Source organism: Bordetella sputigena (assembly GCF_965137885.1).
In the GTDB taxonomy this organism is placed as follows: domain Bacteria; phylum Pseudomonadota; class Gammaproteobacteria; order Burkholderiales; family Burkholderiaceae_B; genus Bordetella_C; species Bordetella_C sputigena.
The window spans coordinates 1-57,671 of sequence record NZ_CBCSCA010000006.1 but is presented as its reverse complement, the minus strand read 5'-3'; the positions used below and the strand labels follow the sequence as shown (position 1 = coordinate 57,671).

Annotated in this window: 46 protein-coding genes (1 of these 46 running past the window's edge); 22 read left to right on the top strand and 24 right to left on the bottom strand. The window is 67.7% G+C overall.

Annotated elements, in window-relative coordinates; genetic code table 11:
• Positions 1-590 carry the 5' portion of a permease gene (locus ACNA0R_RS13150; RefSeq protein ID WP_415826459.1) on the bottom strand. 484 nt of this gene lie to the left of the window's left edge, so only the first 590 of its 1,074 coding nucleotides appear in the window; its start codon is at positions 588-590; its stop codon lies beyond the left edge, outside the window.
• A 236-nt stretch (positions 591-826) separates the two neighbouring features.
• On the opposite strand from ACNA0R_RS13150, the gene ACNA0R_RS13145 reads away from it, so the two are divergent.
• Positions 827-1,228: a hypothetical protein gene (locus ACNA0R_RS13145; protein WP_415826458.1), complete on the top strand. Its 402-nt coding sequence runs from the start codon at positions 827-829 to the stop codon at positions 1,226-1,228.
• Between the two features lie 47 nt (positions 1,229-1,275).
• Here the strand turns inward: ACNA0R_RS13145 and ACNA0R_RS13140 are convergent, their stop codons facing one another.
• From ACNA0R_RS13140 to ACNA0R_RS13125, 4 genes are all read right to left on the bottom strand, one after another.
• Entirely contained in the window at positions 1,276-2,643 is a 1,368-nt protein-coding gene (locus ACNA0R_RS13140) for a DUF763 domain-containing protein (RefSeq protein WP_415826457.1), read from the bottom strand.
• 18 nt (positions 2,644-2,661) lie between these two features.
• A complete protein-coding gene (locus ACNA0R_RS13135) occupies positions 2,662-3,414 on the bottom strand; it encodes a YoaK family protein (RefSeq protein WP_415826456.1) in 753 nt (250 codons plus the stop codon).
• Between the two features lie 156 nt (positions 3,415-3,570).
• Positions 3,571-4,812, bottom strand: coding sequence for an MFS transporter (locus ACNA0R_RS13130; protein WP_415826455.1), 1,242 nt, complete (start codon positions 4,810-4,812; stop codon positions 3,571-3,573).
• A 128-nt stretch (positions 4,813-4,940) separates the two neighbouring features.
• Positions 4,941-6,365: an APC family permease gene (locus ACNA0R_RS13125; protein WP_415826454.1), complete on the bottom strand. Its 1,425-nt coding sequence runs from the start codon at positions 6,363-6,365 to the stop codon at positions 4,941-4,943.
• Between the two features lie 456 nt (positions 6,366-6,821).
• Here ACNA0R_RS13125 and tcuC point away from each other — a divergent pair, with 456 nt between their 5' ends.
• Both tcuC and ACNA0R_RS13115 read left to right on the top strand, forming a co-directional pair.
• Complete coding sequence (gene tcuC, locus ACNA0R_RS13120; protein WP_415826453.1) at positions 6,822-8,129, top strand: MFS transporter; 1,308 nt, start codon at positions 6,822-6,824, stop codon at positions 8,127-8,129.
• Positions 8,130-8,348: 219 nt separating this feature from the next.
• Positions 8,349-9,137: a substrate-binding domain-containing protein gene (locus tag ACNA0R_RS13115; protein ID WP_415826452.1), complete on the top strand. Its 789-nt coding sequence runs from the start codon at positions 8,349-8,351 to the stop codon at positions 9,135-9,137.
• Positions 9,138-9,152: 15 nt separating this feature from the next.
• Here ACNA0R_RS13115 and ACNA0R_RS13110 read toward each other — a convergent pair whose 3' ends face one another.
• Entirely contained in the window at positions 9,153-10,076 is a 924-nt protein-coding gene (locus tag ACNA0R_RS13110; protein ID WP_415826451.1) for a LysR family transcriptional regulator, read from the bottom strand.
• Between the two features lie 107 nt (positions 10,077-10,183).
• Between ACNA0R_RS13110 and ACNA0R_RS13105 the strand changes: the two genes are divergently transcribed.
• On the top strand, positions 10,184-10,612 hold the full coding sequence (locus tag ACNA0R_RS13105) for a DoxX family protein (protein ID WP_415826450.1): 429 nt from the start codon (positions 10,184-10,186) through the stop codon (positions 10,610-10,612).
• 73 nt (positions 10,613-10,685) lie between these two features.
• Here ACNA0R_RS13105 and ACNA0R_RS13100 read toward each other — a convergent pair whose 3' ends face one another.
• Positions 10,686-11,012 carry a winged helix-turn-helix transcriptional regulator gene (locus ACNA0R_RS13100; protein ID WP_415826449.1) on the bottom strand — a complete coding sequence of 109 codons (327 nt, stop codon included), beginning with the start codon at positions 11,010-11,012 and terminating at the stop codon, positions 10,686-10,688.
• A 251-nt stretch (positions 11,013-11,263) separates the two neighbouring features.
• On the opposite strand from ACNA0R_RS13100, the gene ACNA0R_RS13095 reads away from it, so the two are divergent.
• Entirely contained in the window at positions 11,264-12,334 is a 1,071-nt protein-coding gene (locus ACNA0R_RS13095; protein WP_415826448.1) for an alkene reductase, read from the top strand.
• A 62-nt stretch (positions 12,335-12,396) separates the two neighbouring features.
• Here ACNA0R_RS13095 and ACNA0R_RS13090 read toward each other — a convergent pair whose 3' ends face one another.
• The 5 genes from ACNA0R_RS13090 to ACNA0R_RS13070 all read right to left on the bottom strand — a co-directional run bounded on the left by ACNA0R_RS13090 (position 12,397) and on the right by ACNA0R_RS13070 (position 17,791).
• Positions 12,397-13,725 carry an ROK family protein gene (locus ACNA0R_RS13090; RefSeq protein ID WP_415826447.1) on the bottom strand — a complete coding sequence of 443 codons (1,329 nt, stop codon included), beginning with the start codon at positions 13,723-13,725 and terminating at the stop codon, positions 12,397-12,399.
• 209 nt (positions 13,726-13,934) lie between these two features.
• On the bottom strand, positions 13,935-15,761 hold the full coding sequence (locus tag ACNA0R_RS13085; protein ID WP_415826446.1) for an ABC transporter ATP-binding protein: 1,827 nt from the start codon (positions 15,759-15,761) through the stop codon (positions 13,935-13,937).
• Between the two features lie 184 nt (positions 15,762-15,945).
• Positions 15,946-16,602: a DUF799 domain-containing protein gene (locus tag ACNA0R_RS13080; protein WP_415826445.1), complete on the bottom strand. Its 657-nt coding sequence runs from the start codon at positions 16,600-16,602 to the stop codon at positions 15,946-15,948.
• A gap of 5 nt (positions 16,603-16,607) precedes the next feature.
• Entirely contained in the window at positions 16,608-17,099 is a 492-nt protein-coding gene (locus ACNA0R_RS13075; protein WP_415826444.1) for a DUF4810 domain-containing protein, read from the bottom strand.
• Between the two features lie 14 nt (positions 17,100-17,113).
• Positions 17,114-17,791 (bottom strand): CsgG/HfaB family protein, encoded by a 678-nt coding sequence (locus ACNA0R_RS13070; protein ID WP_415826443.1) that lies wholly within the window; start codon positions 17,789-17,791, stop codon positions 17,114-17,116.
• A gap of 437 nt (positions 17,792-18,228) precedes the next feature.
• Between ACNA0R_RS13070 and ACNA0R_RS13065 the strand changes: the two genes are divergently transcribed.
• A complete protein-coding gene (locus ACNA0R_RS13065; protein WP_415826442.1) occupies positions 18,229-21,687 on the top strand; it encodes an autotransporter family protein in 3,459 nt (1,152 codons plus the stop codon).
• On the opposite strand, the gene ACNA0R_RS13060 is transcribed toward ACNA0R_RS13065, so the two are convergent.
• Positions 21,684-23,186: an MFS transporter gene (locus ACNA0R_RS13060; protein WP_415826441.1), complete on the bottom strand. Its 1,503-nt coding sequence runs from the start codon at positions 23,184-23,186 to the stop codon at positions 21,684-21,686. The two genes, ACNA0R_RS13065 and ACNA0R_RS13060, sit on opposite strands and share 4 nt — an antisense overlap.
• A 252-nt stretch (positions 23,187-23,438) precedes the next feature.
• Here ACNA0R_RS13060 and ACNA0R_RS13055 point away from each other — a divergent pair, with 252 nt between their 5' ends.
• Positions 23,439-24,446 (top strand): Bug family tripartite tricarboxylate transporter substrate binding protein, encoded by a 1,008-nt coding sequence (locus tag ACNA0R_RS13055; protein WP_415826440.1) that lies wholly within the window; start codon positions 23,439-23,441, stop codon positions 24,444-24,446.
• Between the two features lie 129 nt (positions 24,447-24,575).
• Positions 24,576-26,291, top strand: a complete 1,716-nt coding sequence (locus tag ACNA0R_RS13050) for an IlvD/Edd family dehydratase (protein WP_415826750.1) — start codon at positions 24,576-24,578, stop codon at positions 26,289-26,291.
• Here the strand turns inward: ACNA0R_RS13050 and ACNA0R_RS13045 are convergent.
• A complete protein-coding gene (locus ACNA0R_RS13045; RefSeq protein WP_415826439.1) occupies positions 26,288-27,190 on the bottom strand; it encodes a LysR family transcriptional regulator in 903 nt (300 codons plus the stop codon). The two genes, ACNA0R_RS13050 and ACNA0R_RS13045, sit on opposite strands and share 4 nt — an antisense overlap.
• Before the next feature lie 213 nt (positions 27,191-27,403).
• On the opposite strand from ACNA0R_RS13045, the gene ACNA0R_RS13040 reads away from it, so the two are divergent.
• Positions 27,404-28,348 carry a dihydrodipicolinate synthase family protein gene (locus ACNA0R_RS13040; protein WP_415826438.1) on the top strand — a complete coding sequence of 315 codons (945 nt, stop codon included), beginning with the start codon at positions 27,404-27,406 and terminating at the stop codon, positions 28,346-28,348.
• A gap of 26 nt (positions 28,349-28,374) precedes the next feature.
• Here ACNA0R_RS13040 and ACNA0R_RS13035 read toward each other — a convergent pair whose 3' ends face one another.
• From ACNA0R_RS13035 to ACNA0R_RS13010, 6 genes are read right to left on the bottom strand one after another with little or no spacing between them, the layout of a single operon-like run.
• Entirely contained in the window at positions 28,375-29,721 is a 1,347-nt protein-coding gene (locus ACNA0R_RS13035) for an amidohydrolase family protein (RefSeq protein ID WP_415826437.1), read from the bottom strand.
• Positions 29,718-31,211: a dihydropyrimidinase gene (gene hydA / locus ACNA0R_RS13030; protein WP_415826436.1), complete on the bottom strand. Its 1,494-nt coding sequence runs from the start codon at positions 31,209-31,211 to the stop codon at positions 29,718-29,720. The genes ACNA0R_RS13035 and hydA overlap by 4 nt, the downstream gene beginning before the upstream one ends.
• Entirely contained in the window at positions 31,208-31,939 is a 732-nt protein-coding gene (locus ACNA0R_RS13025; RefSeq protein WP_415826435.1) for a maleate cis-trans isomerase family protein, read from the bottom strand. The genes hydA and ACNA0R_RS13025 overlap by 4 nt, the downstream gene beginning before the upstream one ends.
• 28 nt (positions 31,940-31,967) lie before the next feature.
• Positions 31,968-32,741, bottom strand: a complete 774-nt coding sequence (locus tag ACNA0R_RS13020) for an ABC transporter ATP-binding protein (protein ID WP_415826434.1) — start codon at positions 32,739-32,741, stop codon at positions 31,968-31,970.
• The gene (locus ACNA0R_RS13015; protein ID WP_415826433.1) at positions 32,738-33,559 is read right to left on the bottom strand and encodes an ABC transporter permease; all 822 of its coding nucleotides are present in this window, start codon (positions 33,557-33,559) and stop codon (positions 32,738-32,740) included. The genes ACNA0R_RS13020 and ACNA0R_RS13015 overlap by 4 nt, the downstream gene beginning before the upstream one ends.
• 21 nt (positions 33,560-33,580) lie before the next feature.
• Entirely contained in the window at positions 33,581-34,585 is a 1,005-nt protein-coding gene (locus ACNA0R_RS13010; protein ID WP_415826432.1) for an ABC transporter substrate-binding protein, read from the bottom strand.
• Positions 34,586-34,937: 352 nt separating this feature from the next.
• Between ACNA0R_RS13010 and ACNA0R_RS13005 the strand changes: the two genes are divergently transcribed.
• The 8 genes from ACNA0R_RS13005 (at position 34,938) to ACNA0R_RS12970 (ending at position 45,574) form a co-directional block, all read left to right on the top strand.
• Positions 34,938-35,672: a GntR family transcriptional regulator gene (locus ACNA0R_RS13005; protein ID WP_415826431.1), complete on the top strand. Its 735-nt coding sequence runs from the start codon at positions 34,938-34,940 to the stop codon at positions 35,670-35,672.
• 148 nt (positions 35,673-35,820) lie between these two features.
• The gene (locus tag ACNA0R_RS13000; protein ID WP_415826430.1) at positions 35,821-36,501 is read left to right on the top strand and encodes a hypothetical protein; all 681 of its coding nucleotides are present in this window, start codon (positions 35,821-35,823) and stop codon (positions 36,499-36,501) included.
• A 186-nt stretch (positions 36,502-36,687) separates the two neighbouring features.
• On the top strand, positions 36,688-38,244 hold the full coding sequence (locus tag ACNA0R_RS12995; RefSeq protein WP_415826429.1) for an amidase: 1,557 nt from the start codon (positions 36,688-36,690) through the stop codon (positions 38,242-38,244).
• Positions 38,245-38,518: 274 nt separating this feature from the next.
• Positions 38,519-39,460, top strand: coding sequence for an ABC transporter permease (locus ACNA0R_RS12990; RefSeq protein ID WP_415826428.1), 942 nt, complete (start codon positions 38,519-38,521; stop codon positions 39,458-39,460).
• Positions 39,460-40,293, top strand: coding sequence for an ABC transporter permease (locus ACNA0R_RS12985; RefSeq protein WP_415826427.1), 834 nt, complete (start codon positions 39,460-39,462; stop codon positions 40,291-40,293). The genes ACNA0R_RS12990 and ACNA0R_RS12985 overlap by 1 nt, the downstream gene beginning before the upstream one ends.
• A gap of 77 nt (positions 40,294-40,370) precedes the next feature.
• Positions 40,371-42,293 (top strand): dipeptide ABC transporter ATP-binding protein, encoded by a 1,923-nt coding sequence (locus ACNA0R_RS12980; RefSeq protein WP_415826749.1) that lies wholly within the window; start codon positions 40,371-40,373, stop codon positions 42,291-42,293.
• 134 nt (positions 42,294-42,427) lie between these two features.
• Positions 42,428-44,017: an ABC transporter substrate-binding protein gene (locus tag ACNA0R_RS12975; RefSeq protein ID WP_415826426.1), complete on the top strand. Its 1,590-nt coding sequence runs from the start codon at positions 42,428-42,430 to the stop codon at positions 44,015-44,017.
• A gap of 15 nt (positions 44,018-44,032) precedes the next feature.
• Entirely contained in the window at positions 44,033-45,574 is a 1,542-nt protein-coding gene (locus tag ACNA0R_RS12970; protein WP_415826425.1) for a M81 family metallopeptidase, read from the top strand.
• 4 nt (positions 45,575-45,578) lie between these two features.
• On the opposite strand, the gene ACNA0R_RS12965 is transcribed toward ACNA0R_RS12970, so the two are convergent.
• The gene (locus ACNA0R_RS12965; RefSeq protein ID WP_415826424.1) at positions 45,579-46,475 is read right to left on the bottom strand and encodes a LysR family transcriptional regulator; all 897 of its coding nucleotides are present in this window, start codon (positions 46,473-46,475) and stop codon (positions 45,579-45,581) included.
• 111 nt (positions 46,476-46,586) lie between these two features.
• Complete coding sequence (locus tag ACNA0R_RS12960) at positions 46,587-47,474, bottom strand: LysR family transcriptional regulator (protein WP_415826423.1); 888 nt, start codon at positions 47,472-47,474, stop codon at positions 46,587-46,589.
• 99 nt (positions 47,475-47,573) lie between these two features.
• Here ACNA0R_RS12960 and ACNA0R_RS12955 point away from each other — a divergent pair, with 99 nt between their 5' ends.
• From ACNA0R_RS12955 to ACNA0R_RS12935, 5 genes are all read left to right on the top strand, one after another.
• Positions 47,574-48,467: an amidohydrolase family protein gene (locus ACNA0R_RS12955; protein ID WP_415826422.1), complete on the top strand. Its 894-nt coding sequence runs from the start codon at positions 47,574-47,576 to the stop codon at positions 48,465-48,467.
• A gap of 81 nt (positions 48,468-48,548) precedes the next feature.
• Complete coding sequence (locus tag ACNA0R_RS12950; RefSeq protein WP_415826421.1) at positions 48,549-49,541, top strand: tripartite tricarboxylate transporter substrate binding protein; 993 nt, start codon at positions 48,549-48,551, stop codon at positions 49,539-49,541.
• A gap of 114 nt (positions 49,542-49,655) precedes the next feature.
• Complete coding sequence (locus ACNA0R_RS12945; protein ID WP_415826420.1) at positions 49,656-50,591, top strand: LysR family transcriptional regulator; 936 nt, start codon at positions 49,656-49,658, stop codon at positions 50,589-50,591.
• A gap of 182 nt (positions 50,592-50,773) precedes the next feature.
• Positions 50,774-51,658: an amidohydrolase family protein gene (locus ACNA0R_RS12940; RefSeq protein WP_415826419.1), complete on the top strand. Its 885-nt coding sequence runs from the start codon at positions 50,774-50,776 to the stop codon at positions 51,656-51,658.
• Positions 51,659-51,708: 50 nt separating this feature from the next.
• Positions 51,709-52,701: a Bug family tripartite tricarboxylate transporter substrate binding protein gene (locus ACNA0R_RS12935; protein ID WP_415826418.1), complete on the top strand. Its 993-nt coding sequence runs from the start codon at positions 51,709-51,711 to the stop codon at positions 52,699-52,701.
• 55 nt (positions 52,702-52,756) lie between these two features.
• On the opposite strand, the gene ACNA0R_RS12930 is transcribed toward ACNA0R_RS12935, so the two are convergent.
• Both ACNA0R_RS12930 and ACNA0R_RS12925 read right to left on the bottom strand, forming a co-directional pair.
• On the bottom strand, positions 52,757-55,966 hold the full coding sequence (locus tag ACNA0R_RS12930; protein WP_415826417.1) for an autotransporter outer membrane beta-barrel domain-containing protein: 3,210 nt from the start codon (positions 55,964-55,966) through the stop codon (positions 52,757-52,759).
• A gap of 236 nt (positions 55,967-56,202) precedes the next feature.
• Positions 56,203-57,564 carry an autotransporter outer membrane beta-barrel domain-containing protein gene (locus ACNA0R_RS12925; RefSeq protein ID WP_415826748.1) on the bottom strand — a complete coding sequence of 454 codons (1,362 nt, stop codon included), beginning with the start codon at positions 57,562-57,564 and terminating at the stop codon, positions 56,203-56,205.
• Positions 57,565-57,671 lie beyond the last annotated feature (107 nt).

The following is a 57,671-nucleotide window of genomic DNA, read 5'->3' as shown; positions in this document are numbered from 1 at the left end:
ATGCGGTTCAGCAGCCAGCCCAGGCCGAACACCATGACGATGCCCAGGGCCAGACGCAGGGCCGACCATTGCCAGCCGAGCACGAAACCCATGAATACCAGCGTGGCGGGGTTCAATACGGAATTGCCCAGCCAGAAGGCCACGGCGCTGCCCGGCGCCGCCTGGCATTTGCGCAGGCCGGCCACCACGGGCGCGGCGCAGCAGGTGCACATCATGCCCGGCAGTGACATGAGGCCGCCGGCGACGACGCTGCCCAACCCGGTGCCGCCCAGCGCGCGGACGATCCACCGGCGCGGAAGCAGGGCCTGCACCGTCGAACCCAGCAGCAGGCCCAGTACCATCGCCTGCCAGATCGCCTTGCCGTAGGCCAGGGCGTAGCCGATGGCCGATTCCAGCGAGGGCGGCGGCGCGCTGGCCGCCGTGCCCATCAGGATGGACGTGCCGATGGAATGCGTGTCCGCCGCCACCCAGGCGCGGTTGTAATAGGGAAACCACTTGACGTAGAACAGGCCGAGAACGGCGATCAGCAGGAAAACGGCGATGCCCACTGCCGCATTGGCAGGGCGTCGCGTGGCGGGCGCGGTTTGCATGTTGGAAATGTCGAGTTAACGGCGCGAGGGCCGGGCGGGCGCCATTTTACGGCGCCGCGTCGCGGGTCGCGGAAGCGGCGCCATGGCCGCATGCCGTGGTGCGCTTGGCGCGGAGCATCGCGCCGGAGCGCGGCGCGGAGCATTGCGCGAGCATCGGGGGACCGCGGAGCCGCGGCGGCCGGCAAAGGATTTATCATGTTGCCCGCGGGCTGCCAGCCGCCATCACCGCTTCCGCCATGAACCTGCCGTTTCCCATCCGCGAAGAATGCCCGCCCGGGGCCTGCGTCTGCGACCGCGAGCGCCTGCTCCGCGATCCGCAGGGCGACGTGCGCATCCTGCAGCTGACCAAGCAGGAAGAAAAGCGCCTGATCGCGCGTATCGAAGCGGCGAAAGACCTGGCGGATCTGCGGCATGTCGGCAGCCGCATCGAGGCGCAACTTGGCATACGGCTGCATATCGCCCCCGGCCCGAATGAAGTGCGCACCGTGCGGGGCTTCGATATCCGTCTGGAGGACTGTCCGGGGTTGTGCCGCCTGACGCGCAAGGCCATTCCCGCGGCGGTGCGGCGGTGCCTGGACGCGCGGCCCGATATCGCCTTCGAAATATTGAATTCCCACGACCTGCTGCGCGACAGCTGAGCCCGGGGCGGCCAATACGCGCAACAAGCCCAGATACGCGCAAAAAGCTAGTCGTCGGCCTGATCGGCCGCGTTCTTATCGTTCGGCAGGACCCGCGCCCGGGACTCCCAGCCGAACACGCTGCGCCCGCCATAGTCCGGCGAATCCGCGCGCTCCTGTTCGATGAAGTCCGGCAGCGCCGGGCCCCGCGCGGTCCGCTCCAGACGGCGCGCCTGGCGATCCAGGCGCTTGAGGGCGTCCAGCTTTTCTTCATTGCCCAGGCTGGCCTGATGCACGGCCGTCTTCATGACCTCGATGGTGCGGTCGTACACGTCCAGCGGCACGGGGTAGGGATGGCGGTCCTTGCCGCCATGCGCCGTCGAAAAGCGCGCTGGATCCGTGAACCGGCAGGGCGCGCCGTGCACGACCTCCGCGACCAGCGCCAGGGAGCGCACCGTGCGCGCGCCCACGCCGGGCACCAGCAGAAGTTCGGCGAAATCCGCGGGGCCGCATTCCGCCGCCGCGGCCAGCGCGCCGTGCAGGCGGCGCATGTTCACGTCCTTGGGGCGCACGTCGTGATGCGCCGGCATGACCAGGTGCGGCAGGGCCGCCTGGCCTGGGTCCACCGTCGTCAACGGTTCCTGGTCCAGCAGCGAGAGCTGCCGCTGTCGCGCCGCCGCCGGCTCGCCACCCCGAGGATGGGGAGGCCGGGTGCCCGGACGCCGATCCGGCAGGGCCAATTCGCCGGCCCGCGCAACGATGAAGTCCGGCCCATCATCCCGCAGCAGCGCCAGCTGCCCTACGCGCGATGCCGCGGCCCGATGGTCGGTCAGGTTGACGATGCGCCCCTGGTTCGGCCCATCGATGGCGCTATGCGGCGCATCGACGAAGCTGCTCAATCCTTCCGACAGCCAGTGATACCGCCTGGCCAGGCGGCTATCGCCGTTCATGCCCTGCTGCACCACGGTCCACTTGCCGTCGTCGGTAACGAAGAATCCGTGCAGATAGAGGTCGAAGCCGTCCTGCACCGCCGCGCTGTCCACTTTGGCCACCAGCCGGCTGGCGCGCGCCAGCGCGTCGCCGTCGACCCCCACGCGTTCGCCTATCAGCGCCAGCTCCTGCGGCGTTCTGCGCGAATGATTGCCGCGCCCCCCGCATACGTGCAGGCCCAGCTCGCCGGACAAGGGCGTCAGGCCACGCTTGAGCGCGCCGATCACGCTGGTGGTAATGCCCGACGAATGCCAGTCCATGCCCATGACCGCGCCGAAGGACTGGAACCAGAAGGGATGCGCCAGCCGGCGCAGGAACTCGTCGCGGCCGTAGTGATGCACGATGGCCTGCGCGATCACCGCGCCCAGGCGCGACATGCGCGCGCCCAGCCAGGCCGGTACGCGCCCGCCGTGCAGGGGAAGATCGGCGCTGCCCGCTCGTCGCATGCTATCGACCGCCGTCCCTCAGGGCCGCCGGCCCAGCGCGGCCAGGTCATCGAACACCGGTACGATGGCCAGCACGATCAGCAGCGCGGCCAGCGGCACCGTCGCGATAAATCCCATGTGCTTGAATCCCAGCGCGCCGGCCACGCCGCCCAGCAGGAACATGGCCAGCAAGGACCCCAGCAGGCGCAGCCGCGATCGATTGGCCATCACCTTGTTGTCGGCGCCGCGGTCGCCGACATTCCAGTAGAGCAGTTTGCCCAGTTCGATGCCGATGTCGGTGACCACGCCCGTCATGTGGGTGGTGCGGATTTCCGCCTTGGAGATCTTGGTGATGATGGCGTTCTGCAGGCCCATGATGAAGCAGAGCAGGCCGACGGTGGCCGGCACGAAGAGCATGCGGTGTTGTTCAAGTTGCGCGCCCAGCAGGCCGAAAACCAGCAGCAGCGCGGCTTCCAGCATCAAGGGCATGGCGTATTCGCTTTGCGCGCCGCGCCGCCTGCCCCAATTGATGAGAATGGCCGAGACCCCCGCGCCGATCGTGAAGGCCAGCAGCGAACACAGGCCGGCGACGACCAGGGATAGGTCGCCCAGCACCGCGTGGTCCGCCAGCGCGGACACGATGCCGGTCATGTGCGAGGTGTACTGGCCCACCGCCAGAAAGCCGCCGGCGTTCGCCGCGCCCGCGACGAAGGCCAGCGAGCGTCCCAGCCGGCGGTTGCTTTCGGTCGTGCGGCCGGGGCTGGTCAACGCACGTAGGTAGTGCACGGGCATGGCGGCAGTAAGGGTTGGAGTGCGCCTGGCGCGGCGGCCGGCCCGGGCATTTTACTCGCGTTGCGCCGGCCGTTCGCTACCAGGCCGTGCGCACGCCGGCCGGCACGGCTTGGCCTTCGATGGACCGCGCGTCGGCGCCGGCATGGCGACTCGCCGTCAGATTCGTGCCCCGGCGGGCTGGTTGGCCGACCTGGCGCCAGCGGCCGCGACGATGGACAGGATCGCCGCGATGACGGCGCAGCCGGCCACCTGCGCGACGCCGGCGGGCGTCCAGCCGAACAGCACCTTCAGTTCGCCCAACAGATAGCCGGCAAAAGCCGCCGGTATGTACAGCGCCGCGACGAACAGCCCCGACGCCTGCGAGGCCTTGGCGCGCGTGACCGATTTGATGATGCCGGCGGACAGATTGGCATAGGCCATCCCGCTGATCGCGCCGCCGAAGACGAAGGAAAACCCGATATGCAGCGCCAGCGATTTCTGCAGCCCGGTGAACAGCAGTCCTCCGGCGATGGCCGAGAGCAGCAGCGACACGCACAGCAGCCTGCGATAGTTGTAGCGGTCGCCCAGCCAGCCACCCAGCAGCGAAAGCAGCGCGCCGAAGCCGTAGAAACTGACCGCCAGCGCCGCCTGACGCGGCGCGAAGCCCAGCGCTTCTCGCAGATAGGTCGGATACAGGCCGAGATAGCCGTAGATCGACAGGCCCGCGAATACGGTGGCCAGCGCCAGCGTCATCGGCGTCCATGACCATACGCTATCGGCCACGCCGGTTTCGGCGCGGCCGGTTTCGGCAACGGCATCGTCCGAGGCGCGCACTTCAGTGAACCAGGGGCGCACCAGCAGCAGGATCAGCACCAGCGCCACCGCGCCCAGCAGCCCGAATACGATGAAGGGCGCCTGCCAATGGGTGGCGCCCAGGATTGCCGCGCCGATGTTGGGTCCCAGCACCGCGCCGATGCCGAAAGTGAAATTCAGCGAACTCGCGGCCACCGCGCGATGCGCATGGAAGTACGTTGTTCCGATGGCCAGCAGCGCCGTCAACTGCATTGCTTCGCCCAGGCCGGAAATGAAGCGATAGACCAGCAGGTCTGCCAGGCCCGTCGCGTATGCGGTCAGGTAGGTCGCGGCGGAAAAGACCACCAACCCGATGATGGCGACCGCGCGGCGCGACATTCTGTCCAGCAGATAGCCCGTAGGCACACCGGCCAGCCCCATGCCCAGGGTGAACACCGTCGCCGCCAGGCCGACCTGTGGCAAGTCCAGGCCCAGCGCCGTGCGTACGTCGGTGGCCAGTACCGAAAACAGCTGCCGGTCCATGGCGTTGACGACGTAGGAGAGCAACAGTACGCAGAACATGCCCAATGCGGCGTTGCTTGAGGGGCGAGGGGAGTGCGCGTTCATGCTTGCCTCTGCGGGTGGGGATGCGGCGGCCGCGCCGTGGAAGCGGCGGTCACGCGCGCACTATCCGCCGCGCGCCTGTCGGCCAGCTGAAAATGGGTGTATCCCCCTACCGGCGCACGGCGCGGCGCTTACTCCTGGCGCTCCGGATCCAGCCGTTCCGGGTCGAGCCGCATGCCGCCGGCGCGGCGGCGGGTCAACACGGTGATTCCCCACATGACCACACCGAGCAGCAACAGCCAGCCGGCGACCTGGTACTGGATGGGATCCCGGCCGGTCATCGGCGTGACCAGGAACAGGCAGGTGGCCGCCCCCAGCCACGGCACCAGGGTCCGCACCCGGAAATGCTCGTGCGATACGCGGTCGCGGCGCAGTACCAGTACCGCGACGTTGACGAAGGCGAACACGGCCAGCAGGAGCAGCGCGGTAGTGCCGCCCAATGCGCGGATGGCCTGCGATTCCGCGCGCGCGACCAGCACGGTCAGGCCCAGGCCGATCACGGTGGTGAAGATGATGGCCGCCCACGGCGTGCGGTTGCGCGGGTGGACGCGCGACAGGAACGACGGCAGCACGCCCTGGTTCGCCATGCCGTACAGCAGCCGGCTGGCCATCATCATATTGATCAGCGCGGAGTTGGCGACCGCGAACATGGAGATGACGGGCATGATGGTGTCGGTGGGCAGGCCGGGCGCGGCGCGTTGCACCACCAGCACCAGCGGCGTGTTGCTGGCGGCCAGCTCGCCCACCGGCACCAGCGCCACCGCGCAGATCGACACCAGCACGTAGATCACCGCGGTCAGGCCCAGGCCCGTCAGCATGACCTTGGGGAAGATGCGATTCGGCGAATGCGTTTCTTCCGCCATATTGACGGAATCCTCGAATCCCACCATGGCGAAGAAAGCCAGCGTCGTGGCCGAGGTCACCGCGAGGAAGACGCTCTTGTCCTGCGGCGTATCGAAGGCGATCGCGCGGGAGAAATCCGCCTGGCCGCCGGCGATGGCGTAGAAGCCGAGCAGGATCACCATCAGCAGGCCGCTGAGTTCGATCAGCGTCAGCACCACGTTGGTCTTGATGCCGTGCGCGGCGCCGCGCAGGTTCAGCAGCATCACCAGGACCAGGAAACCCAATGCGCCCAGTGTGACCATCTCCGCGCCCGGGTCCATGCCCAGCGCGGCGAACAGGTTCGCCGCGAAGGCGCGCGATGCGGTGGCGGCCGAGGTCAGCCCGGAGCACATCACCGTGAAGCACACGATGAAGGTCAGGAAGTGCACGCCGAAGGCCTTGTGCACATAGAGCGCGGCGCCGGCGGCCTGCGGATATTTGGTCACCAGCTCCAGGTAGGACAGGGCGGTCAGCAAGGCGACCACGAACGCTACCAGGAAGGGCAGCCAGGCCGCGCCGCCGACTTCCTTGGCGACCTGGCCGGTCAACGCATAGACGCCGGTGCCCAGGATGTCGCCGACGATGAACAGCAGCAGCAGTTTGGGGCCCATGACGCGGGCCAGGGGCGTATCCGAGCCGGACGGCTGCTGGGTGGATGACGAGATCGTGGACATATCGCTTCTCCCCTAGGTCTTTATTCGGCCTAGCGCAGAGCAAGCGGCGGGCCCGGCCGGTACAGACGCGGCCGTACCGGCACAGATGGGCCCGAAAGGCGGCGATGCCATCGGCCGGACATATAACTTTCGTGGAAAAAGTTTTGGAATGTGTGCGCTGCGCTTTTATTCAACGCGGGTGATGCGCCCCAGCTCCCGGGCGATGGGCTCGCCCCGGGGGGGGCCCGGAAGACGTGATCGGGATAGAGCCAGGCGCGGCTGGTGATTACGCCCTTGCCGCACGTCCCCAGTCCCTGCCTGGCGATAGGCGTGCCGCCGACGCCGCTACCCTGGCCGGGCGCCCCTCGCCGGGCGCCCCCATCCTTACCACGCGCTTTAATGCGCTGGTCAGCTTGGCGGACTAACGTGCCTGGGGCGGGGCTACGCATTCCCCGGCATTCCCATTAGGACAAGAACATGCAGCAATCCTCACCGGCGGAACGACCCTCCGCCTTTACCCTGGCGCGCATGGTCGTGCGCGTCACGGCTGGCAATTTCCTGGAACAGTTCGACTTCTTCCTGTTCGGCTTCTACGCGACGCAGATCGCCGCCGTGTTTTTTCCCGCCAGCAGCGAATTCGCCTCCCTGATGCAGACCTTCGCCGTGTTCGGCGCGGGCTTTCTCATGCGTCCGCTGGGCGCGATCGTGTTGGGCGCGTATATCGATCGCGTCGGCCGCCGCAAAGGCCTGATCGTCACCTTGTCGCTGATGGCCAGCGGCACCATCCTGATCGCCTTCGTGCCGGGACATGCGGCGATCGGCCCGGTGGCGCCGCTGCTGGTCCTGCTGGGACGGCTGCTGCAGGGCTTTTCCGCCGGCGCGGAACTGGGCGGCGTCTCCGTCTACCTGGCCGAGATGGCCACGCCGGGACGCAAGGGCTTCTACACCGCCTGGCAATCAGGCAGCCAGCAGGTGTCCATCGTGGTGGCCGCGGCGCTGGGCTTCGCCCTGAATCGCTGGATGGACTCCGCGACCATCGCGGCCTGGGGCTGGCGCATTCCCTTCTTCGTGGGCTGCCTGATCATCCCCTTCATCTTCGTATTGCGCCGCCGCCTGGAGGAAACCCAGGTCTTCAAGGCGCGCACGCACCGGCCCGGCTTGCGCGAGTCGTGGATCTCGCTGGTGGCGAACTGGAAGCTGATGATAGGCGGCGCGCTGATGGTGGCGATGACGACGACGGCGTTCTACCTGATCACCGTCTACGCACCCACCTTCGGCAAGACCGTGCTGCATCTGAGCACGTCCGACAGCCTGCTGGTGACGTTGTGCGTCGGCGTATCCAACTTCATCTGGCTGCCCATAGGCGGCGCGATCTCCGATCGCGTCGGCCGCAAGCCGGTGTTGCTGGCGATGACCGCCCTGACCATCGTCACCGCCTATCCGACGCTGACCTTCCTGGCGGACGGGCCGACCTTCGGCAAGATGCTTGCTGTCTTGCTGTGGCTGTCCTTCCTGTACGCGGTCTATAACGGCGCGATGGTCGTGGCGTTGGCGGAAATCATGCCGGCGTCCGTGCGGGTGGCGGGGTTCTCCGTCGCGTATAGCCTGGCCACGGCGGTTTTCGGCGGCTTTACGCCGGAGATCTCCACCGCCTTGATCCATGCCACGGGCGACCGGGCGGCGCCGGGCTATTGGATGACCTTCGCCGCGGTCTGTGCATTCGCCGCGACGCTGGCCCTGTACACGCGCGGCCGCGCGGCCGCGCGCATGGCGGCGCAGACCTGACTGCCGCGCCACCGTGACCATGGCGCGGTGCCGCCGCGCCGCCACGCCATCGCGCCGCCACGTCACCACGCCACCACGCCACCTTGCCACCTTGCCACCGTGCCACCTTGCCACCTTGCCACCTTGCCACCTTGCCACCGTGGCCCGCCATCGCCGCGCCGGCGCGTATTTCGAGCGGCCACCATACGTTTTTTTCCCACGCTAAGCACCGAGGAGACCATGAAGACTTCCCTGCGCAACCTGGCCCTGGCCGGTACCCTGCTGGCCGCATCCGCCGCTTTCGCGCCCGTACAGGCCGCCGAGCTGCACGTCCTGATCTCAGGCGGCTTTTCCGCGGCCTACGAAAAACTGGGCCCGGAATTCACCAAGGCCACCGGCAATACGCTGGTCACCGAGCACGGCCCCTCCATGGGCAAATCGGCGGAAGCCATCCCCAATCGCCTGGCGCGGCATGAGCCGGCCGACGTCGTGATCATGGTCGGCTACGCGCTGGACGACCTCATCAAACAAGGCCAGGTGAACAAGTCCTCGCGCGTCGAACTGGCCGATTCGCCCATCGGCATGGTGGTGCGGCAGGGCCAGCCCAAGCCCGACATCTCCACCGTCGCCGGCCTGAAGAAAACCTTGCTGAACGCCAAGTCCATCGCCTATTCCGACAGCGCCAGCGGCGTCTACATCGAAAAGGAGATGTTCAAGAAGCTGGGCATCGAAGACCAGGTCAAGTCCAAGGCCACGATGGTGCCCAAGATCCCGGTGGCCTCGAAGGTGGCCGACGGCACGTATGAGGTCGGCTTCCAGCAGGTCGCCGAACTGCTGCCCGTGCCGGGCGTGACCTTCGTCGGCAAGGTGCCCGCCTCGGTGCAATCCATCACCCGCTTCGCCGGCGGCGTGCCGGTCGGCTCCACGCATCCGAAAGAAGCCGCGGAGCTGCTGAAATTCCTGGCGTCCGCCAAGGCGCAGCCGGTGGTCAAGCAGACCGGCCTGGATCCGGTCGGCAGGAAGAAGTAAGCGTCCGGGACAGGGCTAGGCGCCCTCCAGGGTGGTCGGGCAGCTGCGGCTGCCGTCCTTCAGCTGTTCCAGGAACCAGCGGCCCGCGGGTCCTGGTGGCCTGTCGTGGCAATACACCCCGTAGACGGTGATGGGCGGCACATGGCATTCCGGGCTGACCCGCGTCAACGCGACCAGCTCGCCGCTGCGCAGCTGTGCCTGCACCATGGCCAGGGGCATATGGCCCCAGCCGAAACCCGCGCATAGAAAGGCGTGCTTGGCGCCCATATCCGCCAGCCGCCAGGTGGTCGGCGAGAACACCCCGTAGTGATTGCCGGCCGTCAAATCGGTGCGGTCGGTCAGTACCAGCTGAACGTGCCGGGCCAGTTCCTGCCGCGTCAGCTCGCCGTCGAAGGACGCCAGCGGATGCGTCGGCGCGACCACCTTGACCATGGGAACTTCCAACAGCGGCTCGGTGGCCAGGCTGTCGGGGATGGTTGGCAGCGAGCCGACCGCGCCCAGGGCGCAAGTGCCGTCCAGCACCGGTTTGACCAGGCCGCCCAGCGCTTCAACGTACAGGCGCAGCGGCGTGTGCGGAAAGGCTTGGTGGAATTTGCCCACGGCCTTGGTCAGCGCCTGCATGGGATACATGACGTCGATCACGACCGTCAGCTCCGGCTCCAGGCCTTCGGCCATGGATTTGGCCTTGGCCTTGAACGCGTTCATGCCGTTCAGGACGGCGCGCGCTTCTCGCAACAACGCATGGCCGGCTTCGGTCAGCACGGGATAGCGGCCGCCCCGGTCGAACAGCTTGACGCCGGTTTGCGTCTCCAGGTTCGCCAGGGTGTGACTGACCACGGACTGCGCGCGGCGCAGTTGCCGGCCCGCCGCCGAAAAACTGCCGGCCTCGGCCGCGGCGACGAAGGTGCGCAGTTGGTCCAGGGAGATCGCTTCCAGCATAGGTATCTATATTTTCGATGGATAGGATCGAAATATATGGGCTTCCGAATATGGAGCGCAACGACCTAAGCTGCGCCATCTTCATTTTTCTCCCAAGGGAGACCCCTATGACTACCCAGACTGCTTACAACGATGCCGCCGTCGCCGGCACCCATACCACGGGCCCGGGCGCCTTGATCAGCCGCGTGCTGCTGGCGGCGCTATTCCTGATCGCCGGCATCGGCAAGCTGGCGGCTCCCGCCGGCACCATCGCGTACATCACTGCCGCCGGCCTTCCCCTGCCGGCGGTCGCCTATGCCGTGGCGTTGCTGATCGAAGTGGGCGGCGGCGTGCTGTTGATCCTGGGCTACCGCACCCGGCTGGTGGCGGCCGTGATGGCCGTCTTCACCGTGGTGACGGCGCTGGTGTTCCATAGCGCCTGGAGCGATGCCAACCAGCAGGTCAACTTCCTGAAAAACCTGGCGATCGCCGGCGGCTTGCTGCAGCTGGTCTTGCACGGCGCCGGGGCCTACAGCATCGATCGCCGCGTGCGTTGAGGCGCTTCTTCGCACCGGCCGCGCGCACATCGGCCGGCGCCTTGCGCGGCGGCGCTTGCGAGGCCAGGCGTCGCTATGCCGCGGGGAAAAGGTGTTCCTTGCCCCAGGCGTACAAGGCCTGCAGCACCGGTTGCAGGCCTTGTCCCTTGGGCGTCAGGTGATATTCGTTATGGTCGCTGCGTTCCGCGGACGGCCGCGTTTCCAGCACGCCCTGCTCGACGAGCTTGCGCAGGCGCGTGCTCAGTATGTTCTTCGCCAGCCCCAGATGCTGCTGGAAATCGCTGAAGCGGCAGGTGCCCTGCAGGGCTTCGCGCACGATCAGCAGGCTCCACCAATCGCCGATCACGTCCAGTGAGCGGGCGATGGGGCAGGGGTCTTCGCACAGGCGCTTGCGCCGCATTTCGGTCTCCCTCTCGGTTTCGCTGCCGGGCTCCGTCTCGGGCGTCCCTCCGGGACACGCTTCCGGGCCGCCCGGAGGGAACGCTTCCGACACTCGATATTGTGGTTGCAATTTTAAACCATGATGGGTATGATCGCCATGGTTTCAACATTAAACAACGAGAGGCGGTAGCGGGCAGAGCCCCGTCCGCCTCTCCACGGCGGCGTCGTGGCCCGGTACGGGCTGGGGTCGCGCACAACAGGGATGTCCTTATGACGACGCTCTTCGATCCCCTTTCCATCGGCGATCTGCATCTGTCCAACCGCATCGTGATGGCGCCGCTGACCCGGCTGCGAGCCCCCGGCAATGTACCGAACGCGCTGATGGCCGAGTACTACGTACAGCGGGCGTCGGCCGGCCTGATCATCAGCGAAGGCACACCTGTAAGGGACGACGGCGTGGGCTATCCGCACGTGCCTGGCATCTGGAGCCAGGCCCAGACCGAAGGCTGGAAACTGGTCACCGACGCGGTCCATGGCGCGGGCGGCCGGATCGCGGCGCAACTGTGGCACGTCGGGCGGATTTCGCATCCGCTGCTGCTGCAAGGGCGCCAGCCCGTCGCGCCCAGCGCCATCGCCGCGCAGGGCCATGTCAGCCTGCTGCGGCCCAAGCAAGACTACGTCGTGCCGCGCGAACTCGCGCTGGACGAAATCCCCGGCATCGTCGACGCTTTCCGGCAGGGCGCGCGCAACGCCAAGGCAGCCGGTTTCGACGGCGTCACGATACATGGCGCCAACGGCTATCTGCTGGACCAGTTCCTGCAGGATGGCACCAACCACCGCACGGACGCTTACGGCGGCAGCGTGGCGAACCGCGCGCGGTTGATGCTGGAAGTGATCGACGCGGTGCTGGAAGTCTGGAGTCCCAATCGCGTCGGCCTGCATCTGGCGCCGCGTTCGCCGTCGTATTCGATCAGCGATAGCGACCCGGCGCGGACTTTCGGCTACGTGGCGCGCGCGATGGGCGAACGCCGGCTGGGCTTTTTGTTCATCCGCGAAACGCAGGGCGAGGGCGCCTTGTTTTCGATGCTTAAAAGCGAGTTCGGCGGCGTGTGCATCGCGAATGACGGCTTCGATGCGGCCACGGCGGCCGACGTCGTCGCGCGCGGCGAAGCCGATGCGGTGGCTTTCGGCAAGGCATACATCGCGAATCCGGACCTGGTCGAAAGGCTGCGGCGCGAAGCGCCCTTGAATGCGCTGGATAGTGCGACGATCTACGACATAGAGAATTGCAGCCCGGTGGGATATACCGATTATCCGGTGCTGGAGGCGCAGGTCGCCTGATGCGGCGTGCCCGCGACGGCGCGCGGGCCGGACAGGGCGCGCGCCGTCGGTCGGGCGCCGGTTCAGCGTGCTTTCTTCGCCGTCGCTTTGCCGGTTCCGGCGGTCTTCCGAACCGGGGCTTTTTTGATCGCCGCCTTCTTGGCGGCGGGTTTCGCGGCCGCGACTTTCTTCCCCGCGGGTTTCTTCCCCGCGGGTTTCTGGGCCGCGACGTCCTTCACCGCGGTTTTCTTCGCGGCTTCCTTTTTAGCCGCGGCCGTTCTGAGGGCGGGGCCGGCCGGCGGCTGGGCGTGCTTCCGCACGCCTGCCTCCCGGCTGCCTTCCTCGGCATGGCCGGCGTCTTCGCCACGCCGCCGCCGCATCGTATACCGGGCGTTGCCCACGCCGGTGCCCACCGTCAACACCCCCCAGTGGCGGATATCGTCCAGATACGGCAGCTGGGACAGGCCCTGCACCACGGCGTCGTTATGCAGCATCACCTGGGTCTGCTGCTCATCGATCCTGGGCAGGCGCTTGCACAGCGCGCGCGGCAGGTGGAAATCCCGGTGCGCCCAATCTCCGGGCAGGTTCTGCGTGCCGCGGCTGATGGATCCATCCTGGCGTATCCGCCCGGGACATGCGACCCCCACCCATGGGGCCAGCTTGATCCGGTGCTTGCGCGCGTAGGCGATCAGTTCGATCAGCATGTCGGCGATGCCCTGGACGACCTGCTCCTTGCGGGTCGTGGTCTCATCGCGGGCATGGCTCCACTTCTCGGAGATCACCACCTTGGCCTTGCGCGGATCGCGGTCCTTGGGCAGTCGCACGATCCCGCAACGGATATTGGTCCCGCCGATGTCCACGGCCAGCATTGCGCGATATCGCTCGGCCAGATCGGCCGGCATCAGGTGCAGCCAGCCGATCAGCCCGCCTTCGTCCGCGTGGTGATGCAGCAGCCGCAATTGCACATGGACGTCATCGCGGAAGAGCCGCTGCGCCACGGCTTCCACCGCCAGCTTGCCGATCTCGCTCTGTTTCAGGCCGCCGCCGATGATGATCCGCTGCACGCCTTTCCAGGACTTCTGCGCCAGGAAGCGCTTGACGACGCGGGCCAGCTGTTCCGCGTAGTCTTCCAGCGCGCCATGGATCGCCGCCGCGGCCGCGCCTTCGCGCCGCATCATCACGTCCAGCTTCTTCTTGGGGATGTCTTCGGTCGGCTTGTCGCCCAGGGGATCCTTGCCGTGCAGCGCTTCGAACAGCCTGCGCCAGGCTTCCAGGATTGCCTGGAATGCCGGCCGGCTGGCGTTGTCGCCGACGAAGCCCTTGTCGTCGCGCAGCGACAGGCTGTAGTTGTCGATGATGAAGTCGGGAAACTCCAGGCCGCCGTGCTGCAGGTGGCTGTCTGAATCGGGCATGCTCGCTCCAATAGCTGGGGTGGGCCGGTTCAAGGCAACAGGGTCAAGGCAGCACATCCTATCCTGATACGGCGCGCCGCCCCTTAGCACGCCGCATGCCAGGTGCGGGCGCTATCAACCCGATGGCGGATGACGGGTAGCGGGTGCCCGTGCGGGACGCCGGGTGCCCGGTTGCCGGAACGCCGCGACACCGGCAGCTAATGCGGCGGTCATGCGCGGAATGCGGTGTCCGCTTCCTCCAGCGGTTGCGTCAACGACAGGGCCTGGCGTTCGTAGAGACGCCGGTACACCCCGTCCGGCATGGCGACCAGATCGTCGTGCGTGCCTTCTTCGATGAGGCGGCCTTTTTCCATGACGATCAGCCGGTCCAGCGCCCGCACCGTGGACAGGCGGTGCGCCACCACCACCGTGGTGCGGCCGACCATCAGGCGTTCCATCGCCTGCTGGATCAGCATTTCGCTTTCGCTGTCCAGGCTGGAGGTGGCCTCGTCCAGGATCAGGATGGGCGCGTCGGCCAGAAAAGCGCGGGCGATGGCCACGCGCTGGCGTTCGCCGCCCGACAGCTTGATGCCGCGTTCGCCGACCATCGTCTCGTAGCCGCGCGGCAGCGTGGCGATGAAATCGTGCGCGTTGGCCAGCCGGGCGGCCGCTTCGATTTCCGCGCGCGAGGCGCCCGGACGGGCATAGGCGATGTTCTCCGCCAGGCTGCGGTGGAACAGTATCGGCTCCTGCTGCACGATCGCGATCTGCGCGCGCAGCGACGCCTGCTGCACCGTCGCGATATCCTGGCCGTCGATCAGGATGGCGCCGGCATTGACGTCATGCATGCGCTGGATCAGCTTGACGAAGGTCGTCTTGCCGGACCCGGAATGGCCCACCAGCCCGACGCGTTCGCCCGGGGCGATGCGTATGGAGAAATCCCGGTACAGCGGCGTCGTGTGGCCGCCGTACTGGAAGGTCACGTGGTCGAAGCGGATTTCGCCCGCGGTAATGGTGATAGGCACGGCGCCCGGGCGGTCGGCGATGCCCAGCGGCTGGCGCTCCAGGCTCACCAGTTCTTCCATATCGTTGACGGAGCGCTGCAGGTTGCGGATGTTGGTGCCCAGCTCGCGCATATAGCCTTGCAGGATGAAGAACATCGTCAATACGAAGGCGATGTCGCCCGCGCTGGCGCGTTGCCCGGCCCAGAGCAGCAGGCCTGTCCCGACGATGGCGATGCGCATTACCACCAGCATGCTGCCCTGCGCGGTGCCGTTCACCGTGCCGCGCAGCCAGCCGCGCAAGGTGCGCGAGCGCCACTTGCGGATGATGCGTTGCAGGCGGGCTTCTTCACGGCGTTCGGCGCCGAAGGCCTTGACCACGGCATTGCAGGTGATGGCGTCGGCCAGCGCGCCGCCCAGCCGCGTATCCCAGGCGTTGCCCAGCCGTGCGGCCGGGGCCACATAGCCCAGCGACAGCGCGACGACGGCCACCAGGTAGACCAGGGCGCTGACGCCGACGATCAGGCCCATGACGGGCCAATGCAGGCCCAGCAGCACGGCGGCCCCGGACAGCATGACCAGGGTGGGCAGCAGCGCCAGCAGCAGCGTGTCGTTCAACAGGTCCAGCGCCCAGATGCCGCGCGTGATCTTGCGCACCGTGGAGCCGGCGAAGGTATTGGCGTGCCAGTCGCTGGAAAAGCGCTGCACGCGCTGGAAGGCCTCGGCGCAGATGCGGCTCATCATGGCCACGGTCATGGCGGAGATGGTCGCGAAGGCGCACTGCCGCAGAAGCAGGCTTAATACGCCCAGCCCGATCAGAATGGCGAACGCGGTCAACGCGCCATGCCAGACCGCCGGCTCGGCGGCCGCGCCGCCGGTGACCGCGTCGATCAAGCGGCCGGCGTACATGGGCGTAACGACGTCGGCGGCCGCGGACATCAGCATGAGCAGGGCGATCGCCGTTACGTGCAGCGGCTGGCGGCGCCAATGGCGAAAGGTAAAGCCGAGGGCGTCCTTGAAGACGCTTCCTCGAAGATCGAGTCGTAAGCGGGGCATGGAGGTACGGGAAGGCAAGCGCCCGACGTCGCGACGGACGGCGCGGGGGCGCGGATGCGACATTATCGCGCAGGCACCCTCCGGTCTGCCTGGCGGCCGCCCGCTCACTGCTGTCAGCGTGCCTGCTCCGCGCCGCCGCCGGCGTCTTTTCCGCTGCCCGCCGCCGCGCCGGTTCCAGAAGCCGCTATTGCTGCAGTTCGTAGTGCGGCGACCGCGGGCCGTAGAGGATGCCGCCGGGCTGTCCCGCCCCCAAGAGCGACTGCGTGGTCATTCCGGCGACCGCATAACTGCGGTTGGACAGGTTGTTGACCACCTGATCGACCATGGCCTGCACCAGCAGGCCGATCAGGCCGCCGCTGCTGTTGCTATTGGCCTGGGCGATCGTCTTGCTGCCGGTCCACAATGTCGAGCCAGTGCGCAGATCGATCAGTTTGGCGTCGATCGAGACCGTGACTGAACTGCTGATGACCGCATAGCGCGCGCCATATTGCGTGACGGTCATGTAAAGGGCCGCGTCGGCGCCAAAGATGTCGCGCAGCTTGGCTGGAGGCAACTGATGAATGTCGTCCGCCGCGTCAAGGCCGTTCTGCTTGAAAGTCTCGTCCATGACAGCGATGGGCACGACGTAATAACCGGACTCCGCCAGCGGCCGCGTGGCCTGCGACAGGACCGCGGCCACGGCGGCCGGCTCCACCGACACGTTCAAGGGCGGCAGTACCAGAATGGATGCCGGCTTGCTGGCGCGAAACGCCGAATAGTCCACATTGCGGTTGGGCGCCACGCAGCCGGCCAGTAGCGCGGCGATGGCCAGCACGCCGGCACGGGTCAATATCCTGAACATGGTCATCAGCTCCCGTTGCGGGTGTCGGTGGCGGCTGGAGGCGCGGGCGGCGCTGCCACGGATTGCGCGGCCAAGGGATGGTCCTGTCCTGAGCCAGGCTTGCCGGCATTGCGCATTAGAAAGTCCATGAATGGCGCGGATTCGGGAAACTCCTGCTTCTCGCTCTGTAGTTGTTCGGCAGCCTTGTCGCCGTTGCCCATCTTCAGATAGAGCATCCCCAGGTGGGCGTGGAAACCCGGCGGAAGCGCCTGGTTGTTCGCGCGGGCCGTCTGGATGTTGTTTTCCAGCGCCTGGACCTGCGTCGCGTAGTCCGCGCCATCATCTTTCAGATAGGCATACACCTGCGGCTCGTAGGCCTGCCAGCTGTACAAGGGCTTCTGCTGCGGGGCGCAGGCGGTCAGCCCGCCCACGATAGCGAAGAGAGCGAACAGTCGCGGCACGGGCGACTTGCGCGCGGCGCGGACTTTTGACGATATGACGGACGACATGGCGGGCATGGTCGCGGGACTCCTCAGTTCCCGGCCGGCCGCCAGGCGCCTTGTTCCACGCCTTGCACCAGATGATCGACGGCTTCGCGGATGGCCAGGTCCAGGACCTTGCCGTTCAGTGTGGAGTCGTAGCCGGCGGTGCCGCCGAAGCCAAGCACTTCGCGGTTCGATAGCGTGTATTCCCCCGCGCCGCCCACCGAGTACACGACCTCGGAGGTTCGCACATCCACGACGTTCAAATCGACCTTGGCGTAGGCGACCTGTTCCTTGCCGCGGCCCAGGATGCCGAACAACTGCTGGTCGCCGGTGACTTTGCGGCCGAAGGCGGTGACGTCGCCGGTCACGACGTATCGCGCGCCCTTGATGCTGCTGGAGGTCTTGCTGAAGGCGGCTTCCTGCGCGATCTCGCCCAGATTGTCCCTATCCATGACCTGGAAGCGTCCGGTGCGCTGCAATTGCGCCACCAGTATGGTCTTCGCCTGCCCGCCCAGCCGGTCCACGCCGTCGGAAAAGACGCCGCGCAGATAACTGCTGCGGTTATCGAACTTGCCTACCGAAATCGGGCTGCGGACGCCCTGGTACGGAACCGCGGCCGCGGCAACCGTGGGTACGGCGACCGCCTGCGAGCGCTCGGTCGCGCAGCCCGTTGCCAGGACGCAGAGCAGAACCGCCGCCGCGCTGGTGATTGCTTTCTTCCTCATCGTCGATGTCTCCGGCATTGCCGGGGACCTGCATGCGGATCGCGCTGGCGGCAATGGACGGGCAAATATATCGATTTATATCCACAGAATCAATCTGAAATATCTCGTCGATAATTCCTACGCATTTGTAGGGCTACCCCGGTGCCTCGATAGGGCTACCCCGGCGCCTCGATAGGGCTACCCCCGACGCGTCCCGATGCACTCAAGGGCCAGCGTGAAAGCAGCGGTGGTCGAGGGTTTATTTCTGATTGATGCGCTTCAGTTTATATAAATTGACATAGTTGTTACTCAAAAACAAGAAATTCTTAAGAATTGTTTGGCTCGCCCGTCAATCCGGATGCACCCCGCTTAGAGCGGCTTACCCAATTTCTGCAGTTACGCCGCTCATTCAGGTTCGTCCATTGATCGGAAGTATGCGGACCAGCCTGGATGTGACGATGCCTCAGTCCCCGCGAGTATCCCAAGCAAGCGCGACCCCCATTCCGAAGTTCAACCGCGACAAGCTCGCGGGCGCCGTTGCGGTGGCCATGATGGCGCTGGCGTCCCAAGCCGCCTGGGCGGCGGGGATCGATGGTCAGCAGGCGACCTTCGGCAGCGCCACCGGCGGTTTGCATGGCGTTGCCGATGCAGCGGGAGACGAGCCTGGCTATGACGGTGGAGACGGCGGCGACGCGGGCATGTTCGGCGGTGACGGCCTGGCCGCGAGCCACCCTGCGAGCAGCTCCACGTCACCCAGCGGCGGTTTCAATACCTCGCTGTCTTCCGGCGGCGGCGGCGCCGGCGGTCATGGCGGCACGTGGGGCGCCGGCGGCGGTGGCGGCGGCGGATCCACGGCCATCCTGCGTAACGCCATTCCGATGACGGTGGGCTCCGGTACCACCTATGCGGGCGGGAACGGCGGCAAAGGGGGCGACGGCGCCATCGATAACGGAATTGCCTACAGTACCGGTGGTGGTGGTGGCGCCGGCGGCAATGGCGTCGTCCTGACCAGCACCACGGGCAGCACGCTGGTCATTGCCGGTACCATCAAAGGCGGCGACGGCGGCGCGGCGGGGGCCGGGCTGCTCAATGATGGCACCGGTGTCTACTACGGCGCGTCGGGCGGCGAAGGCGGCTTTGGCCTGGTCTTCTCGGACGGCAACGCCGACGTGACCGTGAGTTCGACCGGCTCGATCCAGGGCGGCAGAGGCGGCGATGGTGCCAGGAATGCCTCGAACGTAGCCGAAGCCTCCGGGGGCAAGGGCGCGATCGGCATCATGTTCAACGGCAGCGGGAACACGCTCATGAACAGCGGCACGATCACCGGCGGCAATGGCGGCGCCGGCGGCAATGGCGCCACGAACACGAATTACCGGGCGGGCGACGGCGCCGAGGCCATCCTCGGCGTCAACCTGAGCATCATCAACAGCGGGACTATCGTTGGCGGCGTTTCGGGCGACGGCGTCACACGCGCCAACGCGATAAATCTTTACGGCACGGATAACCGCCTGGAGCTGCGCAGCGGTAGCATCATCCTCGGCAATGTGGTGGCCAACGCTGGCGGCACGCTGGCGCTGGGCGGCACTACCGACCAGAACTTCGACGTATCCGACGTCGGCCCGACCGGCCAGTATCGCGGCTTCAACGCTTTCGAAAAAACCGGCTCGTCCACCGCGACGCTGACCGGCACCACGACCGCCGTTACGCCCTGGACCCTGAGCAGCGGCAAGCTGGCCGTGACCTCGGACGGCGCGCTGGGTGATAGCACCGGCGACCTCACCTTCAAGGGTGGCACGCTGCAGATCAGCGGCACCACCTTCGACTCGCAGCGCGCGGTCCATTTGTCGAATGCGGACGGCCTCATCGAAGTGGTGGGGCAATCGGACAAGGCCATCATCAATGGCAACATCGACGGCAACGGCGGCCTGACGGTAAACGGTTCGGGCCAGTTGATCCTGACCGGCAACAACACCTATACCGGGATAACCACCGTCGGCGGCGATGCCTCGCTGGTGTTCGGCAACGGCGGCACGACAGGCAACCTGCCTGGCGATCTGGTGATCGGCCCGAACGCCGCGGCCGGTGTCAATCGAAGCGACGATGTGGTCTATGGCGGCACCATCAGCGGCGCCGGCTTCTTCGTGCAAGGCGGCACGGGCAAGCTGACGCTGACCGGCAACAGCAGCGCCTACGCCGGTATCGTCGGGGTGACGGCGGGCGAGCTGCAAGTGAACGGCAATCTCAGCGGCGCCACGGTAGGCGTGTTCGCCGGCACGCTGTCGGGTACGGGCCAGGTAGGCATGACCCAGGTAAGCACCGGCGGTACGCTGTCGCCTGGCAATGCCGCTTCGCCCACGGGCACGCTGACGGTCAACGGCATGCTGTACATGATGTCCGGCTCGACGCTGCGCATCACGGCGGCGCCGGACGGCACCCATAGCAAGGTCATGGTCAACGGCGCGGCCCAGTTGGGCGGTTCGGTGATGCAGCTGGGCTCGCAGGGGACTTACGCCGCTTCGACTACGTACAACATCATCGAGGCCACGGGCGGGATCAACGGCACGTTCAGCGCAGTCAGCAGCGACTACGCCTTCCTGGCACCGTCGTTAACGTACGATGCGAACAAGGTCAACCTGGTGGTCAACCTGAAGGATGTGCCGGTCGACCCGGGCACGCCGGTCGACCCCGGCACGCCGGTGGACCCGGGTACGCCAGCGAACCCGGGCAACCCGGGTAGCGGCTCCGGCAACGGCGGCAATCCCACGCGGCCGATCCAGTTCGCCGATCTGGCCAACACGCCCAACGAGCGTTCGGTGGCCAACGCGCTGCAATCGCTGCCGACCAGCAGCGCCTTGTATTCCCGTGTACTGAACCTGCCCAACGGCGCGCCGGCCGGCGTGTTCGAGAGCCTGAGCGGCGAAGCGCATGCCAGCGTCGCGAACACGCTGAACGGCGTGACCAGCAATGTCGTCAGCCTGCCCATGGCGCATCTGCGCGCCAATATGGCGGCGGGGCTGCGTGCCGGGCCGCCGACGGCGCAACTGGGCAGGGGCGATGCCTCGGCCCTGCCGCAGTCGGATGCCCAGCCTGTGTGGGCGCAGGTCTTCGGCAATTGGCGCACGCTGTCGGGCGGCGACGATAGCGCCAAGGTCCGTCAATCCGACGGCGGCGTGTTCGTCGGCGGCGACCAGGGCGTGGGCGGCGGCTGGCGTCTGGGCGGCGCGGTGGGCTACACCGGCAGCCATAGCAGCCTGAAGGGCTTGTCCTCGCGCGCGGATGTGGACAGCTACAGCGGCGTGATCTATGGGGGCAAGGCCTTCGAGGCGGGTCCCGGCAAGATCAACCTGACGTTGGGCGCGGCCTATACCTGGCACGATATCGATACCGAGCGCAATGTGAACGCCGCGGGCGTCGGCCAGGATTTGAAGGCTTCGTATAGCGCCAGCACGACGCAGTTCTTCACCGAGCTGGGCTATGCATTGCCCTTGAATACCCGTGTCACGCTGGAGCCTTTCGTGGGCGCGGATTTCAGCGACCAGCGTACGCGCGGTTTCGGTGAATCGGGCGGCGACGCGGCGTTGATGGGCCAGAGCAGCCATGACCAGGTCGGCAGCTCCACGCTGGGCCTGCGTGCGCAGTATGCCTTTGAAAGCGGCAATGCGCAGGGCCGGCTGCATGCGTCGGCGGGCTGGCGCCATTCGTATGGCGACCTGAATCCCAAGACCACCATGGCCTTCGACGGCAGCCAGTCGTTCAGCGTGGTCGGCGCGCCGATCGCCCGCGACGCGGCGGTCGTCACGCTGGGCGTGGATATGGCGGTCACCCGCAATACCACGGTCGGCCTGACCTACGGCGGGCAGTTCGGCGATGGCAATCGCCAGAACAGCGGCACCCTCGACGTACGCCACCGCTTCTAACGGTGGCCCGCGCCGGCGCGGGTGCGCCGGCGCAGCACCGCGAGTTGTACGGCGGCCATCAGCGCCAGCTGGGCGGCCACGACGAAGAAGGGCGTTTCGTAGCTGGCCGTCAGCGTGACCAGTACGGAAAACAGAGACGGGCCGGCGAAGTAGCCCAGGAAGGAAACCAGCACCGACGCGGACGTCGCCTCGACGATCTTGTCGGGCGGGGAGAGGCGCGCGATTTCCGCGAGATAGATGCCGTTCCAGCTGGCGGCGAAGAAGCCCGCCGCGCCCGCGACCAGGCCGGCCAGCCACAGCGATGGCGATGCGGGCAGCAGCGCGTAGGCGGCGACCAGCGCGGCCGCGATAAAGGCCTGGATGGTCAGGTTGTACGCCGGCCGGCCGGTGCGGTCGGCCAGCCAGCCCAGGAAAATGCGGGCGAAGACGCCGGCGAACTGCATGCAGGCGTAGGCGATGCCGGCCGTGGCCAGCGGCATGCCGCGCGCGGTCACGAGGTAGGTGACCGAAAAGGAAAACAGCGAACCCTGCACGATGGCGAAGGAAAACGCCAGCGCCGACACCGCGAACAGCGAGGGCGCGGCGCGCAGCACCCGATAGGGCCTGACGAAGGCGCGCGGGTGGATAAGCACCTTCAAATGAATCGAGCGACGCGGGTCGCGCTCCGTGTCCAGCGCGGCGCGGGCCGGCGCGATGATGCAGGCCGCGGCGATGCCGATGGCCATGGAAATCAGCATGGCGCCTTCCCAGCCCCAGGCGGCCGCCGCCGGGGCAAGGATCAGGCCGGCGCAAGCGGCGCCCGCCGGCGCGCCGGCCTGCTTGATCGAGAAAATCAGCGTGCGATGCCGGGGTGGCGCGGTCGCCGCCAGGATGCGGCTGCCGGCCGGCGGCGACGGACCGTAGCCTATGCCCATCAGGATGGCGCCGACGATCAGCAGCGGCCAATAGCCGGTGGCCGCCAGGGCCAGGCCGAACACCGCCATCAACGCGCCGGCCTGCAGCGTGCGGACCGGTCCCAGGCGTGCCAGCAGCGGCGTGCCGAACAGCAGGAACAGGACGGTACCCAGGGAGTTCAGGGACGACAGGTTGCCCACGCGCTCCGGCGACAGGCCGGCGCCGGCCGTCAGCAGCGGCGCGATCACGGGCAGGCTCATGTCCAGGAAAGACGCGACGGTCTGCATGCCCAGCGTGGTGCTGAGCGCCAGCACCCATAAAGGCATGATGCCGGTGGCGCCGGCCGGCCTGCTGGCGTGAGCCGCGCGGGATGCCGCGTTGCCCGTGGTGCCCGAGTTGTCCGCGGTGTCCGAGTTGCCCGAGTTGCCCGGGTTGCCCGGGTTGCCGGCGTCGCCCGTATTGCCCGCGCCGCCCGTACTGCCAACGCTGCTCGCGCCGCCGGCGCCGTCCTCGCCACGCCCGCCCGCGGTCCCCGCGGGCGTCGCGGCTGGCGCTCGCGTCGGGTCGGAATCCTGGGGCAACGAAGACTGCGGCGTGTCTTTCATGGCAGGGTGCATCCGGATGCGTGGGGCGGCGCGGTAATGCGCCGCGCGACATCGTACCGCGCCACCGAGGCCCGGGCGCCGCGAACCGGACCTGAACAAAATTTCACTTTGAACCATGAAAAAGCTGCGCTATGCGGCGGCCCGCGCCCCAATAATCCGCATACGCCTCGGCATTTCGGTGCATCGCCGGCGGTTCGGGCGTCCCTGAAACCGGCGCATAAAACACATCACAAGAACCCACGGAGACAAACCATGCCCAACCGCAACCCGACGCCGCGCAGACGGCTGCTGGCCGCTTTCTGTACGCTGGCCCTGGCCGCCGGCGCCGCCGTCCTGGCCCCGGTCGCGCGGGCCGCCTATCCGGACCGCCCCTTGAAACTGGTCATCCCCTATCCGCCGGGCGGCGCCACGGACGTGGTCGGCCGCGTGATCGCGATGAAGCTGGCCGAAGAATTGAAGCAGCAGGTCGTCGTGGAGAACCGCGGCGGCGCCGGCGGCAACCTGGGCGCCGACGCCGTGGCGCGCGCCGAGCCCGACGGCTATACGCTGCTGATGGGCGCCATCACTTCGCATTCCATCATGGCCACCCTGGAGAAGAAAACCATCTCCTACGACCTGATGCGCGACCTGACGCCGGTCGCCACCATCGCGGCCGTGCCGCTGGTGTTCGTGGTCAATCCCAAGCTGCCCATCCACAATCTGAAGGAACTCATCGCCTACGCCAAGGCCAACCCGGGCAAGCTGACTTATGCGTCCTCCGGCGCGGGCGCGCCGCAGCGCATGGCCGCCGAGCTCTTCAAGCGGCAGACCGGCGTCGATATGCTGCACGTGCCTTATCGCGGCAGCGGTCCCGCCATGACGGACCTGGTCGGCGGCCAGGTGCTGACCATGGTGGAAACCGTGCCGGCCTCGCTGCCCTTCATCAAGAGCGGCCAGCTGCGCGCCCTTGCGGTTACGATGCCGGAGCGCATTTCGATGCTGCCCGACACGCCGACCGCGGCCGAGGAAGGCCTGCCGAATTTCAATGTCGCGTCGATGTTCGGCGTGCTGGTGCCGGCCAAAACGCCCAGGCCCATCGTCGACCAGCTGAATGCCGCGCTGGGCAGGATTCTCGTCATGCCGGACACCAAGGAAAAGCTGCTGCAGCAAGGCGCTTACGCGGTGGCGCCGGCCTCGGCCGACGACGCCCGCAAGCGCCTGCAGGCGGAAGTGGACCAGTGGGCGCAGGTGATCCAGGACGCCAAAATTACGGTGGATTGACGTTTCAACAAGCGAAGGATGTACATGTCATCGAAGTCTTCCTCATCATCGAACGAGTCGGGCCGCCCCAAGCGCGAATCCTCCCCTGGGGAGGAAGTCGCGCGGCGACAGGAGGGCACGCCCGCCGGCATGCGCAAGGGCCTGACCAGCTACGGCGATGCCGGGTTCTCGCTCTTCCTGCGCAAGGCCTTCATCAAGGGCGCCGGCCTGACGGATGACGCGCTGTCGCGGCCCATCGTCGGCATCGCCAACACCGGCAGCGGTTTCAATCCCTGCCACGGCAACATGCCGCAGCTGGTCGAGGCCGTGAAGCGCGGCGTCATGCTGGCCGGCGGCCTGCCGGTGGAGTTCCCGACCATCTCGGTGCACGAAAGCTTCGCCTCGCCCACCAGCATGTTCCTGCGCAACCTCATGTCCATGGACACGGAAGAAATGATCCGCGCCCAGCCCATGGACGCGGTGGTGCTGATCGGCGGCTGCGACAAGACCGTGCCCGCGCAATTGATGGCCGCCGCCAGCGGCAAGGTGCCCGCCATCCAACTGGTGACGGGATCCATGCTGACCGGCTCGCATCGCGGCGAACGCGTCGGCGCCTGCACCGATTGCCGCCGCTTCTGGGGCAAATACCGCGCGGAAGAAATCGATGACGCCGAAATCGCCGACGTCAACAATCAATTGGTCGCCAGCGTGGGCACCTGTTCCGTGATGGGCACGGCCAGCACCATGGCCTGCATCGCGGAAGCGCTGGGCATCGCGGTGCCCGGCAGCGCTTCGCCGCCGGCCGTCACCGCCGACCGCATCCGCATCGCCGAGCGCACCGGCGGCGAGGCCGTGGCCTTGATAGGCCGGCAACTGACGCCCGACCGCATCCTGACGGCAAAATCCTTCGAAAACGCCTTGCGCGTCCTGCTCGCCATCGGCGGCTCCACCAACGGCATCGTGCACCTGACCGCCGTCGCCGGCCGCCTGGGCATACGCCTGGACATGGAGGCCTTCGACCGCATCGGCAAGGAAACGCCCGTGCTCGTGGACCTGAAGCCGTCCGGCCAGCACTATATGGAAGACTTCCACAAGGCGGGCGGTGTGCGCACGCTGTTGCGCGAACTGCGGCCGCTGCTGCACCTGGACGCGCTGACGGTGACGGGCCGCACGCTGGGCGAAGAGCTGGACGATGCGCCGCCGCCTTTTCCGCAGGACGTCATCCGCCCGTTCGACAAGCCCATCTTCGCCCAGGGCGGCATAGCCGTGCTGCGCGGCAACCTGGCGCCGGGCGGCGCCATCATCAAGCAATCCGCCGCCACGGCCGCTTTGATGGAGCACGAGGGCCGCGCGGTGGTCTTCGAAGACCTGGAAGACCTGGCCACGCGGGTCGACGACGACGCGCTGGACATCCACGCCGACGACATCATGGTGCTGAAGAACATCGGCCCGGTGGGTGCCCCGGGCATGCCGGAGGCCGGCTACATGCCGATCCCGCGCAAGCTGGCGCGGGCCGGCGTGAAGGATATGGTGCGCATTTCGGACGGCCGCATGAGCGGCACGGCGTCGGGCTCCATCGTCCTGCACGTCACGCCGGAATCCGCCATCGGCGGGCCGCTCGCGCTGGTGCGCACCGGCGATCGCATCCGTCTCAGCGTGAAGCAGCGCGAGCTGACGCTGCTGGTGGACGATGCCGAGCTGGCGCGCCGCAAGGCGCAATGGCAGCCGCGCCCGCCGCGGGAAGGCGACGAACGCGGCTATCGCAAGCTGTTCCTGACTTCCGTCACGCAGGCGGACCAGGGCTGCGATTTCGATTTCCTGCGCGGCACCAGGGACAACGGCAGTACGCCGGTCGGCAAGTCTTAGCGATTCCCGCGCGGCTGGCGCTTGCCGCCCGCGGCGAAGATCGCGCGCGCCACGTCCAGTAGCGCTTCCGCCAGCGCGGTGCGCGCGCCCTGTGCCTGCCACACCAGGCCGACGCGGCGCACCGGTGCGCGGCCCGGCAGCGGGATGCGCGTCAAGGCATAGCGCGCCGACCATAGCGACGACCAGTCCGGCAGCAGGGCGACCCCCAGCCCCTGGTCCACCAGCGCCGCCACGCCCAGCAGGCTGTCCATTTCCAGCCGTTGGTGCGGCACGATGCGGTGGTCGCGCAGGTAGCGGTCCGCCAGCTGGCCGCCCAATACGGAGCGGTCGTAACGGATAAAGGGCTGGGTGCGCAGCAGATCGTGCGGGTCGCGTCCCTTCATGGCGGCGGGCGCGACCACGACCAGCGGTTCTTCCATGATGGACTGCCAGCGCACCGATTTGCCGATGGCGAACTGCGGCTCGACCACGATGGCGGCGTCCAGCTCGCCGGCGGCCACGCGGTGGCACAGGTCCACCGACGCGCCGGGCATGACGAACACCGACAGGCTGGGATAGCGGTCGTAGACGCGCTTCAGCACCGGCGGCAGCACGCTGGTCATGGCCGATACGAAGACCCCCAGCCGCAGTTCGCCGAACGACGCTTCGTCCTCGGCCAGCGCCGCCAGGTCGCGGGCGTCCCGCAGCAGGGCGCGGGCACGTTCCAGGATGCGCACGCCGGCTTCCGTCGGCCGTACCGAGCGCCCCGCGCGCTTGATCAGCGACAGGCCCAGCGTTTCCTCCAGCGCCTTGATGCGCGCGGCCACGGCGGTGGGCGTCAGGTCCAGGCGGCGCGCGGCCTGCGCGAACGAACCGCTCTCGACGACGGTGACGAAGCTCTGCAGATAGCGGGTGTCCATGTCTTTCGCCGGCAGCGGCGCGAAGCCCATGCGCGCCCTTGCGGCCCTTGTTCGCGATCGTGTGTCCGGGATCTTGTGCGTGCGACCCTGAAAATTATTGCGGTGTGATAGTAACGGAAGGTAGTTTCTCCTTGTTGCCGGTCAGGCGACACTGCTACCGTGCCGTTATGGCGCCACACGCATGTGGCGCCCGGTCCGCCAGGAGGAGTCCCCATGTCCCACCCCCACGATCATCGTCTGCGCGGCGTGCTGTCGCCGGTGCTGACACCGTTCAATCTGGACCGCACGCCCAGCGCGGAAGGCCTGGTGCGCCATTGCCGCGCCTTGATCGAACAAGGGGTCGGGCTGGCGGTGTTCGGCACCAATTCGGAAGCGGCATCGATGTCCGTGGCGGAAAAACGCGCGTTGCTGGACGCCTTGCTGGCGGCCGGCCTGCCGCCCGATCGCATGATGCCGGGCACGGGCGCCTGCGCGATCCCGGATGCGGTCGAGCTGACGCGCCATGCGGTGCGGGCAGGCTGCGCCGGCGTGCTGGTGCTGCCGCCGTTCTACTACAAGGGGGTCAGCGACGAGGGCCTGTTCCGCGCCTATGCCAACCTGATCGAAGGCGTGGGCGACGACCGCCTGCGGGTCTACCTGTATCACATACCGCCCGTCAGCGGCGTGCCGATCACCCTGGGCCTGATCGAGCGCCTGCTGAAGGCGTATCCCAAACAGATCGCGGGCGCCAAGGACAGCTCCGGCGATTGGGACAACACGGCGGCGATGGTGCGCGAATTCGCCGCGGATGGGTTCGATGTATTCCCCGGCAGCGAGGTATTCCTGCTGCCCGGCCTGCGGGCCGGCGCGGTGGGCTGCATCACCGCCACCGCGAACGTCAACGCCGCGGAGATCATGCATCTCTATCGCGTATGGCAGACCCCGCAGGCGGAGGTCTGGCATGAACGCATCCGCAAGATCCGCGGGATATTCCAGGCCTTGCCGATGATTTCCGCGATGAAAGAAGCCATGGCCTGGCAGTCGGACGACGATAAATGGCGCATCGTGCGGCCGCCGCTGGTGGAGTTGTCGGAAGAGCAGGGCCGTGAATTACAGCGGCAATTGACGGCTGCGGATTATCGGATGCCGATGGCGGAGACACTGGCGTATCCGGAGTAGGCGCGGGCGGAGCGCCGCCATGAGCTTCATGCCCCGCCTTTAGCCTTCTCCCATACCTGCCGCGCCGCGCGCCGGCCGTCTTCGCATATCCGGTCCAGGTCCGCGTATACCGGCCGCCCCTGGTCGACGACGATATCGCCCGCCACGATCACCGTTTCGACGTCGCGTCCCTGTCCCGTATGCACCAGCGTGCCGGCGGGATGGACCAGCGGCACCCAGTGCGGCCGGTTGGCGTCCAGCAGGACGATGTCCGCCTGTTTGCCCACGCTCAGGCTGCCCAATTGGTCGCCCAGTCCCAGCGCGTCGGCGCCGCCCTGGGTGGCCATGTGCAGAACGTCGGCGGGTTGCCAGCTGTCGTCGACCTTGCCTTCCTGGATGCGCGCCGTCGCCAACGCCCAGCGCATCAGCTCGATCATGTCGCCATGCTGGGTATCGGTGGCCAGGGCGATATTCAAGCCGGCGCGGCGCAGCATGGGGATGGGCGCGAGCCGGCCCGACGCGGCGTTGCACTTGGGGATGTGGGCGACGTGCACACCGGCCGCGGCCATCCGGGCCGCGTCGTCCGGCGATACGTAGATGCAGTGCCCGGCGATCAGCCTGTCGTTCAGCAGGCCGGCCTCGTCCATCACCTGCGCCGACGTCTTGCCGCTGCGCGCGCGCACGCGTTCGACCTCGGCCTGGCTTTGGCCCAGATGCGTGTTGACGCGCAGGCCACGCCGTTCGGCATGCTGAGCGACGGCGGCCAGCAGCTGCTCCGAACAGGTATCGGCGGCGTGCGCGGCCAACTGCACCGTGACGCGGGGATGCCCCGCCCAGCGCTCCGCCAGTTGCAGCCCATGGTCGAGCAGCGCCTGGCCTATCGCGGGTTCATGCACCCACTCCCGGCTGCGCGCGACGCGGTCGAAGTCCACGTCCAGGATGCGCCAGCTGGCCGCGATGCGCGGGCCCAGGCCGGCGATGGCTTCGGTGGTGCTGTCCGCGTGCGTGAAGTGGTCGCCGATGACGGTGGAGCCCGCCAGCAGGGCTTCCATCGCGCCCAGGCGAGCCAGCGCGCAGGCCTGTTCGTCATCGAGGTCCGACGCCTTGGGAATGCCGGGCGTATAGGACGGCGCGAACCCCAGGTCGGCGGCCACGCCGCGCACCATCGTCAGCACGGAATGGGTGTGAACGTTGACGAAGCCCGGCGTGGCCACGCGGCCGGTGCCGTCCAGCATGCGCGTCGCGATCGCGCCCGGCGGCGCCGCGTTGCCGATCCAGGCGATGCGGCCGTCGCGTACGCCTATGCAGGCGTGCGCTATGCACGGCGCCGCCGGATCCACGGTCAGCGCCGTGACGTTGGTGATCAGCAGGTCGAAGACGGGTGGCGCGTTCATGCGTGATCGCCGTCGGCCGCGGCTTCCTCCCAGGGGGCCATGCGCGACAGCGCGGCCAGCCACGGTGCGTGGCGCCGCTCGGCGCGTCGCGGCCGCGCGGGGGCCGGGCGCTCGCAGCGCAGGAAGCGGCCGTGGCCCGCCTGCCCCTGGAAGACGCCATCCGCGTAGACCACCTGCCCGCGGCTCAGCGTCACCGCGGGCCAGGCGTTCACCGTGCGGCCTTCGTAGGGCGTGTAGTCCACGTTGTGATGCAAATCGACATTGCGGATGACGCGCTCGATGCCGGTATCCCAGATCACCATATCCGCATCGGCGCCGATGGCGATGGTGCCCTTGCGCGGATACAGGCCGTACAGCTTGGCCGGCTGGGTGGATGTCAGCGCGACGAAATCGTTGACGTCCATGCGCCCCTGCAGCACGCCTTCGGAGAACAGCAGCGGCAGGCGCGTCTCCAAACCCGGAATGCCGTTGGGGACGTGATTGAAGGGCGTTGCGTCGCCCCGCGGTTTCTTGCCGCCGGCTCCGTCGAAGCGAAAGGGCGCGTGGTCGGAGGAGAATACCTGGAAGGTGCCGTTCGCCAGGCCGTTCCATACCGCCTGCTGGGCCGCTTCGTCGCGCGGCGGCGGGCTGCAGATGCAGCGGGCGCCGTGCAACATGTCGCCTTCCAGATCGGCCGCGGTCAGGAAGAGATACTGCGGGCATGTTTCGGCATAAATCCTCAGGCCGCGCGTCTGCGCCCAGCGGATCTGCTCGATGGCATCCGGCCCGGACACGTGGACGATCAGGATGGGCGTGTCCAGCAGTTCCGCCAGCGAGATCGCGCGGTGCGTGGCTTCGCGTTCGGCCACCGGAGGCCGCGACAGGGCGTGGTAGGGCGGCGTGTCCAGGCCCTCCGCCAGCATGCGGTCGGCCAGCCAGGCGATGCAGTCGCTGCTTTCCGCATGGATCATGGTCATCGCGCCGTGGCGCCGCGCGGCATACAGCACGTCCAGGATCTGCCGGTCGTCCAGCTTCAGATCGTCATAGGTCATGTAGATCTTGAACGACGTGTAGCCCTGGGCGATCAATGCCGGCAGTTCTTCGTCCGTGACGCGGGGCGTGGCGTCGGACACGATCATGTGGAAGGCATAGTCGATGCAGGCCCGGCCATCGGCCACGGCGTGGTAGTCGCGTACGGCCTGCGCCAGCGATTCGCCTTTCAGCTGCGCGGCGAAGGGGATCACCGTGGTGGTGCCGCCGCAGGCCGCCGAACGCGTGCCGGACAGGAAGTCGTCGGCCATGACCGAGCCGTCGCCGGTCTTCTGCGCCAGGTGGCAATGGGCGTCCACGCCGCCCGGCAGCACCCAGCGGCTCCGCGCATCGATCTCGCGCGCACCGGCCGGCAGTCCTTGCGCGAGCGCGACGATGCGGCCGTCGTGCACGCCGATGTCGGCCTGGAAAACATCGGCCGCGGTGGCGACGCGGGCATTGCGTATCACCAGGTCATTCATGCCAGCTCCTGGAACAGCGAGCCCCAGCCTTGCACGCGCCGCGTATCGCCGCCGGCCATGCGCAGCGATTTCCACACGGCGGTGGCGATGGTGTCGTAGATAGGTACGCCGACTTCCTGCTCCAGTTCTTGCACCAGCGGCGCCCCGCGTAGGTTGGTGCAGAAAATGGAGATGGCCTGCGGCTTGGCCGAAGCGACGTCGCGTACCATGCCGCGCAGCGTATCCGCATCGACTTCCGAGAAGGAAAAATTGTCGCGCTTGCCCAGATGCCGCTCGGCTACGCATTCGTAGCCGGCCTGCGCGTAGTTGGCCAGGATGCGTGCCTGTACATCGTCGGTATATGGAGTCACCAGCGCATATTTGCCGACCTGCTTGAGATCGAAAATTTCATTCAGCGCCAGTACCGAAGTGCAGGCGGGGATGCCGGTGGCGGCTTCTATGCGGTGGCACAGTTCACGGTCCGCCTCGAAACCCAGCCAGCCGGATGAGGTGCCGTTCCAGCAGATCACATCCATCCTGGCGTGCGCCAGCAGTTCCGCGGCGCGCAGGATAGGCGTGTCGTCGAACTGCGCCAGGGCGCTGTCGGATAGCGCGATCTCGGTGACGGGGAAGCGGCCGAAATGCGCGCTTGCATCATCCAGGCCGGCGAGCATGGCGCTGGTGACGGGTTCCAGCACGGTGTTGGAAGAAGGGGTAAGCATGCCGAGCAGCAGGCGTTTGACGGTCATGGATAAGATTCCAGCGTTAGGGATGCGTTCACGCCGCGCGGGCCAGCGCGGCTTCTTCGCGTATCAGCGATAGCACGTGGCGCTTGATCTCGTTGAACATCGCCGACGTGGTGTCGCGCGGGCGGGGCAGATCGATGGGAATCAGCTCGCGGATGCGCCCGGGCCGGTGCGTCATCACCGCGACCTGCGTGCCCAGGATCAGGGCTTCTTCCACGCTGTGCGTGACGAAAACGATGGTCGATTGCGACTTCTGCCAGATCGATACCAGTTCTTCCTGGATATCGGCCTTGGTCTGCGCGTCCAGCGCGGCGAAGGGCTCATCCATCAGGATCACCCCGGGGTTGAGCAGCAAGGCGCGGGCGATGCCCACGCGCTGGCTCATGCCGCCCGACAGCTCGGACGGATAGTGGTCCTCGAAGCCCGTCAGTCCCACCAGGTCGATGTAGGGCTGCGCCAGCCGCCGGCGTTCATCCTTGGACTTGCCGCGCAGGCGGTAGGGAAAGGCCACGTTGTCCCAGACCGGCAGCCAGGGCATCAGCGTGGCTTGCTGGAACACCATCCCGCGGTCGGCGCCCGGACGCGTAACGGGCTTGCCTTCCACCGTGACGCGGCCGCTGGTGGGATGTTCGAAACCCGCCAGCATGTTCAGCAGCGTCGATTTGCCGCAGCCCGAGGGCCCCAGCAGGCACAGCAGCTCATGGCGGCCGACGCTCAGCGAGACATCCTGCAGCGTCAGCAGCTCGGTATTGCGGCGCGTGTCGTAGAAGGTCTTGCCGATATTCTCGAATACGACGTGGCTCATCGCGATCCTCCCGCGGCCTGCTGGCTGCCTTGCAGCGTGGAGCCGCGCTGCCAGTGCAGGCAGGCGTTCATGATGGTTTTCAGCAGCAGGTCCGACAGATAGCCCAGCAGGCCGATGCTGACCATGGCCGCGATGACCAGGTCGTAGCGCAGGAAGTAGTAGGAATCCCACAGCGAATAGCCCAGCCCGCTCTTGACCGCGACCATTTCGGCCGTGACCGTCAGCATCCATGCCGAGCCGATGGCGATGCGCAGGCCGGAGAAGATGCTGGGCAGCGCCGCCGGCAGCACGACGTGGCGCAGCAACTGCCACTGGGTCGCGTCCATCATGGCCGCGGCGCGGATCAGGTTGCGGTCCACGTTCTTCACGCCATGGATGGTATTCATCAGGATGGGAAAGAAGGCGCCCAGGAACACCAGGAAGATGGCCGGCTTGTTGGCGATGCCGAACCAGATGATGGCCAGCGGGATCCACGACACCGGTGGAATGGGCCGCAGCACCTGTATCGTCGGTTCTATCGTTTTCTCGACCCAGCGCCACCAGCCGATGGCGATGCCCAGCAGGATGCCGCTGGCCGCCGCGATGGCATAGCCCGCCAGTACGCGCAGCAGGCTGGCGAAGGCGGCCGGCAGCCATTCGCCGCTATAGGACAGTGTGCTGCCGTCGGTGCCGAACATCCAGTCGGCCCAGGTCAGCAGCACGCGCGACGGCGCGGGCAGCAGCGCGGGTGGGATCAGGCCGGACCGGGAGAACGCCTCCCAGGCGAGCAGGACGACGAGCGGCACCACCAGCCGCTCTTTATGGGCGAATAGACGCATGGCGTTCTCCGTGCCGGCGCATCAGTCGCCCAGGTCGCTCTTGGATTTGCCCGTGGCCTTGGCCAGGAAGCTGTAGTCCATGTGCGCGGGAATCTGGCCGCTGACGTCGGTCGACACGTAGCGCAGGTCCTTCATCATCTTGGCGATGGCCAGGGTCTGCTTCTGGTACATCGCGTAGTCGGGGTAGGCATTGTCCAGGGCCGAGGCGGCCACCTTGGGATCCAGCGCGGTGTACTTGGTGATGCTGGCGATCCAGACCTCGCGATCGCTTTTCAGCTTGTCCACCAGCGCCACCACCGCATCCACGGTCGCCTGTACGGCCTGGGGCTTGTCCTTAATGACGTCGGAGCGGGTGACGATCAGGTTGGTCAGCTTGCCGGCGGCCTGGTCATAGGGGAAGTCGAAATGCTTGCCGGCGCCGTTCATGCGGATCTGCGAGGCGAAGGGCTCCACCGTGGAGACCAGGTCGATCTCGTTGCGCTGCAGGGCCGCGGCGTGGTCGGCCGGGTTGGGGATGTTGATGAACTGCACGTCCTTGTCCGGATTGATGCCGTGCGTCGCCAGGACGCCGCGCATGTGCAGGTCCTGCGCATTGCCGCGCGAGGCCGCCACGCGCAGTGGCTGGCCGGCCTTCTTGCGTTCCGCGATCAGCTTCTTCAGCGCATCCCAGTCGTCCGCCTTCAGGTTCAATCCCGGCGCGGACAGCAGTTCGGAGCCGCCGTTGACCTGGCCGGAGATGGCGACCACGTCGAAGCCCTTGTCCAGCGCGGTGACGAAATGCAGATAGGTGACCTGGGCCACGTCCACGCTCTTGGACACCAGCGCCGTCAGCACGTCGTTGCCCGAGGTGAACGCCGTGGCGTCGATGGTCACGCCCTTGGCCAGCTGGGGCGTCAGGCTCATGGGTACGCAGTGGGCGCATTTGGCGAAGCCGAGCTTGATTTCGGCGTCGGTGGCATGGGCGGCGCCGTATGGCCCGGCCAGGGTGACCAGGGCGAGGGCTGCCATCGCTTTGAGAAAGGACATGGGGAAGGGCTCCTGTGGTGCGTCGTCGATAGGGGGCGGACGCCGGCCGCCACGGCCCGCGTAGCGGTGTCCCCGTCGGATCAAAGCAATAGGTGTGCCAATTTCTGGGCCAGATTGTGCACAATCTCAGGTTGTTTTGTTTTCACTGATGATGGGCAGGGCAGGCGTGGCCGAGTCGGGCTTCCAGCGTGGGGGGAGGGCGATATGGTACGGCCATGTTTTGCGCCATCATGGGGCGGGATGCACCGCGCGGGCGCAAGGGGCGGTGCATGCGAATTCCTTTTCCTTTGGATTGCGCACAATCTAGAATGGCGTTCATCGACCGTCTTTCGTCACGCCTTATCCGCTTTCCATGGAATCCCAGATCGACAAGCGCCCCTCCCGCCACGGAGCCGATGCCGCCGACGCGCCGCCTGCGATGATCGCCAACGACGAGATCTATCGCAGGCTCCAGCAGGCGGTGTTCGAGCATCGGCTGCTGCCCGGGACCCGGCTGGTGGAAGACCACCTGGCCGAGATCACGGGCAGTACGCGGGGCAGAATCCGCCAGGTGCTGGCCCGGCTGGCGCACGAAAATCTCGTGACGCTCGTGCCGAATCGCGGCGCGTTCATTGCCAAGCCCAGCGTCGAAGAGGCGCGCGAAGTGTTCGCGATGCGGCACATGATCGAGCCCCCCATGACCGAGCTGTTGGCGCGCAATGCCAGGGCCGCGCAAATCAACCGCTTGCGGGTGCACGTGCGGCGGGAAGCGGCGGCGCGCGCGGCGGGGGAGCGGGCCGTGATTATCCGGCTGTCGGGTGAATTCCATTTGCTGATGGCGGAACTCACGGGCAACCGCATCCTGACGCGGACGTTGCGGGAGCTTTGCGCCCAGACCTGCCTGGTCATTACGCTGTACGACAAGCCGAATACGCCGGCTTGTCCGCATCATGAGCACGAGGCGGTCATCGATGCCATCGAAGCCAGGGACGGCGCGCGGGCAGCGGCCTTGATGCGCCATCATCTGGAGCATATCGAGGCGACACTGGCCCTGGAAGAGCCGGAACCCGCGCCACGGGTGGATCTGCAGTCCTTGTTCGCTTCGTGATGGGCGGGGGCCGGGTGGCCTCGCGCCCGGCGCCAGCGCGATGACGGGTGGGGTTGCGGCATGGAACCCGTCGCTGAAAGGCGAAACGTACCGGCGCCGCGACGTTCGCGGCTCGATACGAAGGTTTGCCCCATCGGAGGACATGACCATGCAGCTTTCCACCGCTTCGTCGCCCGTCGCGTTGACGGAACCGGCTCCGGCACACGTGCCGCCTCCTGGCGCCGGTATGGCGGACGCGGCGCGGCCCGCCGATGGAACGGCGGCTGGAAACGCCCATGCGCCGGCGGCCGTGGTGCTTGCCTTCGCCAACCACGTACAGGATGCCGATCAAGCCGCCGCCGCGCGGTCGCCGGTCTTGCCGGCCCAGGCAACCACTCCGGACGAGGCGGAGATGGCAGTCAAGAGATGGGCCGATAAACTAAGACGCGAGCTCGACGCGGCGCTCAAGAAAAAGCAGCAGATCCTGGCCGGGCTGTACGAACGCCTGCAAGCCTGCGACCGCCAGGGCCCGCAGGCGCTCGCCGCCAGGGAACACCGGTTCCTGATGGAAAAGCTGCAACAGGAAAGAGCGCAGTTTCCCGACGAGGCTCGCGTGTGGGCGCAACTGACCAATGGCGGCGGCATCACCGTCCATGCTTCGGGCGCCATCGATTTGCACGCAGGCGAAGGCTTCAATAACTGGAAGCGCATCCTGCGGAAGGACAGTACGCATATCCTGCGGCACGCCACGGAATTCCATCGCTTTGTCGAACGCCATAGCGGTATTCCAGGTTTCGCGACGCGGTCGGCCTACGCCAAGCAACTGCGCATGCTTCGCTACAAGTGCTGATTACCGCCTTGCCGCGCGCTCGCGATGTGCGATGCTCATTCGGCGGACACGCCTATGCGGGCGTCCACCGTTTGCACCGGCCGGCCCGGTTCTAATTTCAAGAACGGGCGCTGCGAAAAACTCTAATGGACACGGGCCTGCGCGACTTCCAGAATCGTCCGGTCCTTTTTCCTCCGGAATATGTCCATGTCCACCTCCGAGGCATCCCTGGTTTCCTGGACCACCGCCGATCTGCGCCGCGCCATCGGCGACAAGACGATTTCCCCCGTCGAACTGCTGCAGGCCTGCCTGGCGCGCATCGAAGCCTTGAATCCCTACCTGAATGCCATCACCGCCACCTGCTACGAGCGCGCGCGGGCGGAAGCGCAGGCCGCCGAGGCCGCGGTGCTGCGCGGACTGCCGCTGGGAGCCTTGCACGGTTTGCCGCTGGGGGTGAAGGACCTGGAGGAAACCGAGGGCCTGCTGACCACCTTCGGTTCGCCGATGTACCGGGGGCATGTGCCGGCGGCCGATAACCTGATGGTGGGCCGCATGCGGCACGCCGGCGCGATCGTCGTGGGCAAGACCAATGTGCCGGAACTGGGCGCGGGGGCGAATACGCGCAACCCGGTGTGGGGCGCCACGGGCAATCCCTTCGATCCACGGCTGAACTGTGGCGGCTCGTCGGGCGGCTCGGCGGTGGCGCTGGCCACCGACATGCTGCCGTTGTGCACCGGATCGGATACCGGCGGTTCGCTGCGCATCCCGGCCGCCAAGTGCGGCGTCATCGGCTTCCGGCCGTCGCCCGGCCTGGTGCCGGTGGAGCGGCGCGCGCTGGGATGGACGCCGATTTCCGTGGTCGGGCCCATGGGGCGCTGCATGGACGACGTGGGCCTGCACCTGTCCGCCATCGCCGGGCGCGCCGATTGCGATCCGCTGTCCTATGACGTGGAGGCGGCGGCCTTCGCCAGCCTGCGGCCGCGCGACCTGGCCGGCCTGCGCGTGGGCTATACCGTGGACTTCGGTGTGTGCGACGTGGACGACGACATCCGCCGCGTGTTCCTGGCCAAGATCGATGCGATGCGCGGCCTGTTCAAAAGCTGCGACGAGGTGCGTACCGACCTGGGCGCCGCGCATCGCTGTTTCGACGTGATACGCGCCGCCAATTACGTGGCGCGCTATCGCGAGGCCTATGAGGCCAACCCTGACAATCTCGGGCCGAACCCGCGCGCGAACTACGAGATGGGCGCGTCGATGACGCTGGCCGACCATACCGCGGCCCACCTGGACCAGACCCGCATGTTCAAGGCCTTCCAGAACCTGTACCGCGACTACGACGTGATCCTGGCGCCGACCACGCCGGTGTCGCCGTTTCCCTGGACCCAGCTGGCGCTGGATCGCATCAATGGCAAGCCTCAGGAGAACTACTATCGCTGGCTGGCGCTGACCTATGTCGTCACCTTGATGACCAATCCGGCGCTGTCCATGCCCTGCGGCCGGGATCACGCGGGCATGCCGTTCGGGATGCAGGTCATCGGCGGTTTCCGGCAAGACCTGGCGTTGCTGGAAATCTGCAAATCGCTGGAATGGGCCTGGGCGCGCGACCCGGCGCTGGCCCGGCCCTTGCCGGATCTGGCGCGCCTGCGCGCGCAGCCGCCGGTGGATTTCCGCGGCGGCATCGTGACCGCGCCGCCGGACGCGGCGCTGGCGCGGGGCCATGCCGGCGCGCCGCGGGCGGCGGGCTCGGTGGACGTGGCGGTCTGAGCGTTGTCCGCGTGTTGCGCCCCCGCGCACCGGCCGGGCCGCCTGGGGATATCCCCATCAGGGCGACTACGTACTGCCCGGGAAGCCGCGCCGGCATTGGCTTTGCGGGCAGTTCTAATTTCGGCAACGGCCTGCGCCGAATATTGAAATTGTTGCGCGCCTAACCCAACCCTAGAATTTTTTGCACCGCGCAAAACCGCCGATGGGCGTGCGCGGGAAGGCGCGCCGGCGACCGCGGCACGGCGCTTCGTTGGACCTTCCACGACGAGGTCAGATGTTCTCCTACATCCTGCGCCGGCTGCTCGCCACCTTGCCAGTCATGCTGTTCGTCGCGCTGTTCGTCTTCGCGCTGCTGGACCTGGCGCCGGGCGACCCCGCGGCACTGCTGGCGGGCGAGGATGCGACGGCGCAGGACATCGCGCGCATCCGCGCCACGCTGGGATTGGATCAGCCTTTCCTGCTGCGGTTCGGCCATTGGATATGGGCCGTACTGCATGGCGACCTCGGCACCTCCCTGTTCACCAGCCAGCCCGTCACCTACATGATCGGCCAGCGACTGGCGCCGACCTTCAGCCTGATGGTCATGACCTTGATCCTGTCCGTGCTGGTGGCCGTGCCGCTGGGGGCGCTGGCGGCGTGGCGCCACAACGCCTGGCAGGACCGCGGCATCATGGTCGGCGCCGTGCTGGGTTTTTCCGTGCCTTCTTTCGTGGTCGGCTACCTGCTGGCCTGGACGCTGGGCCTGCAACTGCGCTGGTTTCCCGTGCAGGGCTACGCGCCGCTCTCGCGCGGCCTGTGGACGTCGCTGCATACGCTGGTGCTGCCGGCGCTGGCGCTGGGCAGCGTGTATATCGCCCTGATCACGCGGATCACGCGCGCCACGCTGCTGGAGACGCTATCGCAGGATTACGTGCGCACCGCCCGCGCCAAGGGCGTGCATGACCGTACGCTGTTGTTCCGCCACGCCTTGAAGAATGCCGCCGTGCCTATCCTGACCGTGATCGGCAGCGGCGTCGCATTATTGATCAGCGGCACCGTCATCACCGAGACGGTGTTTTCGATACCCGGACTGGGGCGGCTGACCGTGGACGCCATCCTGCGCCGCGATTATCCGGTGATCCAGGGCGTGATCCTGCTGTTCAGCTTCATGTACGTCCTGATCAATCTGGCGGTTGACCTGCTCTATCGCGTTTTCGACCCAAGGATCAAATACTGATGCGCGCATTCCTCCGGACGATGCGCGAGCATCCGACCATCGCGCTGGGCGGGCTGCTCCTGCTGCTGTTGATACTGATCGCCGTCTGCGCGCCGTGGCTGCACACGGTCGATCCCACGGCGCTGTCGCCGGTTAACCGGACGCGGCCCCCCAGCGAACGGTTCTGGTTCGGCACCGATCTGCTGGGCCGCGACGTGTATTCGCGTGTCATCTACGGCGCCAGGGTATCGCTGATCGTCGGCTTCACCGTGGCCATTCTGTCGACGGTCGTCGGCGTGGCGATAGGGCTGGCGGCGGGCTTCGTGCGCTGGATCGACGCGGTGGCGATGCGCATCATGGACGGCTTCATGTCCATACCCACCATTCTGCTGGCGATCGCGCTGATTTCGCTGAGCCGCGCCTCGCTGCACAACGTGATCGTCGCCATCACGCTGGCGGAGATTCCGCGCGTCGTGCGGCTCGTGCGCGGCGTGGTGCTGTCGCTGCGCGAACAGCCATTCGTGGAGTCGGCGGTCGCGGCGGGCGCCGGCCGGCTGCGCGTGGTGTTGCGCCACATCCTGCCGAATACCATCGCGCCGCTGACCGTGCAGGCGACCTATATCTGCGGGGTCGCCATCCTGGCCGAGGCGGGCCTGTCCTTCATCGGCGCCGGGGTGCCGCCGGCTACGCCGTCATGGGGCAACATCATGGCGGAAGGCCGCGCGCTGTGGCAGATCAAGCCTTACCTGATCGCTTTTCCGGCCATTTTCCTGTCGGTGACCATCCTGGCGATCAATATGCTGGGCGACGGCTTGCGCGATGCCATCGATCCACGCATGGCGAAGAGGATCTGACCATGGCGACGGAAATGAATGTCTCGCATCGGCAGGGAGAGCCGGCGGCCGGCGGCCACGCCGGGCCGGCCATCGACATGGGCCGGGACGCGCGCCGCGTACTCGATGTCAATGATTTGACGGTGACGTTCGGGTCGGGGGCGCACAGCGTTCCAGCGGTCGCGGACATCGCCCTGCACGTGGACCGCGGCGAGACGCTGGCCATCGTCGGCGAGTCCGGCTCGGGGAAGTCGGTGACTTCGCTGGCGATCATGCGCCTGGTGGAATTCGGTGGCGGCCGCATCGCGCGGGGCAGCATGGCGTTTCGCCGCCGCGACGGCACGATCGTCGACCTGGCAGCCGCCGGGCACGAGCAGATGCGCGCCATGCGCGGCGCGGACCTGGGCATGGTGTTCCAGGAACCCATGACCTCCTTGAACCCGGTCATGACGATAGGCGCGCAGATCGTCGAGGCGATCCGGCTGCATCAGCCGGGCGATGCGCGCAGCGCGGAGGCCGAGACGCGCCGCATTCTGGACCGCGTGCGGATTCCGGATGGGGGGGCGGTCATGCGGCGCTATCCCCACGAGTTGTCGGGCGGCATGCGCCAGCGCGTGATGATCGCCATGGCCTTGTCCTGCAAGCCGGCGCTGCTGATCGCCGATGAGCCGACCACCGCGCTGGACGTGACCATCCAGGCGCAGATCCTGCAGCTGATACGGGAGCTGCAGCGGGATATGGATATGGGGGTGATCTTCATCACCCACGACATGGGGGTGGTGGCCGAAGTGGCCGACCGCGTGATGGTGATGCGGCATGGCCGCGCCATCGAAAGCAATGGCGCGACGGAATTGTTCGCGCATCCGCGCGAGCCCTATACGCGGGCGCTGATGGCCGCCGCGCCCAAGCTGGGCGCCATGCGCGGCACGACCGCGCCGGCGCGGTTCGATCTGCTGGAGACGGCGCCGCGTGAGGCCGCGGCCTCCGCGCCGGCGTCGGCAATGGAACCGCCGGCAGCGCCGCCCACGGCTCCCGCACCCGGAGCGGCGTCGTCCGCGGCGGCCGTCGCGGGCCGGGACGCGCCTGGCAAGCACCCCATCCTGCGCGTGCGCGATCTCGTGACCCGCTTCGACGTGCGCGGCGGCATCCTGGCGCGCGTGAAGCGCCGGGTACATGCGGTGGAAAAGGTCAGCTTCGACCTGCATGCCGGAGAAACCCTGTCCCTGGTCGGCGAGTCGGGCTGCGGCAAGACCACGACCGGCCGCTCCATCCTGCAGCTGGCGCGCGTCACCTCCGGCAGCGTCGAGTTCGACGGCCAGTACGTGCGCCCCGACGATCCGCTGTCGCTGCGCGCGTTGCGGCGCGGCATGCAGTTCGTCTTCCAGGACCCTTTCGCATCGCTGAACCCGCGCATGCGCGTGGGCGAGTCCATCAAGGAGCCCATGCTGATCCACGGCGTCGCCAGCGGCGCCGAGGCCGACCGCAGGGTCGCGTCGCTGATGGAGCGCGTGGGCCTGGATCCGGCCATGGCGACGCGCTGGCCGCACCAGTTCTCCGGCGGCCAGCGCCAGCGCATCTGCATCGCCCGCGCGTTATCGGTGAATCCGCGCGTGCTGATCGCCGACGAATCGGTATCGGCGCTGGACGTTTCCATCCAGGCACAGATCGTCAACCTGCTGATCGACCTGCAGCGCGAGCTGGGCGTGTCCTATCTGTTCATCTCGCACGACATGGCGGTGGTCGAGCGCGTCAGCCACCGCGTGGCGGTGATGTACCTGGGCCAGATCGTCGAAATCGGCCCGCGCCAGGCCGTCTTCGAGGACCCGCGCCATCCCTACACCCGCAAGCTGATGCAGGCTGTGCCGGTGCCCGACCCGACGCGGCGCCGCGAAGTCCGCGTCGACAACGCGGAGCTGCCCAGCCCGGTCCGGCCGTTGGGCTACGAACCGGACGTCCCGCCGCTGGAGCAGGTGGGGCCGGGGCATTTCGTCGCCCGGCACCAGGTCGGGGGCTTGTATTGAACCGCGATTCATCGATCCGCGATTCGCGGTCGCACGGCCGCCGCGAAGTCGCCGGGCAATCCGGCAGCGGCGCCCGGACACCGGCCATGCGCCCGCCGCGCGGCCTCATTCACTCTTGAGCACGGGAGCACCACATGGACCGCAGGACCTTCCTGATCACCACCTCCGCCAGCGCGGCGAGCCTGGCCCTGCCGGGCTATCTGCGTGCCGCGCCGCGCGTCGAATTCCGCTGGATTCCGCAGACCGACCTGACGCTGCTCGATCCCACCTTCACCACCGCCACCATCACGCAGAACCATGCGCAGATGGTCTTCGACACGTTGTACGGCATGGACAACGACTACCTGCCGCACCCGCAAATGGCCGCCGGCCATGAGATGGACGCCGATCAGCTGCGCTGGGTGATCACCCTGCGCGACCAGCTGGTGTTCCACGACGGATCGCCGGTGCGGGCGCAGGACGCCGTCGCCAGCCTGCGCCGCTGGGCGCAGCGCGACCTGATGGGCAAATCCCTGATGGCCGCCACCGCCGAGCTGACCGCGCTGAACGACAAGCAGCTGCAGTTCAAGCTGAAACAGCCGTTTCCCTTGCTGCTGCATGCCTTGGCGCGCCAGACCGGCAGCATGGCCGCCATCATGCCCGAGCGCCTGGCCAAGGGGCCGGAGGACAAGCCGGTCACCGAGATGATAGGCAGCGGTCCCTTCCGCTTCATGCGCGATCAATGGGTGTCGGGCTCGCGCGTGGTTTACGAGAAATTCACCGGCTACGTGCCGCGCAAGGACAGCTTCCCGCCGCAGTTCAGCGCCGGCCCCAAGGTGGCCTACATGGACGAGGTGCGCTGGAACGTCGTGCCTGACCGCGCCACCGCCGTCGCGGCCCTGCAGGCGCACGAAGTCGACGGCGTGGAAGCCGTGGACAAGGACTTCATCGGCGTGCTCAAGGCCGATCCCTCCATTACCTTGCTGAAGCGCAGCCTGCCCACCGTCGCCATCCTGCGCTTCAACCACTTGCAACCGCCGTTCAACAATGTGCTGATGCGCCGTGCGGTCCTGGCATCGATCAACCAGACCGACTACATGACCGCCATCAACGGCACCGAGTTCAAGGAATACTGGACCGACCGCATGGGCGTATTCGTGCCCGGCACACCGATGGCGAGCGACGCCGGCATGGATAAGCTGACGGGCAAGCGCAACCTGGACAAGGTGCGCGCCGATATCAAGGCCGCCGGCTACAAGGGCGAGCCCATCGTGCTGATCGATCCGGCCGACTTTCCGGACTACCATGCGGCCGCGCTGGTCACCGCGGACCTGTTCAAGCGCATCGGCCTCAACGTGGATGTACAGACCATGGACTGGGGCACCGCGGTGCAGCGGCGCAACAACCAGGATCCGCCGTCCAGAGGCGGCTGGAACGTCGCCTTCACCGGCCTGACCGGTCCCAACAACCTGGATCCGGCCGGCCACCTGGCCTTGCGCGGCAACGGCAAGGCCGCGTGGTGGGGCTGGCCGGACAGCCCCAAGCTGGAGCAACTGCGGCAGGACTGGTTCAACGCGCCGGACCTGGCGACGCAGAAGAAAATCTGCGAACAGATCCAGCTGCAGGTGATCGAGGACGTCCCGTACGTGCCGCTGGGCGCCAGCTACCAGGTCAGCGCCTATGGCTCGGAATGGAAGGATTTCCAGCCGCAGCTACCTTTGTTCTATACCGCTCGCAAGGCCTGAGGCAGGGAGACCGTCATGAACGCATCCGGTCCGCGCGTCGCCGTACTGGGTTTCCATCTGGAGTCGAACGCCTTCGCGCCGCTGTCGGTGGAGGCCGACTTCCGTGCCCAATGCTGGGAAGAGGGCGAGGGCATCAGCACCCTGGCGCGGCAAGTCAGCCATTTGCCCAGCGAACTTCCCGGTTTCTATGAACGCATGGACGCCCTGGGCGCGTGGCAACCCTTGCCGCTGATCGTCATCGGCGCGCCGCCGGGCGGACCGGCCAGCGCATCGGTCTGGGAGACCTTCCTGCGCGAAGTGCGCGAGCGCCTGCGGGCCGTATTGCCGGTGGATGCGGTGTACGTCGCCAACCACGGCGCGTCGACCGCGGAAAACGAGGACGATACCGAAGCCGTGCTGGCCACCATGTTGCGCCGGATGGTGGGACCGGATGTGCCCATCGTCGCGACCCATGACCTGCATGCCAACGTATCGGCGGCCACGGTCGATGCGCTGGACGCGCTGATCGGCTATCGCACCAACCCGCACGTCGACCAGCGCGAACGCGCTGCGGAGGCCGCCGACCTGCTGCACGAGATGCTGGCCGGCATGAAAACCGCCACCGCGCATATCCGCCTGCCGTTGACGCCGCCCTCGGTCACGCTGGGTACCCGGGAAGGGCCTTATGCCGATCTGATCGCCCAGGCCCAGGCCTGCATGGCGCCGGCCGGGCAGGGACCCATCGCCAATGTGTCGGTGCTGGGCGGTTTCGTGTTCGCCGACATTCCCAAGTGCGGCCTGACCATCAATGTGACGGCGCGCGGCGACCTGGCGGCGGCGCGGCGCACCGCCCTGACGCTGGCGCGCGCCGCCTGGAACGATAGGCACCGCTATGTGCCGGACATGATCGAAGTCGAACGCGCCGTCGCCGTGGCGGCGGCCTCCACCGTTCCGCTGTTGTTCGCCGATGTGGCCGACAACCCCGGCGGCGGCGGGCGCGGGAATACCTCGTGGCTGCTGGCCGCGTTTCACCAGGCGCGTATTCCCGATACGGTGCTGGGTGTGTTCGTCGACGCGGATCTGGCGGCGGAGGCGCACGCGCTGGGCGAGGGCGCCTCGTTCGACGCGGTCTTCAATCGGCAGGAGTCGGCGTTCTCCAAGCGCTTCCAGGCGCGCGCCGAGATATTGAAATTGACCGACGGCGAAGGCACGGGCCGCCGCGGCGTCATGCGCGGGCGCAAGTTCTCGCTGGGGCCGAGCGCCTTGCTGCGGCTCGAAGGTTCCGGACTGCGCGTCATCGTAGGCAGCCTGCGCCGTCAGCTGGCCGAGCCGCGCATCGTGGAGATGCACGGCATCGACATCGCGACGGTCAGGAACCTGATCGTCAAAAGCCGCGGACACTACCGGGCCGGCTTCGATGAGTTCTTCACGCCCGACCGCATCCACGACGTGGATAGCCCGGGATTGACCACGCCGAATCTGCGGCGGGTGAACTTCCAGCGCCTGCCGCGGCCGGTGTGGCCGCTCGATACGGATGTGGCCTGGCAGGAGCCGGACTGGGCCGCGACGGTGGAATAGCGGATCAGGCCGCCGCCGTCACATCGCGCACGATCGCCTGCACGATGTGCATCACGCTGGGCGGCAGCTCGCGGCCCAGCATGGTCTGGATATGGAAGTGCCGCTGGTGCAGGTCGGCATTGGTCAGCGGCACGGCCACCAGCTCGCCGCGCTGTATGCCGGCCAGCACCGTCAATCGGCTGCCGAAGATGATGGGACCGTAGTTGCGGCTCAAATTCTGCAGCGCGCCCATGTTGTTGCTGGTCATCACCACGTCCAGCTCTATGCCTTCGTGCATGCAGCATAGATCGACGATGAAGCGGATGGTGCTGCCGTGGCCCATCAACGCCACCGGATAGCCGGCGATTTCCTGCATGGACAGTTCGCGGCGTCCCGCCAAAGGGTGATCGGGCGGCATGACCGCGCATACCGGCAGGATGCCGACGTGCTGGACGTGCACGCCTTCCGGCGCGGACAGGCTGTAGCTGACGCCGATATCGTCCTTGCCTTCGCGCACGCGGCGGTTGATTTCTTCCGACTGCAGGATGTTCAGCTGGAAGCGGACGCTGGGTTCGACCTTGCGGAATTCGCCGATCAGGCGGGGCAGCAGGTCGCGGCCGAAGGCCTGGTTGGCGGAAATCTTCACCAGGCGCTGGCCGACCTGGCTCAGGTCGCGCACGTCGGAACGCGCGCGTTCGGCATCCAGGTGCGCGCGCCGCGCGTACGCGGCCAGCAGCTGGCCCGATTCCGTCAGCACCATGCCGCGCGCATGGCGGTCGAACAGCACCGTGTCGTACTCGTCTTCCAGCTTGCGGATCATGCGGCTGACCGCCGACGGCGCGACGTGCAGCATCTGCGCGGCGACGGTCAGCGATCCATTGTTGACGACTTCCAGGAAATACTTGAGCGCGGTATTGAGCATGAGGCATCGCGGGTTTATGCCGGAACGGCCGCTGGCACTATGGCGTAAAAGTCCCGCCGTCGCCATCCGGCGCTTCCCCAGGCCCGCCGGCCGGCACGGCGTTGCAATCGCCTATGCCGGTACCAGGTCCAGGTTGGCGAACATATCGGCCAAGGTAGGCGTGGAGCGTGCGGGCCAGATCGCGCTCAGGTTGAAGCTGGGCAGGCCCTGGCCGTCGGCCACGCGGCAGAAGCGCACCCCGCGGAAATCCAGCGACCGTATCCAGCTGGGCAACAGGCCGACGCCGCAGCCCCCGGCCACGCAGGCCAGCACCGTCAGCGTGCGGTTCGCCTCCTGCACGACGCGGGCGGGATGGCCGGCCTTGCGCATCGCGTCGAGTATGGATTCGTACAGCACCGGCAACTGCGAGCGCGGAAACAGCACCAGGCCTGCCCGGGCGATCTGCGCCAATGTGACGCTGCCGTCCCGCGCGACGTCGAACTCGTCGGGAACGGCGGCCACGAGCCGGTCGCGCAGCAGCTGGCGTTCGCGCATGCGGCCGCCCACGGCGACCGGGGTATGCATCAGGCCGATATCGATTTCGCCGGTCTGCAGGGCTTCCGCCTGCTCGGCGTTGCTCATTTCGCGCAGGATCACGCGCACGCCGGGCGCGCGCTCGCGCATCTGGCGCAGCGCGCGCGGCAGGGTGTCGAACAGCGCCGACGATACCAGCCCGACGGTAAGCTGCCCCGCGCTGCCGCGGCCGATGTCGCGCGCCCGCGCGGCGGCGGCGTCGATGCGCGCGACGCTGGCGCGCACATCTTCCAGGATGGCCTGCGCCGCCGGCGTCGGCAGGGCGCCGCGGCGCGACCGCTCGAACAGGCGCACGCCGAGTTCCTTTTCCATCCGTACCAGTGCCTGGCTCAGTGCCGGCTGCGCCAGTCCCAGCCAGGCGGCCGCGCGGCTCACGCTGCCGTGGTCGACGACGGCCAGGAAGTAGCGAAGGTGACGGGTTTCCATATCGGGAAGATATATAAAAGCGACAATTGGAGCATAGAAAACTATACATGGCTTGCCTAGAATGCGCCCGATCCAGATCCATACAGGCCGGAGCAATACATGGCGGTTTTCGCCGAATCCCAGGACGCGGATGCCGGGCGCGATTTGCCGGCGGGCGTGTCGCCCTCGGCCGGGGCGCCTCCGCGTGCGGTCGCCATCGATACGCACGCCCACGTTTTCGAACAGGGGCTGACCCTGGCGGAAGGGCGCCGCTACTCGCCGGGCCACGACGCCACGCTGGCCGACTATCTGGCACAGCTGGATGCGCACGGCATGACGCACGGCGTGCTGGTGCAGCCCAGCTTCCTGGGCATGGACAACCGCTATCTGCTGGACGCCCTGCGCGCCTGCCCGGCGCGGCTGCGCGGTGTCGTGGTCATCGATCCCGGCATCGCGGACGACGCCTTGCGGCAGATGGCGGCCGCCGGCGTGATGGGCATGCGCCTGAACCTGTTCGGGCAGGCCACGCCGCCGCTGGATACGGCGCCCTGGCGCGGCCTGCTGGCGCGCGTGACGGAACTGGGCTGGCACGTGGAACTGCATGTGCCCGCCCGCCGCCTGCCGGACGCGCTGCCGCACCTGCTGGCCGCCGGCTGCACCGTGGTCGTCGATCATTTCGGCCGCCCCGACCCCGCGCTGGGTGTGGCCGATGCGGGCTTCCAGTACCTGCTGCGCCAGGCCGGCAGCGACCGCGTCTGGGTGAAGCTGTCCGGCGCCTACCGCAACTGGTCCCACGAGCAGGCGGCCACGGCGGGCCGCGAGGCCACGCGCCAGCTGCTGGACGCGTATACCGCGGCGCGGCTGGTATGGGGCAGCGACTGGCCCCATACCGAACACCGCCATATCACGTATGAACCCACCCGCCACTGGCTGGACCGCTGGATTCCGCATGCCGATACGCGGCGCATCATCCTGGGGGACGCGCCGTCCCGGCTGTTCCGGATCGATCGATGATGCCGGTACCCGCCCGATAGACGCCTGGTTCTTGCATCCTCAAACTATTTCCAACCTCATACCAATACGACGGAGACACTTATGCAATCCGACCTTCTGTACTCGCTGGCACGCCACGCCGGCCGTTTGCTGGCGCCCCTGGCCATGGCGCTTGCCGCGACGGGCGCCGCGGCCGCCTATCCCGAACGCCCCATCACCCTGGTCGTCACCTATCCGCCCGGCGGCACGGTGGACCTGGTCGCGCGCCTGATCGGCCCGCGCCTGTCGGCCGAGCTGGGACAGCCGGTCGTCATCGAGAACAAGGGCGGCGCCGGCGGCATGATAGGCGGAGCCTACGTCGCCAAGGCCGCGCCGGACGGCTACACGCTGATGATGGATGCGTCCAACCACGGCCAGAACCCGGCCCTGCACAGCAAGATGACCTTCGATACGTTGCGCGATTTCGCGCCGGTATCGCTGCTGCTGCGCGTGCCCAATATCCTCGTGGTGACGCCGTCGTATTCCGTCAAGACGGTGGCCGAGCTGATCAAGCTGGCGCAGCCCAAGGACGGTCCCTACGTGTACTACGCCTCGTCCGGCCCCGGATCCGCGCAGCACCTGGCGGGTGAGCTGTTCAACTTCCTGGCGCATACCCATATGCAGCACGTCGCCTACAAAGGCGGCGGTCCCGCCATGGTCGACGTCATGTCCGGCCAGGTGCCCGTGATGTTCGCCAGCATGGGTTCGTCATGGGCCCACGTGCGCAGCGGCAAGCTGCGCGCGGTGGCCACCGGGGGCGCCCAGCGATCCGCGGCGGCGCCGGATCTGCCCACCATCGCGGAATCCGGCGTGCCCGGCTACGCCTCCTACGAGTGGAACGGCGTCTTCGCCCCGGCCGGCACGCCGCCGGCCATCGTCGAACAGGTCTCGAAGGCGCTGGCCCAGGTGCTCAAGGACCCGCAGGTCTCGAAGCAGCTGACCGACATGGGCGCGGAACTCGTCGGCTCGACGCCCGCCGAACTCGACACCTTCCGCCGCGCGGAAATCGACAAGTGGAAGAAGGTCGTCGACGAAGCGCATCTGCAGCTGGATTGATAGCGCCGGGTCCCGGCCGTTCCCCATGTTGTATCGTCCCGCTTGGCCATCGGCCGCGGCGGTATGGCGGGCCATGCACGTCCCGCCATACCTGGCTGGCCAGTGGGAGACTTCATGGACCTGCGACAACTCGAATATTTCGTCCACGTTGCCGAACTCGGCAGCTTCACCAAGGCGGCGGCGATCCTGGATGTGGCGCAGCCGGCGCTCAGCCGGCAGGTGCGGCGGCTGGAGATCGAGTTGCGGCAGACGCTGCTTTATCGCAATGGGCGCGGCGTCACGCCCACCGAGGCCGGCAAGCGACTGCTCGCCCATGGGCGCGGGATCCTTTTGCAGTTCGATCGCGCCCGCCAGGAAGTGGAAGAGGCCCGCGGATCGCCGGTGGGGCGTATCGTCGTCGGCGTGCCGCATTCCATCGGCCGCCTGCTGACCGCGCCCTTCGTCGCTGAGTTCCGCCGCGCCTTCCCGCGCGCCACGCTGAGCATCACCGAAGGCCTGACCGTGCATCTGCACGAATGGCTGCTGTCCGGCCGCATCGATGTGGCGGTCCTGCATGATCCCATGCCATCGCCGGCGCTGGAATTCCTGCCGCTCAGCGTAGACCCGCTCTTCCTGATCGAACGGCGCGCCAAAGGACAAGCGGCGCAGGGCGCCTCCATCATGGTCAAGGAATTGGCCGATGTCCCGCTGATCATTCCCAGCCGTCCGCATCCCTTGCGCATGCTGGTCGAAACCCGGCTGGCCGGCCTGGGCCGCAAGATCGCGGTCGCGCTGGAAATCGATGCGGTCGGCGCGATCGTCGACCTGGTGACGCAGGGCCACGGTCACGCCATCGTCACGCAGAACGCCTTGCTGATCGCCGCCGATGCGGCCAAGCTTTCCGCCCGCCGCATCGTGTCGCCGCGCATCACCAGTACGCTGGCGCTGGCCACTTCCGCCGAACGCCCGCAGACGGTGCTGGGCCGGCAGACCGCCACACTGATCGCCGAGTTCGTCCCCAAGGCGCTGGCGCGGGCCGCTCAGCGCGCGGCATCGCGACGCGGAGCGTGATCGCCGAGGCTGGCGCGGCGGCCGCAATACAGCGGCATTCAGTGCGGCACCACAATCACGATATTCATTCCTGTAATAGCAGCTAGACCGGAAATGCCGTTTCGCTCTCGCCTTGCCGGCTCTATAGTCACACTCCCATACATTTGACGCGGCCGGCGACACGGCGCGCGCGGGAGAGCGGCGTGTTGATTACCGACACCCAGGTGCATTTGTGGGAAGCGCATCGGCCTGACCGGCCGTGGCCGGCGGAAGAAGTCGAACGCAAGGTTTTCGTGGCCGTGGAGGGCGCCCGCCCGCATCGGGAAGAACCGCTGGGCGCGGAAGAATTCCTGGCGACCATGGACGCGGCGGGCGTGCAGCGCGCCATCATCGTGCCGCCGTCACCGGTGGGCGACAGCAACGACACCGCGCTGGAAGCCGCGGCGCGCCATCCCAGGCGCCTGGCCATCATGGGCCGCTTCAATCCGGAAGCGCCCGACGCGCGCGAACGCCTGGAGCAGTGGCTGGACCAGCCCGGCATGCTGGGCATCCGCATGACCTTCCACAAGCCCAAATGGAGCGGCTGGCTGGAGCCGGGCGGCATGGATTGGTTCTGGGCGGCCTGCGAGCGCCTGGACATTCCGCTGATGGTCTTCGTGCCCGGCCACGTCGACAAAATCCCCTATCTGGCGCAGCGCCATCCCGGCCTGCGCCTGGTCCTGGACCACATGGCTCGCCGCAGCAATCTGCGCGATGACGCCGCCTTCGCCGACCTCGACGAGTTGCTGGCGCTGGCGCGCTTTCCCAATGTTTCGGTCAAGGCCTCGGCCGCGCCGTGCTACAGCAACGAGCCTTATCCCTTCGCCAACTTGAACCCTTATCTGCGGCGCATCTTCGAGGCCTTCGGCCCGCGGCGCACGATGTGGGGTTCCGATTACACCCGCCTGCCATGCACGTACCAGGAGTGCGTCGACCATTTCCGCGTCGCGCTGGATTTCCTGGACGACGACAGCCGTGCGTGGGTCATGGGCAAGGCGGCCGCGCAAATCCTGCGCTGGCCGGAATCCGCTTTCGACGGCGGCGCCTGACGTCAGTGGGGGCGAGGCCCCCTTTTTTTATACAAACAAAGAGAGCAGACATGAAATCAGCACGTTTCCGCGCGCCGGCCTGGCTGGTGGCGGCATCCCTGGCCGTCGCGGCCGTCCTTCCCATGGGCGCCGCGCGGGCCCAGGCCCACTACCCTGACAAGCCCATCAGGATGATCGTGCCGTTCCCGCCCGGCGGCGCGGTCGATATCCTGGGCCGCCTGGTGGCGCAGCACATCGGCCAGCAGATGAATCAATCCATCGTCGTGGAAAACCGTTCGGGCGCCAACGGCAGCGTGGGCAACGAGGCCGCCGCCAAGGCGCCCGCCGACGGCTACACCATCCTGCTGGGCGCCAACGGCCTGGCCACCAACGTCGCGCTGTATCCCAAGCGCCCGTTCGCCGAACTGAAGTCGCTCACGCCTGTCGCCTATGTCGGATCCTCGCCGCTGATCATGATGGTGCCCGCGGATTCGCCGGCCAAGTCGCTGAAGGACATCGTCGATGCCGCCAAGGCGGATCCGGGCAAGATCAGTTACGCTTCCGCCGGCCCCGGCAGTTCCGCCCACCTGGGTTCCGAACTGCTGAAGTACGTGACCAAGACCAATATGCTGCACGTGCCGTACAAAGGCGGCGCGCCGGCCATCGTGGACCTGACCGCCGGCCGCGTGAACTTCATGCTGCTCGATCCGGTGCAGGGCCTGTCGCAACTGCAGTCCGGCCGCCTGCGCGGCCTGGTCGTGGCCAGCAAGGAACGCCTGGCGCTGCTGCCCGGCGTGCCCTCCGCCGCCGAAGCCGGCTTCCCCGAATTCGAAGCCAGCGTATGGTGGGGCTTCATGGCGCCCAAGGGCACGCCGCCCGAAATCGTCGGCCGCTTGAACGCGGAAATCAATAAGGCGCTGACCAGTCCGGATGCCCGGAAGGTGCTGGCCGGCATGGGCGTCACCACCAGGCCCGGCACGCCGGAGGACTTCGGCAAATACCTGGACGCCGAAGCCGCCAAGTGGTCCACGGTGATCAAGTCCGCCGGGATCACCGCCGACTGACGCCGCGCGGCCGCGGCGCCGGTCCGGGCGGCGGAAGCGGGCCGGCGGCGACGATCTACCAGCGGTATTGGTAGCCCGCCACGACTGCCCGGGATCGCGTCAGGTGGGCGCCTTTGGCTACCTCCACGTCGGCATACAGGAAGTGGCGCTTGCCCAGCCGTGCCTCCACTCCCGCGCCGATTTCATAGCGGTTGCCGGACATATCCGTGCGCAGGGCGGCGTCGTCGGCCCGTATTCTGCCGCGGTTGCCGAATTCGCGCAGCCAGCTGAACCTGACGTACGGCGCGGCCGTGTTGCCGTTGCCCAGGTCGATGCCGCGGCCGGCGCGCACGCTGGCGCGTGATTGCAGGGTATGGCCGCCGCGGTCGTGCACCGCCGTACCGTCGCTGAGCGTATAGCGCGCGCCGCCCAGTTTGAAGTAGCTGAGTCCGGCGCCGGGCTCGATGAACCAGCCTTGCGACAGGTTCAGGCGCTGGCCGCCGCCGACGGACAGCCCGCCGCCGCTCTGGCGATACTTGCCGATGACGGTGCCGCCGATGTCCGGCCCGCTTGCCTGTACCGTGTTGCGGAAGCGTCCCGCGGATGCCGCCACGCTGGCATAGGCGCCGTTGTCCAGCTGCAATACCGCATAGGCCCCGAACAGCACCGTGGACGCGCGGCCCTTGCCGTCGTCGAAGTCGCGGTGCGCGTCGACCTCGCTGACGCTGCCGCCCAGGCGCCAGCGTCCGGCGGCGACTTTCACGGTACGGTCCGCGCCCAGGGTATAGCCCCAGAGGGACTGCCTGTAGCCGCCGGCCGATGACCGCGGATGCTGGCGCTTGTCTATGCCGCGTATCCAGATGCCGTCGCCGATGGGGGCGAACATCGCGTCCGGCCCGTCGATGCCGCCGTCGCCGCCAGCGCGCAAGGCCTGGCCGCGATCTTCGACGGCGCGCAGCGCCGCCATCCACAGCGCGCTGGCCGAGGCGATGCCGCTGTTGTTTACCAGGGACGTCCGGATGGAAGGCGGAGGCTCGACGGTATCGTCTTCGAACGCGCCGAGTGCGATGGCGCCGCGATCGGCCGCCGGCTCGCCGGCTTCCGGGCCGGGGCTGTTATCGCCGTCGCGATCGCCGTCCTCGTCGAAGCCGTCGTCGTCCCGCGCGATCGGCGCATCCACGCCGTCGTCTCCGCCATCGCTCGCGTCCGATCCGCCGGCGGCAGGCGTGTTGCCGCCATCCGTCGTCCGCTGCCCGTCCGGTCCCTGGCCCCCGCCTGGCGCGCCGCCCTTGCCGCCGTCGTCGCCTTGCGGGCCGCCGGTGGCCGGCGTTCCCGGCGATCCCCGCGGAGCGGTGTCGTCGACCGGCGCGTCGTCGGGCTCGCGCTCCAGGGACCACACGACGCCGGATGCGGTGCGGCGTTTGACCAGGGTGTAGCGATGGCCCTGCACGTCCACGGCCTGGCCGTCGTTCTCCAGGACGAACGATGCATTGCCGCGGCGGGCCTGGACGATGGGCACGGCCCGCGGGCCCAGGGTGTCGTCGTCGCCCGAATGATCGGTGATCAGTACCGCGTACGAGCCCCGCGCGCCGCCCAGGATGTCCACGCGGTCGGCGGCGCCGCGTGTCAGATGCGTGTGCATCTCGAAGCGCCCCTTGCCGCGCAGGCGTTCTTGTATTGTCAGGCCATGAAAGCGCGGGGCACGTTCGCCGCCGGCCTCGGGCCTGGCAAAGCGCAGCGTCCCGCCGGGCGACATCGTCAGCCTATCGACGGTGGAGTTCGCGTCCATGACCCAGGTGCTGCGGCTATCGATGTAGACCTTGCCGCCGATATCGGTATTTCCGCGCCAGACCGAACCGTGGGCGAGATGGATGTGCGCCCGCGAGTCCGGTATGCCGCGCACGGCGCCGTGTGCCTGGGTGTCGTCCAGCTGCAGCATCACGTAGTGTTTGCGCGGGACCGCTCGCGGGCGCGGCGTTGCCGCGCCGTCCGGCCGGACGAGCTCCAGCAGCGTATCGTTGCCGCTGCGTATGTCGGCTTTCCTCAGGTAGAAGGCGGCGCTTTCTTCCGGCGCCCGCACCCATGCGCGCAGCGCGGCACCCCTGCTTTTCAGCACCGCGCGCGTTTCGTCGCCGCTGAATCGAAAACGTCCGGCTTCGTTGCCGACCGCGTAGGGGGTATCGGGGCCGGTGGTCAGGTATACGTCGCGCAGATGGACGCGCGCGCGCTGCACTTCCACCGCCGGAGACCGCGGCGCCTGCATATGGACGAAGCCATGCGTGATGCGCAGCGTGGTATCGGCTTCGGGACAGCGGCTGCGGCGCGCATCGATGGCGCATGGGATCCGGCCGACGGCGCGCAGGCCGACGCTATCCGCGTTGCCGCCGTACAGCCACAGGTTGCGGCCGTCGAGGGTGGCGTTCTCCCGCACCAGGATGCCGGTGCTGGCGGGTCCGTACAGTATTGCCCTGACGCCGTTGAAGGTGACGCGGCGGTTGGCGACGACGTGGATGGCGGTGTTGCGTTCTCCTTTGCCGAAGATCCACACGTCGCGATCGGACTGATGTGCCGGCGCCGGCCCGCCGTCGTGCCCTTGCGCGCCGGATCCCGCATCGAAGGCCGGCCCCAGGTGGATGATGCCGGTGTCGCCGACGGCATGCACTCCATGGGCGTTGTTGCCTTCCAGGTTGATGGTGCTGCCGGCCATGCGCAGCTCGCCCGTATTGGCATAGGCCCAGTCGGGAAGATCGTCGCCTCGTTCGTCGACGCTGCCGACGCCGTGTGAACGCTCGCCGCGCGTGGTGATGCGGGCGCCGGTAATGAACAGCCGCGCGGCGCCGCTGTAGTAGACGCCGTACGCATCGCTGCCGAAGGTATGGATGGTCGGGCCCGTGAGATCGGAGGAACCATGCCGCAGCGCCTTGACGCCGTGTTCCGTGTCCCCATGCGTGCGCACCGGACCCAGGACCCGGGTCCTGCGGTCGCGGTCGCCGTCGGTGACCTCGATGCCGCGGTCGGACCAGCCGTATTCGGCGGCGTACTCCTGCGCGCGCGCATCGCAGAACGGATTCATCAACAACCCCAGCGCCGCGGCGCCGCCGATCGCTCCCCCCAGCGCGCCACCGAGTGCGCCGCCGCCTTTCCAGGCCGACCTGGCTCGTGCCGGTTCTCCCACGCCTATGATGGTTTTCGGCCGGCGTGTCTTGCGGCCAGAGGGGACAGCGTTGGGGACGCTGCGCTTGCGTTCGGGTCCATAGACAGCTTTATGGACGTGTAGACCAACCATGACTGCTTGCTCCTCCGGCATCTGCGATACGGTTCCCGCCCGGCAGAGACCGGGCTCAACGCAAGCCGGCCGCGATCGTCTTCATTGTTGGCGATCGCGGCCGGCGGTGCGTGGGAAGGACAGAGCGGTATGTACGCCGGCCGGCTTTTCTGTTCCGTGGCGGTGCCGGTGCCGAGTCCATCCGCGCGGTTCGCCGGCGTTACCCGCGGTGCGGCCGCGCCCCGCGCGCCATGGCGTTACCAGCGGTACTGGTAGCCGACCGTCACCATGCGGGATTGCTCGAAACGCTTGCCCTTGGCGTAGCCCAGATCGACGTACAGGCTGTGCGCCTTGCCCAGCCGCGCCTCGACGCCGGCGCCGGCTTCCAGACGGCTGCCGCCCAGATCGGCGTTCAGGGTCGTGTCGTTGACCGAGACCCGGTTGCGGTTGCCCCGTTCATACGCATAGCCCAACCGTACATAGGGCATCACGGTGCCGCCGTTGCCGGTCTCGATCACGCGGCCGACCCGTGAACCCGCACGCCATTGCAGGGAATGGCCGCCACGATCGCGAACCTGGGTGCCATCGTTCAGCCTGTAGCGCGCGCTGCCTACGTGCAGATAGCTCACACCGGCATAAGGCTCGACGAACCAGGCGCGCGGCAGTTCGACGCGGCGGCCGGCCTCCAGCGCGGCGCCGATGCCTTTGTTGCGGAAGGATCCGTCCAGTGGCGTGTCGTCGGTCTTCCGGCCATGCATGTCATGCCGATAGCGGCCCACCGACACGATGGCGCTGGCATAGCTGCCGCGCGGGCCGACGAAAGTCGCATAACCGCCGAGGTGCGCGCCGCGGGTGCTGCCCTTGCCCTTGTCGAAGTCGCGGCGGCTGTGGGCCTGCGCGGCCAGCAGGCCGATGTGCCAGCGGCCGGCCGCGACATCGATGGCGCGGTCGATGCCGGCGATGAAGCCATACAGGTCTTGCCGGTACGTCCCGGTCAGTGGATGGTCTATTTTCTGTCGCCCGTCCAGCGCTTCGATCCAGATGCCCAGGCTGGCGGAATCGACTGCATGGATGCCGCTGGGTGGCGCCAGGCCGCTGTTGTGACGGATCGCGCGCAACCGCCGGTCGATGGCGCCCAACTGCGCGTTCCAGATGCCCTGGCCGGCGGCAAGCGCGGCGTTGTTGACCGCCAGCGTGTCCTGGGCCGACAGGGGGACGGCGGGCGCCGGCGGGGCCGCGACGACTGCCTCGGCTTCCGGCGGTGTTTCGGCCGGCTCCGCGGCCTCCGGCTCCCTGGCTTCATCCGCCGCGGCCGCCTCGGCCGGGGCTTCGGCTTCGGCCTTTGCGGGGCTTCCCGCTCCGCTTTCTGCCTGGCCTTCTGCTTCGCCATCCGCGGCGGCATCAGCTTGCGCTTTGTCGATGGGCGCGGCATCGGCCTGGTCCTTGTCCTCATCGTCGATGTCCGCGCGCGTTTCGAATGTCGGCGCTGCTTTCGGGTGTCGCTCCGGCTTGGGATCCGGCTTGGCCGCGGGCGCGGGATCATCGGCCGGAACAACAGCCTGGGTCGGAGCGGGAGCGTCGATCGGACCAGGGTGCTGGGTGGGAGCGGGAGCGTCCACCGGAGCGGGATTCTGGGTCGGANCGGGAGCGTCGATCGGACCAGGAGCCTGGGTCGGAACGGGATCGACGGCGGGGGCGGGAGGGACGGCCGGTACACGATCCGGAT

Bases quoted from the DNA above. Each gene is read 5' to 3' on its own strand.
- ACNA0R_RS12995 (WP_415826429.1), top strand. From the start codon at position 36,688: ATGTCCACCTCCGAGGCATCCCTGGTTTCCTGGACCACCGCCGATCTG.
- ACNA0R_RS13040 (WP_415826438.1), top strand. From the start codon at position 27,404: ATGTCCCACCCCCACGATCATCGTCTGCGCGGCGTGCTGTCGCCGGTG.
- ACNA0R_RS13140 (WP_415826457.1), bottom strand. From the start codon at position 2,643: ATGCGACGAGCGGGCAGCGCCGATCTTCCCCTGCACGGCGGGCGCGTA.
- ACNA0R_RS13035 (WP_415826437.1), bottom strand. From the start codon at position 29,721: ATGAACGCGCCACCCGTCTTCGACCTGCTGATCACCAACGTCACGGCG.
- ACNA0R_RS13080 (WP_415826445.1), bottom strand. From the start codon at position 16,602: ATGTTCAGGATATTGACCCGTGCCGGCGTGCTGGCCATCGCCGCGCTA.
- ACNA0R_RS13010 (WP_415826432.1), bottom strand. From the start codon at position 34,585: ATGTCCTTTCTCAAAGCGATGGCAGCCCTCGCCCTGGTCACCCTGGCC.
- ACNA0R_RS12950 (WP_415826421.1), top strand. From the start codon at position 48,549: ATGCAATCCGACCTTCTGTACTCGCTGGCACGCCACGCCGGCCGTTTG.
- ACNA0R_RS13060 (WP_415826441.1), bottom strand. From the start codon at position 23,186: ATGAAAGACACGCCGCAGTCTTCGTTGCCCCAGGATTCCGACCCGACG.
- ACNA0R_RS13145 (WP_415826458.1), top strand. From the start codon at position 827: ATGAACCTGCCGTTTCCCATCCGCGAAGAATGCCCGCCCGGGGCCTGC.
- ACNA0R_RS13065 (WP_415826442.1), top strand. From the start codon at position 18,229: ATGCCTCAGTCCCCGCGAGTATCCCAAGCAAGCGCGACCCCCATTCCG.
- ACNA0R_RS13095 (WP_415826448.1), top strand. From the start codon at position 11,264: ATGACGACGCTCTTCGATCCCCTTTCCATCGGCGATCTGCATCTGTCC.
- ACNA0R_RS13045 (WP_415826439.1), bottom strand. From the start codon at position 27,190: ATGGACACCCGCTATCTGCAGAGCTTCGTCACCGTCGTCGAGAGCGGT.
- ACNA0R_RS13085 (WP_415826446.1), bottom strand. From the start codon at position 15,761: ATGCCCCGCTTACGACTCGATCTTCGAGGAAGCGTCTTCAAGGACGCC.
- ACNA0R_RS13105 (WP_415826450.1), top strand. From the start codon at position 10,184: ATGACTACCCAGACTGCTTACAACGATGCCGCCGTCGCCGGCACCCAT.
- ACNA0R_RS13070 (WP_415826443.1), bottom strand. From the start codon at position 17,791: ATGAGGAAGAAAGCAATCACCAGCGCGGCGGCGGTTCTGCTCTGCGTC.
- ACNA0R_RS12965 (WP_415826424.1), bottom strand. From the start codon at position 46,475: ATGCTCAATACCGCGCTCAAGTATTTCCTGGAAGTCGTCAACAATGGA.
- ACNA0R_RS12945 (WP_415826420.1), top strand. From the start codon at position 49,656: ATGGACCTGCGACAACTCGAATATTTCGTCCACGTTGCCGAACTCGGC.
- ACNA0R_RS13090 (WP_415826447.1), bottom strand. From the start codon at position 13,725: ATGCCCGATTCAGACAGCCACCTGCAGCACGGCGGCCTGGAGTTTCCC.
- ACNA0R_RS13025 (WP_415826435.1), bottom strand. From the start codon at position 31,939: ATGACCGTCAAACGCCTGCTGCTCGGCATGCTTACCCCTTCTTCCAAC.
- ACNA0R_RS12980 (WP_415826749.1), top strand. From the start codon at position 40,371: ATGGGCCGGGACGCGCGCCGCGTACTCGATGTCAATGATTTGACGGTG.
- ACNA0R_RS13135 (WP_415826456.1), bottom strand. From the start codon at position 3,414: ATGCCCGTGCACTACCTACGTGCGTTGACCAGCCCCGGCCGCACGACC.
- ACNA0R_RS13115 (WP_415826452.1), top strand. From the start codon at position 8,349: ATGAAGACTTCCCTGCGCAACCTGGCCCTGGCCGGTACCCTGCTGGCC.
- ACNA0R_RS13055 (WP_415826440.1), top strand. From the start codon at position 23,439: ATGCCCAACCGCAACCCGACGCCGCGCAGACGGCTGCTGGCCGCTTTC.
- tcuC (WP_415826453.1), top strand. From the start codon at position 6,822: ATGCAGCAATCCTCACCGGCGGAACGACCCTCCGCCTTTACCCTGGCG.
- ACNA0R_RS13075 (WP_415826444.1), bottom strand. From the start codon at position 17,099: ATGCCCGCCATGTCGTCCGTCATATCGTCAAAAGTCCGCGCCGCGCGC.
- ACNA0R_RS12960 (WP_415826423.1), bottom strand. From the start codon at position 47,474: ATGGAAACCCGTCACCTTCGCTACTTCCTGGCCGTCGTCGACCACGGC.
- ACNA0R_RS12955 (WP_415826422.1), top strand. From the start codon at position 47,574: ATGGCGGTTTTCGCCGAATCCCAGGACGCGGATGCCGGGCGCGATTTG.
- ACNA0R_RS12990 (WP_415826428.1), top strand. From the start codon at position 38,519: ATGTTCTCCTACATCCTGCGCCGGCTGCTCGCCACCTTGCCAGTCATG.
- ACNA0R_RS13100 (WP_415826449.1), bottom strand. From the start codon at position 11,012: ATGCGGCGCAAGCGCCTGTGCGAAGACCCCTGCCCCATCGCCCGCTCA.
- ACNA0R_RS13125 (WP_415826454.1), bottom strand. From the start codon at position 6,365: ATGTCCACGATCTCGTCATCCACCCAGCAGCCGTCCGGCTCGGATACG.
- hydA (WP_415826436.1), bottom strand. From the start codon at position 31,211: ATGAATGACCTGGTGATACGCAATGCCCGCGTCGCCACCGCGGCCGAT.
- ACNA0R_RS13005 (WP_415826431.1), top strand. From the start codon at position 34,938: ATGGAATCCCAGATCGACAAGCGCCCCTCCCGCCACGGAGCCGATGCC.
- ACNA0R_RS12975 (WP_415826426.1), top strand. From the start codon at position 42,428: ATGGACCGCAGGACCTTCCTGATCACCACCTCCGCCAGCGCGGCGAGC.
- ACNA0R_RS13050 (WP_415826750.1), top strand. From the start codon at position 24,576: ATGCGCAAGGGCCTGACCAGCTACGGCGATGCCGGGTTCTCGCTCTTC.
- ACNA0R_RS13020 (WP_415826434.1), bottom strand. From the start codon at position 32,741: ATGAGCCACGTCGTATTCGAGAATATCGGCAAGACCTTCTACGACACG.
- ACNA0R_RS13110 (WP_415826451.1), bottom strand. From the start codon at position 10,076: ATGCTGGAAGCGATCTCCCTGGACCAACTGCGCACCTTCGTCGCCGCG.
- ACNA0R_RS12970 (WP_415826425.1), top strand. From the start codon at position 44,033: ATGAACGCATCCGGTCCGCGCGTCGCCGTACTGGGTTTCCATCTGGAG.
- ACNA0R_RS13015 (WP_415826433.1), bottom strand. From the start codon at position 33,559: ATGCGTCTATTCGCCCATAAAGAGCGGCTGGTGGTGCCGCTCGTCGTC.
- ACNA0R_RS13000 (WP_415826430.1), top strand. From the start codon at position 35,821: ATGCAGCTTTCCACCGCTTCGTCGCCCGTCGCGTTGACGGAACCGGCT.
- ACNA0R_RS13130 (WP_415826455.1), bottom strand. From the start codon at position 4,812: ATGAACGCGCACTCCCCTCGCCCCTCAAGCAACGCCGCATTGGGCATG.
- ACNA0R_RS12935 (WP_415826418.1), top strand. From the start codon at position 51,709: ATGAAATCAGCACGTTTCCGCGCGCCGGCCTGGCTGGTGGCGGCATCC.
- ACNA0R_RS12930 (WP_415826417.1), bottom strand. From the start codon at position 55,966: ATGGTTGGTCTACACGTCCATAAAGCTGTCTATGGACCCGAACGCAAG.
- ACNA0R_RS12985 (WP_415826427.1), top strand. From the start codon at position 39,460: ATGCGCGCATTCCTCCGGACGATGCGCGAGCATCCGACCATCGCGCTG.